This is a genomic window from Pseudogracilibacillus sp. SE30717A (assembly GCF_037071985.1).
GTDB lineage: Bacteria > Bacillota > Bacilli > Bacillales > Amphibacillaceae > Pseudogracilibacillus.
This window is the reverse complement of the sequence record NZ_JAXHDF010000004.1, coordinates 288357-346027: the sequence shown is the minus strand read 5'-3', so window position 1 is coordinate 346027 and position 57671 is coordinate 288357. Positions and strand designations below refer to the sequence as shown.

The 57671-nt window shown below is 34.3% G+C and carries 57 protein-coding genes, 1 pseudogene and 2 riboswitches (2 of these 60 cut by a window edge); of the genes and pseudogenes, 36 read left to right on the top strand and 22 right to left on the bottom strand.

Features of this window, described 5'->3' with window-relative positions; genetic code table 11:
• The 6 genes from SPD48_RS08685 to SPD48_RS08660 form a co-directional block, all read left to right on the top strand.
• Positions 1-854 carry the 3' portion of a DctP family TRAP transporter solute-binding subunit gene (locus tag SPD48_RS08685; protein ID WP_336257698.1) on the top strand. It extends 193 nt beyond the left edge of the window, so only the last 854 of its 1047 coding nucleotides appear in the window; its start codon lies beyond the left edge, outside the window; the stop codon is at positions 852-854.
• 109 nt (positions 855-963) lie between these two features.
• Positions 964-1464 carry a TRAP transporter small permease gene (locus SPD48_RS08680; RefSeq protein WP_336257697.1) on the top strand — a complete coding sequence of 167 codons (501 nt, stop codon included), beginning with the start codon at positions 964-966 and terminating at the stop codon, positions 1462-1464.
• Positions 1461-2744 (top strand): TRAP transporter large permease, encoded by a 1284-nt coding sequence (locus SPD48_RS08675; RefSeq protein ID WP_336257696.1) that lies wholly within the window; start codon positions 1461-1463, stop codon positions 2742-2744. The genes SPD48_RS08680 and SPD48_RS08675 overlap by 4 nt, the downstream gene beginning before the upstream one ends.
• Positions 2745-3034: 290 nt before the next feature.
• Positions 3035-3511: a DUF2243 domain-containing protein gene (locus tag SPD48_RS08670; protein WP_336257695.1), complete on the top strand. Its 477-nt coding sequence runs from the start codon at positions 3035-3037 to the stop codon at positions 3509-3511.
• Entirely contained in the window at positions 3512-4303 is a 792-nt protein-coding gene (locus tag SPD48_RS08665; protein ID WP_336257694.1) for a cytochrome c oxidase assembly protein, read from the top strand.
• A gap of 264 nt (positions 4304-4567) precedes the next feature.
• The gene (locus tag SPD48_RS08660) at positions 4568-5356 is read left to right on the top strand and encodes a cytochrome c oxidase assembly protein (RefSeq protein WP_336257693.1); all 789 of its coding nucleotides are present in this window, start codon (positions 4568-4570) and stop codon (positions 5354-5356) included.
• A 43-nt stretch (positions 5357-5399) separates the two neighbouring features.
• Here the strand turns inward: SPD48_RS08660 and SPD48_RS08655 are convergent.
• A pseudogene (locus SPD48_RS08655) lies at positions 5400-5725 on the bottom strand (four-helix bundle copper-binding protein).
• Positions 5726-5947: 222 nt separating this feature from the next.
• Between SPD48_RS08655 and SPD48_RS08650 the strand changes: the two are divergent.
• Complete coding sequence (locus SPD48_RS08650) at positions 5948-7126, top strand: D-alanyl-D-alanine carboxypeptidase family protein (protein ID WP_336257692.1); 1179 nt, start codon at positions 5948-5950, stop codon at positions 7124-7126.
• Between the two features lie 437 nt (positions 7127-7563).
• Here the strand turns inward: SPD48_RS08650 and SPD48_RS08645 are convergent, their stop codons facing one another.
• On the bottom strand, positions 7564-8082 hold the full coding sequence (locus tag SPD48_RS08645) for a tubby C-terminal domain-like protein (RefSeq protein ID WP_336257691.1): 519 nt from the start codon (positions 8080-8082) through the stop codon (positions 7564-7566).
• 22 nt (positions 8083-8104) lie between these two features.
• Entirely contained in the window at positions 8105-8326 is a 222-nt protein-coding gene (locus SPD48_RS08640) for a DUF6366 family protein (protein WP_336257690.1), read from the bottom strand.
• Positions 8327-8581: 255 nt separating this feature from the next.
• On the opposite strand from SPD48_RS08640, the gene SPD48_RS08635 reads away from it, so the two are divergent.
• Positions 8582-10789 (top strand): heavy metal translocating P-type ATPase, encoded by a 2208-nt coding sequence (locus tag SPD48_RS08635; RefSeq protein WP_336257689.1) that lies wholly within the window; start codon positions 8582-8584, stop codon positions 10787-10789.
• A 204-nt stretch (positions 10790-10993) separates the two neighbouring features.
• Here SPD48_RS08635 and SPD48_RS08630 read toward each other — a convergent pair whose 3' ends face one another.
• The 4 genes from SPD48_RS08630 to SPD48_RS19945 form a co-directional block, all read right to left on the bottom strand.
• On the bottom strand, positions 10994-12262 hold the full coding sequence (locus SPD48_RS08630; protein WP_336257688.1) for a cytosine deaminase: 1269 nt from the start codon (positions 12260-12262) through the stop codon (positions 10994-10996).
• Positions 12263-12497: 235 nt separating this feature from the next.
• Positions 12498-12713 carry a hypothetical protein gene (locus tag SPD48_RS08625; RefSeq protein WP_336257687.1) on the bottom strand — a complete coding sequence of 72 codons (216 nt, stop codon included), beginning with the start codon at positions 12711-12713 and terminating at the stop codon, positions 12498-12500.
• 46 nt (positions 12714-12759) lie between these two features.
• The gene (locus SPD48_RS08620; protein WP_336257686.1) at positions 12760-13140 is read right to left on the bottom strand and encodes a DUF4181 domain-containing protein; all 381 of its coding nucleotides are present in this window, start codon (positions 13138-13140) and stop codon (positions 12760-12762) included.
• Between the two features lie 10 nt (positions 13141-13150).
• A complete protein-coding gene (locus SPD48_RS19945) occupies positions 13151-13537 on the bottom strand; it encodes a DUF4181 domain-containing protein (protein WP_442962132.1) in 387 nt (128 codons plus the stop codon).
• 177 nt (positions 13538-13714) lie between these two features.
• Between SPD48_RS19945 and SPD48_RS08615 the strand changes: the two genes are divergently transcribed.
• Together SPD48_RS08615 and SPD48_RS08610 are read left to right on the top strand one after the other, a co-directional pair.
• The gene (locus SPD48_RS08615; RefSeq protein WP_336257685.1) at positions 13715-14320 is read left to right on the top strand and encodes a DUF6241 domain-containing protein; all 606 of its coding nucleotides are present in this window, start codon (positions 13715-13717) and stop codon (positions 14318-14320) included.
• 389 nt (positions 14321-14709) lie between these two features.
• Complete coding sequence (locus SPD48_RS08610; RefSeq protein WP_336257684.1) at positions 14710-15426, top strand: dihydropteridine reductase; 717 nt, start codon at positions 14710-14712, stop codon at positions 15424-15426.
• Positions 15427-15609: 183 nt separating this feature from the next.
• Here SPD48_RS08610 and SPD48_RS08605 read toward each other — a convergent pair whose 3' ends face one another.
• From SPD48_RS08605 to SPD48_RS08590, 4 genes are all read right to left on the bottom strand, one after another.
• Positions 15610-16191 carry a uracil-DNA glycosylase gene (locus SPD48_RS08605; RefSeq protein ID WP_336257683.1) on the bottom strand — a complete coding sequence of 194 codons (582 nt, stop codon included), beginning with the start codon at positions 16189-16191 and terminating at the stop codon, positions 15610-15612.
• Positions 16192-16238: 47 nt separating this feature from the next.
• Positions 16239-17147: an EamA family transporter gene (locus SPD48_RS08600; protein ID WP_336257682.1), complete on the bottom strand. Its 909-nt coding sequence runs from the start codon at positions 17145-17147 to the stop codon at positions 16239-16241.
• A gap of 120 nt (positions 17148-17267) precedes the next feature.
• Positions 17268-18311 carry a beta-carotene 15,15'-monooxygenase gene (locus SPD48_RS08595; RefSeq protein WP_336257681.1) on the bottom strand — a complete coding sequence of 348 codons (1044 nt, stop codon included), beginning with the start codon at positions 18309-18311 and terminating at the stop codon, positions 17268-17270.
• Positions 18312-18489: 178 nt separating this feature from the next.
• Positions 18490-19584 (bottom strand): mechanosensitive ion channel family protein, encoded by a 1095-nt coding sequence (locus tag SPD48_RS08590; RefSeq protein WP_336257680.1) that lies wholly within the window; start codon positions 19582-19584, stop codon positions 18490-18492.
• Between the two features lie 178 nt (positions 19585-19762).
• On the opposite strand from SPD48_RS08590, the gene SPD48_RS08585 reads away from it, so the two are divergent.
• Positions 19763-20530, top strand: a complete 768-nt coding sequence (locus SPD48_RS08585) for a class I SAM-dependent methyltransferase (RefSeq protein ID WP_336257679.1) — start codon at positions 19763-19765, stop codon at positions 20528-20530.
• Between the two features lie 91 nt (positions 20531-20621).
• On the top strand, positions 20622-21611 hold the full coding sequence (locus SPD48_RS08580; RefSeq protein WP_336257678.1) for a zinc-dependent alcohol dehydrogenase family protein: 990 nt from the start codon (positions 20622-20624) through the stop codon (positions 21609-21611).
• A gap of 260 nt (positions 21612-21871) precedes the next feature.
• On the opposite strand, the gene SPD48_RS08575 is transcribed toward SPD48_RS08580, so the two are convergent.
• Positions 21872-22786 (bottom strand): DMT family transporter, encoded by a 915-nt coding sequence (locus SPD48_RS08575; protein WP_336257677.1) that lies wholly within the window; start codon positions 22784-22786, stop codon positions 21872-21874.
• A gap of 157 nt (positions 22787-22943) precedes the next feature.
• Between SPD48_RS08575 and SPD48_RS08570 the strand changes: the two genes are divergently transcribed.
• Positions 22944-23510 carry a hypothetical protein gene (locus tag SPD48_RS08570; protein WP_336257676.1) on the top strand — a complete coding sequence of 189 codons (567 nt, stop codon included), beginning with the start codon at positions 22944-22946 and terminating at the stop codon, positions 23508-23510.
• An 86-nt stretch (positions 23511-23596) separates the two neighbouring features.
• Here the strand turns inward: SPD48_RS08570 and SPD48_RS08565 are convergent, their stop codons facing one another.
• Complete coding sequence (locus SPD48_RS08565; protein ID WP_442962131.1) at positions 23597-23938, bottom strand: LysM peptidoglycan-binding domain-containing protein; 342 nt, start codon at positions 23936-23938, stop codon at positions 23597-23599.
• 164 nt (positions 23939-24102) lie between these two features.
• Between SPD48_RS08565 and SPD48_RS08560 the strand changes: the two genes are divergently transcribed.
• Positions 24103-25335 carry an MFS transporter gene (locus tag SPD48_RS08560; RefSeq protein ID WP_336257675.1) on the top strand — a complete coding sequence of 411 codons (1233 nt, stop codon included), beginning with the start codon at positions 24103-24105 and terminating at the stop codon, positions 25333-25335.
• A 108-nt stretch (positions 25336-25443) separates the two neighbouring features.
• On the top strand, positions 25444-25794 hold the full coding sequence (locus SPD48_RS08555) for a DUF4176 domain-containing protein (protein ID WP_442962130.1): 351 nt from the start codon (positions 25444-25446) through the stop codon (positions 25792-25794).
• 423 nt (positions 25795-26217) lie between these two features.
• Here the strand turns inward: SPD48_RS08555 and SPD48_RS08550 are convergent, their stop codons facing one another.
• A complete protein-coding gene (locus SPD48_RS08550; protein ID WP_336257673.1) occupies positions 26218-26733 on the bottom strand; it encodes a hypothetical protein in 516 nt (171 codons plus the stop codon).
• A 377-nt stretch (positions 26734-27110) separates the two neighbouring features.
• Positions 27111-27216, top strand: a riboswitch (cyclic di-GMP riboswitch).
• A gap of 106 nt (positions 27217-27322) precedes the next feature.
• On the opposite strand from SPD48_RS08550, the gene SPD48_RS08545 reads away from it, so the two are divergent.
• Positions 27323-27778, top strand: coding sequence for a chemotaxis protein CheX (locus SPD48_RS08545; RefSeq protein ID WP_336257672.1), 456 nt, complete (start codon positions 27323-27325; stop codon positions 27776-27778).
• A 40-nt stretch (positions 27779-27818) separates the two neighbouring features.
• Positions 27819-28175, top strand: a complete 357-nt coding sequence (locus tag SPD48_RS08540) for a response regulator (RefSeq protein ID WP_336257671.1) — start codon at positions 27819-27821, stop codon at positions 28173-28175.
• Between the two features lie 94 nt (positions 28176-28269).
• On the opposite strand, the gene SPD48_RS08535 is transcribed toward SPD48_RS08540, so the two are convergent.
• From SPD48_RS08535 to SPD48_RS08520, 4 genes are all read right to left on the bottom strand, one after another.
• Positions 28270-29397 carry a hypothetical protein gene (locus tag SPD48_RS08535; RefSeq protein WP_336257670.1) on the bottom strand — a complete coding sequence of 376 codons (1128 nt, stop codon included), beginning with the start codon at positions 29395-29397 and terminating at the stop codon, positions 28270-28272.
• 13 nt (positions 29398-29410) lie between these two features.
• The gene (locus SPD48_RS08530; protein WP_336257669.1) at positions 29411-30637 is read right to left on the bottom strand and encodes a hypothetical protein; all 1227 of its coding nucleotides are present in this window, start codon (positions 30635-30637) and stop codon (positions 29411-29413) included.
• 232 nt (positions 30638-30869) lie between these two features.
• The gene (locus SPD48_RS08525) at positions 30870-31739 is read right to left on the bottom strand and encodes an alpha/beta fold hydrolase (RefSeq protein WP_336257668.1); all 870 of its coding nucleotides are present in this window, start codon (positions 31737-31739) and stop codon (positions 30870-30872) included.
• Between the two features lie 102 nt (positions 31740-31841).
• On the bottom strand, positions 31842-32579 hold the full coding sequence (locus tag SPD48_RS08520) for a DUF429 domain-containing protein (RefSeq protein WP_336257667.1): 738 nt from the start codon (positions 32577-32579) through the stop codon (positions 31842-31844).
• Positions 32580-32730: 151 nt separating this feature from the next.
• Between SPD48_RS08520 and SPD48_RS08515 the strand changes: the two genes are divergently transcribed.
• The 9 genes from SPD48_RS08515 to SPD48_RS08475 all read left to right on the top strand — a co-directional run bounded on the left by SPD48_RS08515 (position 32731) and on the right by SPD48_RS08475 (position 43645).
• Positions 32731-34794, top strand: a complete 2064-nt coding sequence (locus SPD48_RS08515; RefSeq protein ID WP_336257666.1) for a catalase — start codon at positions 32731-32733, stop codon at positions 34792-34794.
• A 391-nt stretch (positions 34795-35185) separates the two neighbouring features.
• Positions 35186-35824: a GTP cyclohydrolase I FolE gene (gene folE / locus SPD48_RS08510; RefSeq protein WP_336257665.1), complete on the top strand. Its 639-nt coding sequence runs from the start codon at positions 35186-35188 to the stop codon at positions 35822-35824.
• 52 nt (positions 35825-35876) lie between these two features.
• On the top strand, positions 35877-36665 hold the full coding sequence (locus SPD48_RS08505) for an SDR family oxidoreductase (protein WP_336257664.1): 789 nt from the start codon (positions 35877-35879) through the stop codon (positions 36663-36665).
• A gap of 84 nt (positions 36666-36749) precedes the next feature.
• The gene (locus SPD48_RS08500; protein WP_336257663.1) at positions 36750-37631 is read left to right on the top strand and encodes a fructose bisphosphate aldolase; all 882 of its coding nucleotides are present in this window, start codon (positions 36750-36752) and stop codon (positions 37629-37631) included.
• 208 nt (positions 37632-37839) lie between these two features.
• Positions 37840-38967 (top strand): conserved virulence factor C family protein, encoded by a 1128-nt coding sequence (locus SPD48_RS08495; RefSeq protein WP_336257662.1) that lies wholly within the window; start codon positions 37840-37842, stop codon positions 38965-38967.
• A 34-nt stretch (positions 38968-39001) separates the two neighbouring features.
• Positions 39002-39484: a glutathione peroxidase gene (locus tag SPD48_RS08490; RefSeq protein WP_336257661.1), complete on the top strand. Its 483-nt coding sequence runs from the start codon at positions 39002-39004 to the stop codon at positions 39482-39484.
• A 200-nt stretch (positions 39485-39684) separates the two neighbouring features.
• Positions 39685-40365: a FadR/GntR family transcriptional regulator gene (locus SPD48_RS08485; protein WP_336257660.1), complete on the top strand. Its 681-nt coding sequence runs from the start codon at positions 39685-39687 to the stop codon at positions 40363-40365.
• Between the two features lie 103 nt (positions 40366-40468).
• Entirely contained in the window at positions 40469-42139 is a 1671-nt protein-coding gene (gene ilvD / locus SPD48_RS08480; protein ID WP_336257659.1) for a dihydroxy-acid dehydratase, read from the top strand.
• Positions 42140-42385: 246 nt separating this feature from the next.
• The gene (locus SPD48_RS08475; protein WP_336257658.1) at positions 42386-43645 is read left to right on the top strand and encodes a cytochrome P450; all 1260 of its coding nucleotides are present in this window, start codon (positions 42386-42388) and stop codon (positions 43643-43645) included.
• A 203-nt stretch (positions 43646-43848) separates the two neighbouring features.
• On the opposite strand, the gene SPD48_RS08470 is transcribed toward SPD48_RS08475, so the two are convergent.
• The 3 genes from SPD48_RS08470 to SPD48_RS08460 all read right to left on the bottom strand — a co-directional run bounded on the left by SPD48_RS08470 (position 43849) and on the right by SPD48_RS08460 (position 47450).
• The gene (locus tag SPD48_RS08470; RefSeq protein ID WP_336257657.1) at positions 43849-45471 is read right to left on the bottom strand and encodes a sodium:solute symporter family protein; all 1623 of its coding nucleotides are present in this window, start codon (positions 45469-45471) and stop codon (positions 43849-43851) included.
• Positions 45471-45959, bottom strand: coding sequence for an OsmC family protein (locus SPD48_RS08465; protein WP_336257656.1), 489 nt, complete (start codon positions 45957-45959; stop codon positions 45471-45473). The genes SPD48_RS08470 and SPD48_RS08465 overlap by 1 nt, the downstream gene beginning before the upstream one ends.
• Before the next feature lie 140 nt (positions 45960-46099).
• Positions 46100-46206: riboswitch (SAM riboswitch) on the bottom strand.
• 305 nt (positions 46207-46511) lie between these two features.
• Complete coding sequence (locus tag SPD48_RS08460; RefSeq protein ID WP_336257655.1) at positions 46512-47450, bottom strand: phosphotransferase enzyme family protein; 939 nt, start codon at positions 47448-47450, stop codon at positions 46512-46514.
• A 523-nt stretch (positions 47451-47973) separates the two neighbouring features.
• On the opposite strand from SPD48_RS08460, the gene SPD48_RS08455 reads away from it, so the two are divergent.
• A complete protein-coding gene (locus SPD48_RS08455) occupies positions 47974-49452 on the top strand; it encodes an MDR family MFS transporter (protein ID WP_336257654.1) in 1479 nt (492 codons plus the stop codon).
• Positions 49453-49548: 96 nt separating this feature from the next.
• Here the strand turns inward: SPD48_RS08455 and SPD48_RS08450 are convergent, their stop codons facing one another.
• Positions 49549-50109, bottom strand: a complete 561-nt coding sequence (locus SPD48_RS08450) for a hypothetical protein (protein ID WP_336257653.1) — start codon at positions 50107-50109, stop codon at positions 49549-49551.
• 232 nt (positions 50110-50341) lie between these two features.
• On the opposite strand from SPD48_RS08450, the gene SPD48_RS08445 reads away from it, so the two are divergent.
• From SPD48_RS08445 to SPD48_RS08405, 9 genes are all read left to right on the top strand, one after another.
• Positions 50342-50674: an ArsR/SmtB family transcription factor gene (locus tag SPD48_RS08445; RefSeq protein WP_336257652.1), complete on the top strand. Its 333-nt coding sequence runs from the start codon at positions 50342-50344 to the stop codon at positions 50672-50674.
• A 65-nt stretch (positions 50675-50739) separates the two neighbouring features.
• Positions 50740-51693 carry a cation diffusion facilitator family transporter gene (locus tag SPD48_RS08440; protein WP_336257651.1) on the top strand — a complete coding sequence of 318 codons (954 nt, stop codon included), beginning with the start codon at positions 50740-50742 and terminating at the stop codon, positions 51691-51693.
• A 98-nt stretch (positions 51694-51791) separates the two neighbouring features.
• On the top strand, positions 51792-52001 hold the full coding sequence (copZ, locus tag SPD48_RS08435; protein ID WP_336257650.1) for a copper chaperone CopZ: 210 nt from the start codon (positions 51792-51794) through the stop codon (positions 51999-52001).
• Positions 52002-52093: 92 nt separating this feature from the next.
• Positions 52094-52375, top strand: coding sequence for a glutaredoxin family protein (locus tag SPD48_RS08430; RefSeq protein WP_336257649.1), 282 nt, complete (start codon positions 52094-52096; stop codon positions 52373-52375).
• 102 nt (positions 52376-52477) lie between these two features.
• Positions 52478-52681 carry a heavy-metal-associated domain-containing protein gene (locus tag SPD48_RS08425; protein WP_336257648.1) on the top strand — a complete coding sequence of 68 codons (204 nt, stop codon included), beginning with the start codon at positions 52478-52480 and terminating at the stop codon, positions 52679-52681.
• A gap of 109 nt (positions 52682-52790) precedes the next feature.
• Positions 52791-55214 carry a heavy metal translocating P-type ATPase gene (locus tag SPD48_RS08420; protein WP_336257647.1) on the top strand — a complete coding sequence of 808 codons (2424 nt, stop codon included), beginning with the start codon at positions 52791-52793 and terminating at the stop codon, positions 55212-55214.
• Between the two features lie 79 nt (positions 55215-55293).
• Complete coding sequence (locus SPD48_RS08415; RefSeq protein ID WP_336257646.1) at positions 55294-55596, top strand: metal-sensitive transcriptional regulator; 303 nt, start codon at positions 55294-55296, stop codon at positions 55594-55596.
• Positions 55597-55949: 353 nt separating this feature from the next.
• Positions 55950-56474, top strand: a complete 525-nt coding sequence (locus SPD48_RS08410; protein WP_336257645.1) for a YceI family protein — start codon at positions 55950-55952, stop codon at positions 56472-56474.
• A gap of 508 nt (positions 56475-56982) precedes the next feature.
• Positions 56983-57671, top strand: partial view of a ring-cleaving dioxygenase gene (locus SPD48_RS08405; RefSeq protein ID WP_336257644.1) — the 5' portion only. It continues 250 nt past the right edge of the window; 689 of the gene's 939 nt are visible here — the first part of the coding sequence; the start codon lies at positions 56983-56985; its stop codon lies beyond the right edge, outside the window.

The window sequence follows — 57671 nt, the reverse complement described above, 5'->3', positions numbered from 1 at the left end:
AAAAATTTAAAGAGTTGGCAGAGGAAAAAACGAATGGAGAGGTCGTTGTTGAATTATATCCGAGTGGACAATTATATGCATCAGAACGTGAAGCGATTGAGGCAGTACAAGCAGGAAATATTGAAATGACTGTAGCTGCATCCGCACCAGTTGCAGGTTTTGATAAACGATTTTTAGCACTGGATTTACCGTTTATTTTCCCTGATCATGATACAGCATATGAAGCATTAGATGGTGAATTAGGTCAAACATTATTAGATGGTTTACCGGAGATTGGATTAGTCGGACTAGCTTATGGTGAAACTGGTATGCGCCAGTTATCTAATAGTAAGCGTCCAATTGAATCTCCAGAAGATTTAGCTGGACTTAAAATAAGAACGATGGAAAATGAGGTTCATATCGATACATTTAACGAGTATGGATCTAACGCATCTCCTTTTGCATTCGGTGAGCTATATAGTGCTTTACAGCAAAATATATATGATGGTATGGAAAACCCTATTAATTTAGTAGATCAAATGAAATTTTACGAGGTACAAGATTATTTAACCATTTCGAATCATGCCTATACAGCTACGGTTGGTTTCATGAATGCAGATTTTTTCAATAGTTTACCAGAGGATCTTCAAGAGAAGTTAAAAGAAGCGGCTCTCGAAGCAATGGATTATCAACGAGAGATTGCTAGGCAGCAAGATGAAGACGGTCTGGAAGTAATTAAAGAACATATGGAAATAAATGAGCTTACAGATGAACAAAAACAACAATTCATCGATTCTGCAGCACCAATCTTTGAAAAATATGAAGATGATATTGGAACAGAGTTAATGGAATTAGCACGTTCCTATTCAAAATAATAATTTAAGGAAGAAAAGAGTGGTTTGATTGATGAAGTGTAGAAGAAGTATCTACAAGTTCAATCAAACCTATCTTTTTAGAACGGTAAAAGTGAGGGGAGCTATACGTATGAATGTCAAAGTTCTTTTAGATAGGCGAATTGAGGAATTTATTCTCGTCCTAACAATGGCAATAATGGTGCTAATTATGTTTGTTCAATCAACATCCCGTTATTTTATAGGAACGTCATTCAGCTGGGGATCGGAGTTTGCTCAGTATCTCCATGTTTGGCAAATTTGGATTGGGGCAAGTTTAGCAATTCGCTTACAATCCCATATACGAGTTGATGTGTTTGTAAAATTATTTCCTCCTACTGTACAAAAAATCTTAAACTTCCTTGCAATTAGTTGTTGGTTTATTTTTGCTGGATTTCTAGCAATTGAAGGAAGTAAATATGTTATGGATGTGTTAACAAGTGGGCAAACAAGTCCATCACTTCATGTGCCAATGTGGATTCCTTATTTAGCAATCCCAATTGGAGGAACGTTAATGGTCATTCGATTGTTTCAGCAAATGTATTTTTTATTTACGAGTAAAGAGGAGCTGTATGGAGGGGAGGAGATAAAATGACGGTCGCGATTTTATTTGGTTCATTTTTTATTCTCATGTTTATTGGCGTACCGATTGCCCTTTCACTTGGATTGGCATCTTTACTTACAATGTTCTTTGCAACTAATTCATCTCCAAGTGCTATTATTCAAAAAGCATTTACATCATTAGACAGTTTTCCACTTATGGCAATCCCTTTCTTTATTTTAGCAGGAGTATTAATGAGTCATGGGGGAATCTCAAAAAGACTATTGAACTTAGCGAGTGTTTTAATTGGCTTTATTACCGGTGGATTAGCCATGGTCACTGTACTGGCAAGCATGTTTTTTGCAGCAATTTCTGGCTCGGGCCCAGCCACTGTGGCAGCAATTGGATCTTTCATGATCCCATCTATGAAAGAACACAAATATAATAGTGGATTTGCAGCAGCAATTACAGCATCAGCTGGTTCAATTGGAGTCTTAATTCCACCAAGTATTCCTTTTGTTATGTATGGAGTAGTTGGTACTGTTTCGATTGGATCGATGTTTTTGGCGGGAATTATCCCCGGTATAATTCTTGGAATTGCATTAATGATATCATCCTATATAACAGCAAAAAGAAATGGGTACGAAGGGACAGGAGAGATTCCAACGTTCAAAGATGTATTAAAGGCATTAAACGAAGCAAAATTAGCATTGCTTATTCCAGTTATCATTTTGGGAGGGATTTATGCAGGTTTATTCTCGCCTACAGAATCTGCAGCCGTGGCGTCTGTTTACGCACTTATTATCGGGGTGTTTGTTTATAAGGAGCTAAGCTGGAAATCCGTGTATGAAAGTTTCTCATCTGCCGCATTAACAAACGCAGCTACAGTCATTATTATTGGATTTTCCATTTCTTTTGCCTATCTAATGACTAGGGAACGAATACCTGTCATTGTCGCTGACTTTATTGTTGGAATTTCGGATAGCCCGATCGTCATTATTTTAATTATTAACATATTCTTATTAATAGTAGGTATGTTCATCGATACGATTTCCGCTATTGTTATTTTAACACCAATATTACTTCCAGTTGTCACAAATATTGGCATTGATCCTATTCATTTTGGAGTTATTCTAGTTATGAACTTAGCCATTGGTTTTGTAACTCCGCCGCTCGGTGTTAATTTGTTTGTTGCTTCTACTGTTGGAAAAGTTTCGTTTGAATCGATTGTAAAAGCAATGGTTCCTATATTGATCACGATGATTATTGCACTATTAGTGGTCATTTATTTTCCACCTTTATCAACAGGTCTACCAAATTTGTTATCTCCTTAAGTTTTTTGTTTGCACGGGTAAACCAATCAAATTACTGTTATTCGCACTTCTAATTCAAACTTGGGAGTGCTTTTTTCTATCATCAATATTGAATTGCATATATTTTTTGAAAAAGTATACCATACATATGAATATCTTTTTATTACTAGCTAGAGACGTAGAGAATGTTACCAAGATGCTAACGGTAGAAATTTGTTTCAAGTACGCAATGTAAAATTCTTTTTTCGCAAGGGGAAATATAACTTGGAATAAAGAATAAATCATTTAAGAAAGTTGAGGAAGATAGTTAAATGGAAAGTAGACAAGCCACTCATAATAGAGTACGATACTCATCAAGAAATGTGGGCTCGGGTTTCTTATTTGGCGTCGGCATGGTTGCATTTATTGATGAAACAGTATTTCACCAACTTCTTCGTTGGCATCATTTTTATGATAAATCGACAACGGCTATTGGTATTATTTCGGATGGATTTTTTCATGCGTTTAGCTGGTTTGCGACTATTGGAGGTTTATTTCTTTTTGCTGACTTACGTCGACGAAATGCTTTATACCTAAAAAGATGGTTAGGTGGTTTATTTTTAGGTTCAGGTATATTCCAATTATATGATGGAATCATTCAGCATAAAGTAATGCGCATTCATCAGATTCGTTATCATGTTGATATTTTACTGTATGATTTAATATGGAACATACTTGCAATTGGACTTATTTTTGTTGGAGTTTTCCTACTTTATCAAACACGACCGAACCGTATGGGGGGAAAATAAGTGATAGTAAACGGTATAAAAATGGTGACATTGCTGGAGCTTATTATATTTTTATTTTTTATTATTTTAATATTCCTTTATATGGTTGCTATTAGAAAATCAAATCTAACGTATAAGAGATGGCCGCATCATAGAGTTATATGTTGGATTCTAGGGGTTCTATGTGTTGCAATTTCAGTGATTGGTCCAATCGCACATATGGCTCATCATCATTTTGTTTGGCATATGATCGGACATCTTTTACTTGGAATGTTAGCACCTGTATTATTAGTGCTTTCTGCTCCAACAACTCTATTACTCCGCCTCTTACCCGTTTGGCAAGCTCGGCGTTTGACACGGGTTCTACGAAGTAAAATTACAAGAATTTATACGAATCCTCTGGTCGCAACAACGCTTAATATTGGCGGTCTGTGGGTCTTATATACGACTGATTTATATGCAACCATGCTTGAAAATTCCATACTTCAAATACTTATTCATGTGCATATTTTTTTAGCTGGCTATTTATTTACTGTATCACTCCTATATATTGATCCCGTCCCGTATAGAGTAAGCTACTTATATCGAACCACTGTCTTTGTGATTGCTTTGGCTGCTCATGAAATTCTTTCAAAATATATTTATGCTAATCCTCCTGCAGGGGTAGAAGAGTCCCAAGCTAAGATAGGAGGAATGCTAATGTATTATGGAGGAGACGCGATTGATTTAATTATTATTGTTGTCCTTTTTTATCAGTGGTATAAATCTACGAAGCCTATAAATGGTTCAACCTTCAGTAGGTTAACTTCTTAAATCGATGTTATCTCAGTAGGCATATTTAAGAGGGAAGATTCATATTATAAATGGTAAAAGAATTTTTTGTTCTGTTATTGATAGATGAGTAAGCTTAAAATTAACGTTTAGACGATAACGGTGCTTATCGCTTTTTTATATGAAGCTTAATGATTACCTTCTTTTATTTCAGGTCAATAATGTTTGAGTTTGATAAAACAGAACAGACCATAAACAAAAGTTTTAAGTAAAAACTAAATATTGAACTGATGGAGGAATGATCACTTGATTACAGTATTTTTAGCTGATCAACTAACATGGAATCTTCCTCTCTTATTTATAATACTAGTGGTTTCAGGATTTTACATTATAAGTCAGAGGCGCAATTTATCATTTACTAAAAAAATGCAACCAATTTTATTTTTAACAGGTGTTTGGCTGTTATACGGCATGATAGGAAGCCCGCTGGTAGCGTTTAGTTATCTTTCATTTAGTTTTCATATGATCCAGATGAGTATGGTGTTCTTTATTGTTCCGCCCCTTATCCTACTCGGTATTCCAAAACCGGTGTATAATAAAATAGTCCATTTACCTTATATTAACAGATTACCTCACATTATCACTCCTAAAATAGCACTCATCATTTTTGCAGGACTTTTTCTTCTATATCATCTTCCTGTCTTTCTATCCTTTGTTTCGCAATTTTCAGGACTTCAGAAAATATATTTGACCGTGTTATTTATCTTGTCTTTTCGGATGTTCTGGCCAATTGCATCCCCAGATCCTAACGAAAGGCTTTTATCAAACAGAAGAAAGAAATATATTTGGCAAAGCAGTATGTACATTATGCCGGCATGTATGCTATTTATTATTAGTGCATTACTTGATGGAATGCATAACCCATTTCTCAATCAAATAGCCGCTCATTTATGTCTCCCTAGCGGCAGTTCTATACAGATTCTACCTCCACCCTTTAATACAAAATACGATCAAATGATGGCAGGAGCAATAATGATGGGTTTGCATAAGTTTGGTTTAATGGTGACATGCAAACTTGAAAAAAAGTGCTGTTAGAAAGGAAGAGCCGAATAGTGACATTCGGCTCTTTTAGAGTAAGTTATGCGATTTGTTTACAAGCTTTTGCGCATTCAAAACATGCCTCGGCACATTTCTGGCAATGGTCATGTGAATGTTTTTGACATTCATTACCGTATGCATCACAAATCGTTATACATACATTAGCCAATTCGGATGTAAAAGGTGTGCCCCTTGAAATTGCTTGAGCAAGATAAGCACAAAAATCTGCACATTCACGATCTAATCGAATACAATCCTTCATCATTTTACCTCTTCTCGTAAACAAGCATCATAACCATGGTTACATGCTGTCATGCATTCATGTAATGTTCTTAATAATGTTCGTTTCTCCTCTTGTGTCAACATCAAAACCTCCAACCATAAGAAGTGAAGTAGTACATATTCTTTACCCTTTATTATTTTATATAATCCAAAGTTACTATTTATTTTCAAGGGAGCTAAATAACATAGGTATTATTACGCAGATATTACAACCTTATTATTTTTTGGTTTCAAGCCGGCATCTTACCTGTTTATCTATTAAAGTTAGAAGGGAGTATGTAGAAATTTTATAAATAAGGTGACATTATGAAAAAAATCTGTCTAATATTTATACTTTTTATCGGAGTAATTTGTTTTTTTACACAATCAATTTATGCACAATCAAATGATAATTTACCAGAATTACATAGCGAATCGGCAATTGTCTTGGAAGCATCAAGTGGGAAGGTACTCTTTGAAAAAAATGCTACGAAAGAGATGTATCCTGCTAGCTTAACAAAAATTGCAACTGCGATCTATGCTATTGAAAAAGGTAATATGGAAGATGTTGTCACGGTAAGTGAAAAAGCGAGACATATCGAGGGGACAACAGTTTATTTGGAGGAAGGAGAACAAGTTAGATTAAAAAAGCTTGTTCAAGGTTTATTAATAAACTCCGGCAATGATGCGGCCGTTGCTATAGCTGAACATTTATCGGGAAGTGAGAAACAATTTTCTTCTGATCTAAATGAATATTTGCAAAACGAAGTGGGTGTGTCCCATACAAATTTTGAAAATTCGAGTGGCCTCTTTAATGAGAAACATGTGACAACTGCAGCTGATTTAGCCAACATCACACAGTATGCTATGAACAATTCATTATTCAGAGAGATTTTTGGGACGAAAGAACTTAAGTGGGTAGGTGAATCTTGGGACACCACTTTATTGACTCATCATTTATTGTTGGACGAAATGCCTTATGAAGGAATTACTGGTGGGAAAACAGGATTTGTTAATAAATCGGGATTTACATTGGCGACAACCGCAAGTAGAAATAACTTGAATGTTATCGTAATTACAATGAAAACAAATTTTAAGTCAGAGATGTATAAAGATACGACCAACTTATTAGATTATGTATTTGATCATTTTATTACATCAAAAATTGCAGCAGGTACTATTTTTCAGATAGAAGATGAAGAATATAAAACGACAAAAGACTTGGAATATACGTATTCAAAAGAAGACCAAATCCAAACCGAAATAAAAAAAGGTGGAATTTTGCATATAAAGAATCAGGATGGAGATCCAATTACCACTTTTGCATTGGAAAGACTGAAACAAGAGGAAAATGAAGAAGCAATAAGTACTTCAGAACATACACAGTCGGATAAAAATGGATTAGAATCTTACACTAAAATATTTTTCTGTTTTGTTCTAGTAATTGGTGTCGGATTTTTTGCCATACGTAAAATAAGAAAGCGTAAAAGTAAGTTTAAATATTAAGGCGTTCCGTTCTTTTAGAGAAATTTATTAATTAACTATTCACATCAAATCACCATTGGCAAATAATATTATTTTAAAAGAGAGGTGCGCTGAGTTGCATCTCTTTATACCGTAATGGATCGCAATCATGAATTAGGAACGTTCCTAATCAAAAGCTAAAATAACGTAAACTTAAAAGAATAAGAAAGGGTGCTCTTACAATAGGAAGAGTTATAAAAATGAATACATTTATTCATTCACAGTGATGTTGGTTGAACCTTTAATCGTTCTTTAAAAACGGTAAATACAGACCTAAATTTAAAAATACAATTAATCCAAACACTAGGATATAAAATAGCAGTTCCACAGTATCTCCTCCTAAATAATCTACCCAAAAAGACTTTTTGCAAAACGATAGAACTATCCCATTTTTGTCTCTGATTGTTGAAGGTTTAACACTAATAAGCCAAGTTTATTATGTAATAAATTCCAAGTAACTCAATGATTGTAAGGTCATCCGTTTTAGTTATGGTTTTTAATGTTGGTGGAATCTTTTTATCGATTTTAATAGTCGCATAGATATTCTCGTTAAAGCTAATCTCACAAGTACGATTAAATATATCTTTTTTAAAAACATACTTTTTATTATTTTTATAATATACCATACGTGGGTTTGTGTTAATTTTAGTTTTATCTTCTAATAAAAATTTGCTCTCATTTAAAAATATATCCCATTTTAATTTTATCAAATTTGATTTAAAAGACTGCTCTCTTATTTTTAAATGGTTACCATTATGTTCTCCATCAATATTTATGGTTTCTAAAAACGATAATGTAACAGGCGAATAATGAATAAGTTTGTTCAAGAAATTTTTATACTTTCTTTGAATAAATCCGACCTTTACACTATCCGAATTAATAATTTCTATTTGTTTACCTGAATATTTCCATGTTGGTAAAACTGCGAAAAATTCCATAATTTTGCTCCTTTGTACCCCGTTAACTGAAAAACACTTTAAATGTAACGAAACCTACTATAACTGTAATTAGTAACAATCCTGTTCCTTTCCATCCCATTATACCTACCGGGTCATCGGAAAAGTTCGCAATTCGTGAACTGTCAAATGCATCACTTATATTATTATCTGTATTTTCTTTCTTAGTTGTTATTATTTTAGTTTCTAGGGATCTATCATTGGTACGATCGTTATCATAATTCAAATCAAATCCTCCAATCAATAATAATTCAACCTGCATAATTTGCCTATACGTTCAAGGAATGCGTTACTTCTTATTCAAATTCTACACCTGATTGTACAATTTGCAAATCCCTGATCAAAAATAAGACTCCCATCATAAAGTTATGACTTGAAAACAATGAATCAATGCATCACCCAGTCTAGTATCATATATACTGTTCTATTTTTTAAAAAAATTAATAAAATATAGGAATACGAGAAAAAAGTGGTGAACAGAATGATTAACGAAACAGCGAAACTTGATGTTGAAGGAATGTATTGTTCCGCTTGTGTTGCAAGGATTGAGAAAGTTGTTTCTAAATTAGATGGAGTGAAAGAAGTATCAATCAATTTAGCTACAGAAACAGGAAGAGTTACGTTTAATAAAAAAAAGACAAGCATCGAGACGATTCTAGATCGCATTAAACAAATTGGTTTTGAAGCAAGTGTAGTGGCAACAGATAAAACATTGGACAGAGATAAAGAAATAAATAGATTAACATGGCATTTTATCCTGTCAGCTTTTTTAACTCTACCGTTAGCTTGGGCAATGTTCTCTCACTTTATGTGGTCAGAGTGGCTCTATATCCCATCGATTTTTATGAATCCTTTTTTTCAATTTATTATTACACTCCCAATTCAATTTGTTATCGGGTATCAATTTTATGAACGAGCTTGGAAGGCAGTTAAAAATGGAAGTATGAATATGGATGTTCTCGTTGTTTTAAGTACGAGTGCTGCTTTCTTTTATAGTCATTATGTGACCTTTACAACTCATGGATTTCTATACACGACCGAGTCAGCTGTATTATTTTATGAGACAAGCGCTTTTATCATTACATTTATCTTATTAGGAAGATTATTGGAAACAAAAACAAAATATAAAACGACAGAGGCATTGAAAAAGTTATATGAGATAAAGACAGAAAAGGCTAATTTATATAATGGTACTGACGAAGTGTTGATAAATGTTAAAGAATTAAGACCAGGGAATATTATTATTGTCAAACCGGGGGAGAAAGTACCCATTGATGGACAAGTATTAGAAGGAAACTCCATGGTGGATGAAGCGTTGCTTACAGGTGAAAGTATTCCGATCGAGAAAAATAAAGGTTCAGAAGTTTATGCGGGGACGATTAATCATAATGGATTATTAAAAGTAAAAGTAACTAAAAAGGATTCGGATACAGCGTTATCTAATATAATTAAAATTGTCGAGGAAGCACAAAGCTTAAAAGCGCCAATTCAACATATAGCCGATAAAATAACAAGTATGTTTATACCCATTGTGATCGTTATTGCTATCATTACCTTTATATCATGGTTTTTTATTTTTCAGCCAGGAAATATGAGTGGTGCCCTAGGAAAGGTAATAGCAGTACTAATTGTTGCATGCCCTTGTGCACTTGGATTAGCAACACCAACCTCTATTATGGTCGGAAGTGGACGAGCCGCTCAATATGGAATATTGTTTAAAGAAGGGAAATATCTCGAATTACTCGGGAAATGTACATATATCGTATTAGATAAAACTGGAACAGTAACAAAAGGAATGCCACAAGTAACAGATGTTTTTGTTGATACGATGGAGCCTAAACAATTTATGCGCTTAATTGGTGCGGTAGAACAGACTTCTGATCATCCGGTTGCTAAAGCAATTATTACTAAAGCTCGCTCCCAAATTAGTGTTTTACCAGAGGCCAAACAAATACAAAATGTCCCCGGATACGGAATTATAGCAGTTGTTGAGGGAATGAAAGTCGTGATTGCGAGTTCAACCTATTATAAAATGAAAAAAATTACTATACCCAGTAAAGCATCGTTAATAGAACAATCGTTAAAGAGTGAAGGAAAGACAGTGATGATTGTTTATGTGGACGGTAGATATGCAGGAATCATAGCTGTTTTTGATGGAATTAAACCAACTTCTATACGTGCAGTTGCTCGATTAAAACAGAAGGGGTTGCCTATCGTATTATTAACAGGGGACCATGAAAAATCGGGCCTTTCTGTTGCTAGAAAGGTAGGAATTAAAAAGGTATATACAGAGTGTACTCCAGATGATAAAGTTAAAATCATAAGAGAAGTACAACAAAAGGGACATCATGTTGTTATGGTAGGTGATGGAATAAATGATGCACCTGCACTTACAGTAAGTGATATAGGAGTTGCCCTTGGCACTGGTTCCGATGTGGCAATTGAGTCAGGAGATATTACAATTGTTAAAGATGATTTAAATCGTTTGGTTGACGCAATCATTATTAGTAAAAAAACAATGGTGAATATTAAACAAAACTTTGTTTGGGCATTTTTGTACAATATCATCATGATTCCTTTTGCGATGTTAGGAATTTTAGTTCCCTGGTTAGCAGGGGCAGCAATGGCATTTAGTTCCATCGCGGTTGTTTTAAATTCCTTAAGATTGAAACGGCTCCAACTAGATTAAAATGTATAATGAGTAGCAGCCATTTACCGGGTTGTTTATTATGATTAGACCTAATGCCCGATAGATTAATTGGACATTAGGTTTAGGTTTATGAATTGATAAAATTTCTGTTTTTTTGCAAAATGTTGGTGTTTAATAATTGCAGTGCAACGAATAACATTTATCAATAAGCAAACTTAAGAGCTAGAGATATTAGAGATATTACTATAACTTAAAATCAATATTAAAAATAGAGTCATTTATATACAAATTTCTTTTTGCCGGTTCAGTTTCAACAATAATATTGCCTTTACGTATTACATATAAACACTCACTTGTAAGTCGAATTGCTTCATATTCATCAGATGCATCAAGAATAATACAATCTGCCTGATTGCCGATCTCGATACCATATGTTTTTAGGTTAAGTGATCTGGCACCATTTACGGTAATCATATTAAACAGATCATTTATTTGTTCCATGCCGCTTAAATGTGCTGTGTGGGCTAGAAGGTGAGCTGCCTGAAGCATATGACCTTTACCAAAAGGGCCAAAAGGATCCATCAAATTATCGTTACCAATACTAACGTTTACCCCACGCATTCTTAATTCATCTACTCTTGTTGTCCCTCTTTTTCTAGGATAACCGTCTAATCTATTTTGAAGCAATGCATTTGAAAAAGGATTAGTCACGATGTTTAAATTGGCTCGTCGTAAATTTCCAATAAGTTTTGCAGCATAATCATTATGATAATTATGCATTGCCGTTGTATGACTGGCCGTAACCTTTCCTTGCATCGAGCGATTGATCGCCAATTTTGCAATTACTTCAATAAAGCGAGATTGATCATCACCAGTCTCATCTGTATGAATATCAATTAACGTATTATATTTTTCCGCAAGATTAAAAGCATGTTCAACGGACCTAATCCCCTCTTCTCTCGTCAATTCAACCTGAGGTAGGCCTCCGACCACATCAGCCCCCATTTTTAACGAGTCTTCCAGTAATTTATGCATGCCTTTAAAAGCAAAAATCCCGTCCTGAGGGAACGCAACAACTTGAATATCGATTAATTCCTTCATCTCATCTCTAAGTTCTAAGATTGCTTCCATTGTCTTAAGCGTTGGTTCAGTTGAATCCGTATGAGCACGAAGATGTAATACCCCATTTGCTACTAACCACTTTACTGCACGTCTTGCATTATTTTTTATTGATTCCTTTGAGGCATTATGCTTAAAATCTCCCCAAATGTCAATTGCTTCTAGTAATGTACCGGATTGATTATATCTCGGATTTCCAACACTAAGTGCAGCATCTAAATGAATATGGGATTCTACAAATGGAGGACTGACAAATTTCCCTTGTGCATCAACTTCTTTATCTCCTTTCTCATTAATTTTTTCAGTGATTCTTTCAAATTTTCCATCTTTGATTCCAATATCTACTAGACTTTTTTGCCCTCTTAACCTAGCATTGCGAATAATTAAATCCATCAAGATCCTCCTTTTATAGTCAAGCCGTCTCAACATTTTTCAAATACATATCTGTTACTTATATTAAGCTCATTTAAAAATAGTGCAAGTTTTGTTTATAAGACATGATGGAAGGGTGGATAGAGTTTTTTTGATAAATTGGAAACGAAGAGGTATTAGGTTTAACAGAGAGGAAGACAGTGGACTGATTCTTCTTTTCCATTCAACAATGGAGTAGTGCGAATATAGCTAGTTTTCAAGAGTTATAGCCAAAAGAAACAGTAAAAACTAAAGCAAATAGAGATGAAATAATTAAAATCGTACAGATGGATGTTATAAATATAAGTAAACTTTTAGGTATATTCGAACGTCTTTTCCAAGTAGTGAAAATTAATAATAAGCTCATAAATATAATTATAATAATAATAGCTAGAAACATATATCGCTCTTTCATGATCATAAATAAATCCATCTATACAGCTCCTTAGAAAGTAGTGGGACATACGAGAACAGAGAATTTATAAAATAAATTGTTCAACTATACAGAGTATAATAAAGCTCAGAAGGGCGAAACTTTGAAGGATTCGATGATAATAAACTTTGTCTTTTCGGTAATAGATCCATTCTTCAATAGCCTGACTAATTGATATTAAAAGCAATAATCCACTTACCATAAATGGTGCTAGAATTTTTGATATTCCCATAGCAACACTTATAAATACGCTGATCAGAAATAATACGATGAGTACAATTTCTACAGCAAAAAAATACTTTTTTCTCTCTTCGGTAAATGTCCACATTCGCTTATTATTAATTTTTCGCTTTCCTTGAAGATAATAGAAACGAATAGTCAAGTAGATTATAAAAACAACCGTAAAACTAATAATTAGGAATAACAAGGTAATCCTCCTAAATCAAATACCTTTCACCCAGAAAGGTTATTATGATTAAAAGTAAACTTAAGCCCAAGATCAATACATGATAATAATAAGCTTTTTCTTTACGTTTGAATTTCCACAATTCAATCGCTCGAATCGCGTTCGCGAGTACCAAGAATCCGAGAATAAGAGTAGCACTTATAGTTTGAGAAACAATATTCAAGTTAATCAATACAAGACCAATAATAAAGTAACAAAGTAACGAGAAAAATTCCATACGAGCAAATTTTTTATTTCTGTCTTTAGATAATAAATGGAGGTTTGATCGCGGTATATTTAAATGTCTTTTGAAATAGAACTCGGAAATTAGGAAAAAGATTATTAGAATTAGTAATGCACTGATAATATATAAATACATATTCTTTCAACCTTTCATTTACCATTATTATACATTAACCTACCGACTGATTAAAGGGGATATTAATTTTTACACATTCCGTAAATAGCTACTTCTGAGAGAAAGCAATTTTGACTTCCTATTTTTTTCTATTTACATATTTGTTATGATAAAAAAAACAGTGTAAGGAGTGAAGAAGTGAACAACAGGGGAAAAATTACCGTTATCATTGTCATAGCAATTGTTGCTGCATCTGCATTGATTCTTTATTTTCTTAAATTAGGCGTGGAAGAAAAGCTAGAAAACGAAAAACAGTCGTTAAAGGAGGACCAGTCAGAGCATATTGAACAAGCTGAACAGGTGGAACCGACAGTACAAAATGAGGAAAAAAAAGAAATTTCGTATACGAATCCTTTTGGAAATAAAATTGAACCACAAGAAATAGAGGAAATTAATGTACTTAACTATATACATTGGATGTCGCATCAAAAAGTTAATGCAGAGAACAAATGGGGATTTTATGAAATTACGGATGAAAGAATTGACTGGTTATTAGATGCATTAGATCAAGCAGGACATTCTATTTTTAATACAGAGAATTATAAAGAAATTTTAACAAGATGGAAAAACGATGATTTTACTAATATTGTTGACGATCATAACTATGTATGGGGAATCCAAGGTGGCACAGACGAAAAGAGTGGAAAGGCTACAGGAGTTTTAAACGAGGAACAAGAACAGAAGTATATAGAAAATACAGAAGAAGTAAATGAAATGTACAAAGACGAAGAAAGTAGTGAGTAAGAGGAATGATTTCATATTTTTTAATTCCAACAGGGATTAGGATGTGTACATTCATATCAACTGTAGTATGATTTATAAAAAGTTCATAATGTAATAAAGATCGTCCATGATGACATATGGTGCGGCACGCATAGGCTGACCCTCGACAAGAGGTAGCTTAGAAATTAATCCATTACGTATCCACTAAAAATGCATCAGGGAGCTATGATTTTTATCAGAAACGAGGAACGCTACTAACATCCCACTAACAATGTCCATAGGCAAAACCTCCTTACTAAGTTATATCCCATAAATTATTCGAAATAATAAATCTCTTTAATTGAGAATTGTTATCATTTGTTATATGTTAGATAGTAACGACACATATAACTGAGTAAGGAGAATGTATAATGCAAATATACTGGACTAAAATAAATAAGATTATTGAGGAAACATCTGAGGTTAAAACGTACTTGCTCGACTGTCCGGAAGACTTCACATGGGAAGAGGGTGCCCATACCCACTTTGCACTGGAAGGTTTTAATGCCGGAGATAAACCAAACCGCAGCCTGATTCGTCATATGTCAATCTCCACTTTACCACACGAAAATTCAATCGGTATCACAACACGCATCAGAGAACAATGCTCTGAGTTTAAGGCAGTTTTAAGAAAACTTGAAGTCGGCAATGAAGTTGCAATATTTAAGACTCATTCGAACGTACCGCTTAAAAGAGAAAATAAAAATGTTTACCTACTATCATCAGGTGTTGGCCTGGCTACATTCAGACCGCTTGTACTAGATTATTTCGAACGTGCTGATAACGTCAATCAAATTCATTCCTTGAACATTGATTCATCAAAAGATTTTTTATTCACTAATATTTTTAAATCCGTATCTGACAAGAAGTTTACATCGCAGTTCGTCGATAATCGTAAAGAATACTATGAAGAAGTGAAAAATCTTGCCGCAGATAAGGATGGACTCTTCTATGTTGTCGGCAGCGACGAATTTCTCATGCAGAACATCGAAGTACTGCGTGAGAAGGGGATCGAGCCAGAACAGATTATGCTCGATAAGCGTGAACAACAGTTGCCTGAGTTTTTATCAGTTGATTTGTCTATATAAGTCAAGACAAATTATTTTTTCGGTAAAATACTAAATTAATGTTTCATTAAAAGGTGCTAATCTGGAATAAAGATTAGCGCCAATAGAATGGAGATACTTCTACAGTCAAGTCCAATTTGTGTATATGGTTCTTAACAGGAATTGCAATGATAATGAGACCTAAAAAGTAAAAACAAGCAGCTTTTAGAAAAAGTTCTGCTTGTTCATTTCTTCAACTACTAATTCCCAATCTTCTATAAAACCAGCACGTAAATTTGGGCGTCGTCTTATTGCTAACGGATGATAAGCAACTGCAGTCGAAAATCCGTTTACTAGATGAATTTTTCCACGAAGTGTTTTGACCTCAGCCTCATCATTTCTAAAAAAACTTTGTACAGCAACGTTTCCCATACAGAAAATGAGCGAAGGTTGCTTTTCTTTCAATTGCTCTTCAAGATGCTTTATACAAATTTTTCGAGTATATGCTTTGTCATACTTTTTTCTAGGTTGCCTTTTTAGTACATATGTTACATAAATCTCTTGCACACTCAATCCAACTTCATATGCTGCTTGTTGTAAAGCCTGTCTGGTTCCACAAACAAATTCTCTTCCTTCTTTATCTTCTCGCGCTCCTGGATTGTCCAAGATGATCATTAGTGAAGCATTGGGATTCCCTTCACCCCAAATCATGCGGGTGCCATGTTTAAATAGACCACACTCTTTACAATCTATAAGGTATTCCGGGGTTGGGTCTTCGGGCCAAGGAACAGGACAAAAATCTGACATATCAAATTCCTCCTAAAGGAAATATTCAGCCATATTTTAGTATTCCCTTATAACCCTTCCGAAACCCCAAGGAAAATAATTCCGAGCATCACAATCCCAATCATAATATATTGTCTGGGTGACATAACTTCTTTCAAGAATATCCGTGATAATATAACTGAAAAAATTCCGTGAGCGGCAATAAGCGGTGCTGCAATAATTGCGTTTCCTGCCATTGCGAACACATAGAAGAACTGTCCCGTAGTTTCTAATATCGCAGCAAAACCTTTATCTCTTTCTTTAAATAACATAAAGGTTTCTTTTTTAATAAACCTTAAGTAAATATAGGAGAGGACTGCAACGATAAAGAATGTAAATTCATAGGCAAGTAGTGCAGAATCTTCGCTGATGAGTTTTAATTCATCTAGGTAGATTCCATCTGCAAACGTTCCAAGTCCATCAATTAATGCATACAGAATTGGGAAGGTTATGGCAAGAAAACCGAGCTGGAATTTTGGATCAATCGTTTGATTTGCATCTTTTAATGCTCTATCTTCAGCTTGTTTTTCAAAAATAGCAAGTCCGATAACCCCGATCGTTACAATGATGATTCCTGCAATATCTATGAAACTCATTTCTCTAGGAAAAAAGATAAATAATAGAATAGCACTAACTGCTCCTGCTGAGTTTTGTACTGGTGCAGCAATTGATAATTCAATATACCTAAGCCCTATATAGCCAATTGTCATCGATAAAATATACATAAATGAAACAGGAAGATACCGGATCATATCAAAAGGATCAAAGGTAATGTCTTTGATGACCATATAACATACGGCGTGAATTCCCATAACAAAGCCTACCATCGTAACAATTTTTAAATGGCTGAATTTATCGTCTGGATTGGATCCTTTTTTATAGAAAAGATTCGCAGCTCCCCAGGCGATCGCTGTAAAAATAGAAAAAATGAACCACATTGAATTAAATCTCCTTGTCTGTTAAAAATGTCCTTTAATATCTTACCACATTTAACAGCTAGGAGATAATTGAGCTCACATTATCGGAATAAAAATTAGGCAGGTATGCTATTATTATAGCTATACAGCCTTTTCCATGAGTACTTCTTTAAATCTGCTTGGTTCATCTAATCGTATGGCTATATATTCAAATTCTTTTTTTAAGCCAAATAATAGCTGAGCTTTCGTTGGTTTTTTTAACTTTAAAATGACATGAGGGTAAACGTCTTCAAAGTCCCGTGCTATGAAATCAATTGTATTTTTTGGAAGTTTGTTCTTAAGAATTTCTGGATCATCCATTATTTCCTCTATATTGTCCCAGTTAATTTTGATTCGCTTCATAATACCGAATGATATATACATACTTTTCTCATTGATTTGTATAGCGTTATGACGTATCGCTTGTAAATTTCCTATAAAAAAGATGATCGAATAGACATTTAAAATGAGTAAAATAACTGATAATATAAAAAATCTTTCATGAATCCACCAATGAATAACGATTGTTTCAAGAACGATACTGTGTATAAGCATGATTTGCATGGCAATTAGACTGGAGTTTTTGTGTATAGTGAACGAATTCATATTAGTATTAGGAGCCTTGTTCCAACTTGCAAACGCGTAATAAAACATAAGCATTTCTGAAGAAATAATTTTTATTAAGGTTGATGACTTTATATGTTTATCAATAGCATCCGGAAATGAAAATACAGTTGGTAAAGAACTATTTTTTACGGAACGAATAATAGTTGGCAAGTATTTCACCAATATGAAAATAAGGGATACTTCTAATAAAACAATTCCGCCTTCTACGGCAAAACCCATCCATGTTACTGCTACAAATGGCTTCAAATATTCAATCGGAATTAGAAAGCGTACAAGTACAAGTCCAGTTGCAATTGCTACAATAATATTTTTAACATTCCAGTTTTGTTTCCAAGCAACAAATAACAATGGTGTAATTAGAGCAAGATCAATGATGGATCCTACTACGACGCCGTTCGGGTTTTCTGGAAGTGAGCTTACCCCAAAAGCAGTGTGATATAGTGTAAGGTTGGCCATTAGCACGAGTATAAGTAAAGCAAGCAAACTATTACGATGGAAGAAAATATGTTTTAATACCATTGCAACGACTCCTTTTTTTTATCTTATGTATTTTAATTATATTATATTATATTATTGATTGAAACGTACGTTTAGTAATCCCTTATTAATCTCATTTCGAGTTATATTTTTTCTTCCCTTTTCAAACTTTAAATACATACAAAAAAAATCGCAGAAACAATAATTTTTCTGCGATACGTTATTCTGACCTATCTCTTGTTCTTTGAAGTGGGTTATCGTTTGGAAGATCTGTATAGAGCATTTGTGCAGGCATTGCAATTTGTGCACCTGCATCTTCAACAATATCTAAAATTTTTAAATTAATTTCTTCTCTAACCTCAAGATATTTACCCCATTCTGTCGTTTTCGTAAAGAAATATAAGAGAATATCTAGTCCATATTCTTCGTATTCATCGACAGTAACAAAAATGGTTTCCTGGTGGACTTCGGGATGGTTTCTTAATAAATTACGAATTGATTGTACGACTTTTTCAATTTTTTCTTTTGGTGTGTCATATGTTAATCCCAAATTAAAGGTGATTTGCCGTTTACCCATCTTACTCCAATTCGTGATCGGTTCATTTGCTAATGTTGCATTAGGTACCGTTACTAGTGCTTGGGCAAATGTACGAACTTTTGTACTTCGAAAAGAAATATCCTCTACTGTACCTTCTACGCTTGGAGTTTTAATCCATTCGCCTATTGTAAATGGCTTTTCGGTAATAATGACGATCCCGCCAAATAAATTTTTTAACGCATCTTGTGCAGCTAGTGAAATTGCAAGTCCACCTATCCCCAATCCGGTGATTAAAGCCCCAATTTCATAATCAAATACTTGTAAAATAACTGTCACACTAACTGCGATAATGATAAATTGAATTGTTCGAGATAAAAATGGAATTAAAATTTCGTCAATTTTTATATTTGTTTTTTCATTAATCGATCTGAAAATCATAGATGATGTCGATGCTAAATTAAAAAATCCCCAACTAATAATATAAATAATCGCTGCCTTTATAACATTAATGAACAATGGATTTATATGATTAAAGTACGGGTAATACTTCACAGATAAATAGATACCGATAATAATGAAAAACCATTGGAACGGTTTATCAAAAGCTAAAAATATGTTTGGAAGAAAATTGCTTCGAGTTTTTCGACTTAATCTCAGTAGAAAAGAAAATACATACTTTGTAAATATTTTTCGAAATAGAAGAAATAACAAAAAAATACCGATTGCAATTCCAACGTCTATTAAATATTCATACGAACTAATTAATTCCCAATTCATTTTTAATCTCCTGACGTTTAATTTAAAAGCTTATTTTCACACTTTTTAAAGAATTTAAATATAGGGCATTAGATTGTAATACCCTCGTGTCGCATATTCAACCTTATGCTACAATAATATGAACGATTAAACAATAAGTATGAATTTTAAATTTCATTTATAGAGGAGTGATGGTTTTATGTCAATCAATGTATGGAATTCAGATGTATATGATGATAAATTACATTTTGTATCTAGATTAGGAAAAGGAATATTAGAACTCCTCCAACCAAAGGAAGGAGAAGAAATATTAGATCTTGGGTGTGGAACAGGAGACTTATCTAAAGAAATTGCCAAAACAGGTGCTGTTGTTACAGGAATTGATGCTTCTAGTGAAATGATTAAGAAAGCTCGAGTGAAATTTTCTGGATTGAATTTTCACGTCGCTGACGCTGTAGACTATCGTCGTGAGGAAAAATTTGATGCTGTTTTCTCAAATGCTGCCCTACATTGGATGAAGCAATCGGAAAAGGTTGTTAAGACGATTGAACAAGTATTGAAGCCTAATGGCAGATTTGTAGCAGAATTTGGTGGAGCGGGGAATGTCCAAACAATTGTAAATGCCATTCAAAAAGTGCTGCAAGAAAAATATAGTATTGATTCTGTCACGGACAGAAATCCGTGGTATTTTCCTAGTATCGGTGAATACAGCAGTTTACTAGAGAAGCATGGGTTTCATGTTACATATGCGTGTTTATTTGATCGTCCAACAACACTTCCAGACGGGGAGGAAGGACTAACCTATTGGTTAGACAGTTTCGCGGATGATTTTTTTCCAGATTTTTCACCAAAAGAAAGAAAGCAAATATATGTAGAGATTTCAAAAGAGATAGAGGACGATCTATTTATTGATGGAAACTGGGTAGCAGATTACAAACGATTACAGATAATTGCTATAAAAAAATAAGGTGGATTAGTTTAGGTTGAGAAAGCCCTGATGTAGACCTTAACTATAATAAATTTTAGTAATTATATAAAATTAAGGGAGACTTATTGTTTTGGATGCAAAATGTATTAAATATTATGATTTTGGAAGTCCACAAGATGTATTAACAGTTAACAATAAAAGCATTGAACCACCAAATGATAATGAAGTTCTTGTTCGCATGCTAGCACGTCCTATCAATCCATCTGATTTAATACCGATTAAAGGATCTTATTCTCATCGTATATCGTTGCCAAGTATACCTGGTTATGAAGGTGTTGGTATTGTAGAAGATGTAGGTGCTTCCGTTTCTCAAACTTTGATTGGTAAACGAGTTTTACCTTTGCGTGGGGAAGGCACATGGCAAGAATACGTTAAGACATCAGCAGAGTTGGCAGTTTCTATCCCGGATCCTATTGATGATTTTACGGCTTCACAGATGTATATCAATCCAGTTACAGCATGGGTTGTATGTACAGAATTTTTAAAATTAAGACCGAATGATGTTTTATTGGTTAATGCATGTGGTTCATCTATTGGGTATATTTTCGCTCAATTATCAAAGATCTTAGGTTTTCACTTGATTGGAGTGACTAGAAATAGTAAGTATACAGAAGATTTACTTCATCTTGGTGCCTCATATGTGGTAGATACATCTAAAACCTTGCTTTATGAAACAGTTATGGAATTAACAAAAGGAAGGGGCGCGGATGCTGCTGTTGACTCTGTTGGGGGGCCATCTGGAAATGACTTGGCTTATTGTGTACACCCTAATGGAAATTTCTTAACTATTGGTCTTTTATCAGGACTACAAGTGGACTGGGCGAGTATTGTAAATAAAGCAAAAGTAAAGGCTAATACATTTCATTTACGGAATTGGAATAAGAGTGTTTCATCAGATAAATGGCAAGTAACATTCAATAATTTAATAACATTAATCAAAGATAACCAATTAAGATTGATGAAGATGAATTCTCATTATGATTTGTTAAACGTAAAAGAAGCTGTTAGTGTTGTTGAATCCTCTAAAAAAGGTAAAGGAAAAATTTTTTTAACAAGTTGATGAATAACTTATTATTCAAGAATGAACAAGTTTGGGTTGAACCTGCTAGCTGAACTTGCTCGAAATAGCAAAATCGAACTAGTTGAGATTGAATTAGTTATCTGAACTAGTTCGAAGTAGGGGATTGAACGATTCTGAATCGAATCAGTTAGCTAAATTTGTTCGTAACATTTTAAAGTGATTTTATGCTGAATCTGTCCGCTTTTCTTCAAAGTATAATGAATAAAGTAAAAACTAGAGACTATTTTTTAGCTTTTTTTCTATGAATCTCGCACTCTTTTCTTTTTGGGTCTACCCCCAACCGAAAGCCAAGTAACGAATAGAAGCATGAGTACAACGCCAATGAATTGAACGTTTTTCAATGTAGTGCCGAACCAGATGACGGAAATAAGCATGGCGGTCAACGGTTCTACGCTTGATAAAATACTAGCTTCGATTGCAGTAATATATTTCATGCTACTTAAAAACAAAACAAAAGCGAGTGATCCAAAGAGAACTAATAACAACATGACGAGTGGGATAACATCTTCAATTAAAATTCCCCATTCATCTGAATTCCAGACGCGATTAACTAGTCCAAGTACTGTTCCGCCCATAAGCATGGCCCATCCAACAACTACCAAGATGTTCCATTCCTTCATAAGTCGTGCAGGATATAATGTGTAAAAAGCAAAAGCCATGCCGACAATTATGCCCCAGATTAGTGCTTCCTTACTAACAAGTAATTGATTCATCGAACCATTCGTCATTAATAAAAATAACCCGATCAGTGTTCCGGAGATCCCAATAATTTGATATCGAGGAGGCATACTCTTATGCTTTAGTGAAATATATGCGATAACAAAAATCGGAGCAGAGAACTGTAATAGTGTTGCAACAATTGCATTACTTGCTTCAATCGTTGCGACAAATCCATATTGTATACCAAGCATCCCGAATATACTAAAAATAATGAGTTGATTTCTCCACGAAGGCATTTTCCAAATCGAAAAGATATTTTGTTTTCTATAATATAAAAATCCCAATAGTAAAATTCCACCACTTATAAGGCGAATGGTGAGTAAAAAAGGGACAGATATATTTTTAGCATCTAAAATCCATTCCAATAGCGGGCCAGTCGTTCCCCAAAGAAGACCACCCATAATAATCATGATAATTCCTTTTAGTCGTTCCATCGTATATTTTCCTTATCTATAAAATCCAGCTCCTCCATCATAGCTCACATACACTCAATAAGAAAAATAATTTGCCTTTTTCGAAAAGTTTTTAATTGCTTATTTTTAGTTTGCATATACTTTATTGAAGGATTAATAAAAGGTAGGGGAAAGATAAATGAAACAAAAATATTTAATAATTATTTTCATTTTCTTCTTGTTTATTCTTACCGCATGTTCATCGGAAACATCTGTAGAGCTAATTGAAACGAAAGTGGAAATAATAAAAGATAAAGAAAAAACTGGTGCAATTGAAATTTTAGACGGAGATTTTAAAGGTCAGGAATTTGTTCCAACAGTACTTCATTATGAATTCACCATTAAAAATATTGGTAATAAGAAAATAGATAATATTGAAAGTGAAAATTTAATCATCACCATTCAACCTCATGATAGTTTAATTGCTGTTTCTGAAAAAATCCTCGGAATTAATATATATAATTCGTCTCATTACAAGAATACAGGGTTAGGATTTGGAACATCTTATGCAACTTCCCTTGAACCAGATCAAGAAGAAACATTCGCTGTTTATTTCGATTTGGGTATAAGTGAAAAAACGTCAGAAGTATCTTTACTTGTCCCTTCACGTGACGAGTTAAAAGAATTAATAGAACATGCATTAGAGGCAACTTTAGTAATTGAATTAGATGAGGAAGAAATTGCTCGTTTCGATATCAACCCTTAATTCTTAAATTAGGATGAATTGTTTGCATAAAATCAGCTTTTAATCTAATGGCTCGTCTTGTATTTGTCCTGTCAATCCTTGCATACTTAAGAATAAGCAATCGATGTGGGGATACAAATACGTTGTGCAATTCGTAGACTTAGTGGATCAACACTTGGATTCGCTTCAAGAATGCTATCAATTGTAACATGAAAAGTACGTGCGATTTTATAGAGTGTATCACCAGGTTGGATAATATATGCCATATGGTTTGGTGGACAAGCTGGAATACAAATAACTTGACCTATCAGGAGATTATATGGATCAATTCCCGGATTTGCGGCTAAGATTCGTGAAAGAGTCACCTCCAATCTATTTGCAATAAAGTAAATTGTATCACCAGGTTCGATAACGTATGGATAATGGTTTTGGGGACAGAGCATACACAAAGAAAAAACCCTTCTTTCTTTTTTTTGGCAGTATATGAATTGATTGAGCTGAATGATACAAAGGCTTCCTCTTTATAGCGGCACCTTACCTAATTGACAATAAAATACAAAAGAGTTAGATTGTATTTAAAATATTAGTTAATAATCGACTGGAGGTCTTTTGTTTGGAACCGAAGAAAGAGGTTAATTCATCTTCATATCAAACTGTATGGAGAAATCCTGGATTTATGTTTTTATGGTCTGGAAATGCGATTGCTACATTTACCTTTTACATATTCACCATTTCTCTGCCGTTGATTATTTATGATTTAACACAGTCTCCACTTGCTATGAGTAGCATGAGGGCGATAGAATTTATTCCAAATATAATACTTGCTGTCTTTATAGGTGTACTTGTCGATCGGTATCATCGGAAAAAGCTTTTAATGCTATCCGTCTTAGTTCAAATTTTGGTTTTGTTTGCACTTATTGTTCTTCTATACACTTCTTCCATTCAGTTATGGCTCATTTATTCACTTGGTTTTATTTTATATTCATCTTCTTATATGTTTGGTAATGCTTTTCACAGTACAATCCCTAATTTAGTACCGGAAAAACAACTAACAGAAGCAAATTCCTCCATTACGTTAGCAACTTCAACAATAGAAATTATTGGCCCAGCTTTTGCTGGCATGTTACTCCTTTCATTTAATTATACAAACGGACTAATTTTCACCATGGCAGGTTTTTTCATTCTATTAATTTTCACTGGCTTTGTTAACATTACTCCACATCAAGGAATGGAACGAAAGGAAGAAAGTAAATTTGTAGATGAAATAAAAGAAGGATGGATCAGTTTACGTGAAAATAAAGAATTATGGGCATTGACGATCGTTATCTTACTTACTAATATTGCAGCCGCCTTTACATTAGCTGTTCTCATTTTTTATTCGGTTGATATCCTGAAATTAACAGAAGCACAAATTGGAATTATCCTTGGTAGCTCAGCAGTTGGAGGAATCATTGCAGCATCGATTGCCAAAAAATCATTGCGATTTTTTAAACGTGGCATCATTATGATCTTAGCACTAGTTATCGATTTAATTGGTTATACTATGCTCGTTTTTTCATTTACTTGGATTCTCTTAATCATCGGAATGTTTTTAATAGGTTTTGGTGGGGCAACCATGGGGATTCATTACTCTACATTGCGCCAGTCCACCACACCGAATCATTTATTAGGAAGAGTAGCGGGGACCTCCTCGATGTTGATGAAATTGGCAGTTCCCTTTTCATTTTTAATTGCAGGAATTCTTGCCGAAATCATCGACATTAATTATATTTTCCTAATCTCTTTAGTCATTACGATTGTATTAATTTTTTATCTATCCAGATCTACTGTTGTGAAAATTGACTAAAAATTAAACATATACTATAGACCTACAAAATTATAAATAGTTAAGTCTTTTCTATTATTGACTGTAGGAAAAGCTTATATGAAAATTGAATTATACAATTATTAAAAAATGAGTTTCTTTTACATAGCCTTAAAATTATCCTGGGAGGTTAATGCTTTGTTACCAATTGGCTCAATCGTCAATATAAGAGACGGCACGAATAAACTGATGATCTTAAATCGCGGACCAGTCGTTGAAATAGAAGGAAAAAAAATGATGTTTGATTATTCAGGTTGTCATTATCCACTAGGACTTGCAGATGAAGAAGTATTATATTTTAACGAAGAAAATATTGATGAAGTGATTCATGAAGGCTTTAGCGACTCCGATGAAGAACGATTTCAAAAACTGTATAATGAATGGAAACAGGATAACTTGCATTTTTATCCCAAAGGAAAAGTAAATGGCCGAATAAAGTAAAACAAGCTGGTTGAAAAGTATTAAAGAAAAGACGAACTATGTTAGATGTATGCTAGCTTTGGAAATCGCTATTCACACAAACATAAGAGCGACATCCGGGATTACACACGGTTCTCCCCATCGGAACATTTTCTGTTCCCAAAGGCGGACAGGACGTCCTAGTTTCGGCCTTCGTTACAAATCTTTGTGGTGGAACGAAAGCGAAGCTACATTTCCTCCAGGACATGGCCGCTTTTAGCCGATGAGGATTTTGCGTATATTCCTACGCTTAACTAACATATTGTTCGTCCTTACCAGTTTTTAGTTTTATTTACGATTCCAATCTCTTTTAGACGAAAGATACGATGAGGAAATCCTTCAAAAATTAATAATTACAGAATGAGAATAAGTTATAACATCTATCCAAACCATATTTTACAACCGTTATCGTATTTGTTTAATAAGTGAGGCATCCAGGTACATCTCATAACTTTCTTCAAAAATGAAATCAAGTCCTGGAACGGTTTGTTGATAAAGTGGTAAAAAACCATATTTTCTTGCGAAGGATGTACTTTCGTTACTATGACAATTCTCCAACATAAGTCGTTGGAACCCAGTTTGAGTAGAGAATTTTTTTAACCAATTAAAGAAATTTTCTTCCGTTCTTTGATTATCATCTCCTTTGATGGTAAAGCTTGCAATAACTAATGTAGGATAAGGAACTTGGTCACTACGTAAACGAATATGGAGAGTACCTGAGAGTGTATAGATGTCCACATAATTTCCGCGTTTTTCCATGCGGATTTCTTCTCTGAGCTGTTTTTTAAAAACTTTAACTAACTCTTCAAAATATACTTCTTTCAAGTCAATTGTCTTGGGACGAATGCCATTTCTTTGCTTTCTAAAAAACAGTTCCATTAGTTTTTTTTGTTCCTCTTTATTTTTGATCAGTATGCTCACCTACCTATTTTTCCTTTAATTACTTATTTCAATGTAGAAGTAGATAAATCCTTGTTAATATTATATATTTTTGAAAGGTTTGAGTCGCATTAGTCATAGGTTAGTAATATTTAGTATCAAAAATCCTATTTTTATAAAATCTTGTGGCTATATATTGGACAGGTATTTAAACTTATAGTTCTTTTTTAGGAAAAAGCTGAGGCAACCGAAAATTAGCCAAGTCTGAAAAAAAATACCGCATTGGAAGAATGATAACTAGTTCTTTAAATTTAGCAATAGTTAAATAAGTTAATTCATAAATCACTATTTCGAAAAGTTAGTTGCTTTTTTTCTCTAAATCGGATAGGATTATGTTTTAGTGCAAAAGAACTAAATGAAATTGAAAAAGGCAAACTATTCGAAAGGATAGGACGCAAAGCTATAGGGTCTACTTTGTTAATGGGTAAAAAATACTATTTACATTATGATTGCCTGGCTGCCAAATGTACTATTTCAATTTTTGGATTGAATCATTTTGGCTATTCGTATTTTTATTGAATAGCCTTTTTTGTGTTAAAAAATAGATTAACAGTAAAGGATGATGCTGAGTATGACAACAGAGCAAAGAAGCAGCGTAGTAACAAAACTATTGAATGGAACATTGTCGTCTATTAAATCCGTCATACCAATTGATTATCAAATAGAGAAGCCTAAAATGGTAAAGGAAGATTTACAATTATTTTATGGGGTTCTAATCGGAATAACAGGTGATATTCGTGGCAACTTAGTTTTTACAGGACAGCAAAGTACATTCGGGTCGATCGGTGAAAAAATGTTTGGCATGCCATTGGAAGGTGAAATGCTACTTTCCTTTAGCGGCGAGTTAGGGAATATGATTGCTGGTGGAATTTCCACAAGCATTTCTCAGGATGGAACAGATATTAATATTACTTCCCCGACTATTATGCAAGGAAACACGGTTCTTCACGGACACAAACAGGCGTTAAAATTAACTGTTAACTTTGAAAGCGTGGGGACAATGAATACCTATTTGCTGATTGATTAAATGAATCAAAGATAGTTGAAAACATAAGGAGGATATAAGAATGGCATCCGTGTTAGTGACTGATGATGCAGCGTTTATGCGTATGCAGTTGAGAGATATTTTGACAAAGCTTGGCCATGAGGTTGTGGGTGAGGCAGAAAATGGACAAGATGCAGTGGAAAAATATAAGAAACTAAAACCAGAGTTAATTACAATGGATATTACTATGCCAGAAATGAATGGAATTGAAGCAGTTCAAGAAATAAAAAAAATAGATAAAGAAGTCAAAATTATTATGTGTTCTGCTATGGGGCAACAAGGGATGGTAGTGGATGCAATACGAGCTGGAGCGAATGATTTTATTGTAAAACCATTTACTCCTGAAAGAATTCAAGAAGCATTAGACAAAATATTATAATTAAGTACACTGGGAAAATTTCCAGTATCCAGTATATTGAGTGATTAACTACTTTTTAAAAAATGCGAGGCTGGACATTACTAAATGAATCGAATTATCGATTGCTTTTTTCATATCTATGAATTTGTCGGTATCCATAAGTAATGTCCTGAACAAGCTCCTCGTTTTCAAGTCCTGCTCCAATCGCACTTACAATTGTTGATAAGGAGGAGACCACCCAAGCAACGCGTAAGTAATCACCAATGGTGACCTTACCTTCATCACTAACGGTATCCACGAAATGTTCTGTTGGTACAAGTAAAGCAGAAGTAATAAAGAATAGCGAGAATAAAATGACATAATACGTAATGACATCAATTAGCAATGTAGAAGTAGTTGTTAAGTTATATAAATGACGAATTCTTGTTTTGTCTTGTACAGATGAAAACACCCATAAACGGTGCGCAGCTATTATCCATAAGACCAGACCAATAATCGCAGCAACCATTATCATGGTTAAACGAAAGTTTGAAAAAACTTGTGAAAGTTGCCAAACCGTAGGAAAAATCAATGCAAAGGTTCCAGTAGTAAAAGCAATTGCAATTATTTTTTTAAAAGAAGAGATGATTTTTAGTGGGTTGTTTGCAAAGATCATCCCAATAAAAAGACGAATTAACCCATTTATTTTTGGGTGTACACTATATCTTATATCAATTCCATTTTTCTTATTTTCATTTATTGGGTAACGTCGGATAAAAGTAACAGGAAACCCATTTTTTTTATGGCGTCCAGATTTATCTTTTGTCCTTGTTATCGTTTGAGATGAAGATATATTTTTGAATTTCTTATCCCCAATAAGTTCCTTCACTAGTTGAATAATCGCTTTTTTAATTCTTTGTTTAATTGGTATCCAACCAAAAGCGGGAATCGATATTTGGGCAACGCCGTCCTTTTGATTTACATTTCCAGCAACAACATGTCCTCTATGAAAAATGGGTAAATCTGTAACACTGATCGCGAAATTCCATTCCTTTTCTTCTTTTATATCTTTGGTACGGTCTAAAATTTCACTTGCAGTCGTTGTCGATCCGATGAGTGAATCGACTATTCTATCAACTTTCCACTTTGTATCATTATTTATTTCAGATGAAAAATCATTAGCTAATTCTTCTATCATTCTGCTAGTCAGATCGGAAGCCCGTTCAGGAGCAGAAATAATGCCAACCTTTATTGCCTCTGTCACAATTTTACCTCCTTTAATCTTGATGATTAGATGTATCTTTTTTACCTTTTTCATTTTCATTTGTATCTTGAATATCATAATACCGCTGGATTTGGCGATAGGAATACGTAATTTGACGAACTTTTTCTTCATTTGCACTTGTTGTACCTATTGAACCTGCGAGTGTTCCCAAGGAAGTGATGATCCATGTTAGCTGAAAATAATATTTAATAGACGGTTCTTCCGTAAGACCGGTTACTTCTTGAAAGAGTCCAGGGGGTACAAACATCCCCAGTGCTAATAAAAAGAGTAGATAGAGAATAGCATAATTAATGAAAACAATAATAGATAACGTAATAATGGTTGTAGCATTATATAGATTACGAAGACGTTTATCACCTTTTTGAGTTGGTTTTTCCCATAGGTTATGGGCGAAGATCATCCAAGTAACCATCCCTGCAAGTGCGATGCATGTTAATAGTAAAAAACGAGGAATCGTATAGACAATACTTAAATCCCATGAAGATGGAAAAATGGTAATATAGATTCCTGTACCAAATGCTAACATGATCACTTTTATAAAAGAAGCTAACGCTGTCCAAGGACGATTAGAAACTGTCATCCCGTTCATTAGCCTAATTTTACCGACAAATTTAGATGCAATTAAATAATGAACGTTGAATTTATCTCCCGAATCTTCCTGTGTATATTCGTCGCTTTCATCCGTACCTTTATTTTCCCCGGAATCATGAGAAGGATTTTTATAGTCCTCTTCCACACGCTCAATATGCGTGAACCACATATCATATAATGTTTTATTTAGAGGTAAATGATTATTTCGTCGGGATCGCCTACTAATTTTGGGTTGTTTATGATGAAATTCTTTAATTATTTCATAAATAATTGTACAAACACGGCGTTTCATTGGAAAAAATCCTAAAGCGGGAAGAGAAATAAATGCAATTTTCTGATCCCTATTTATGTCCGCGAGTATTACATAATCCTTCATAAACTGAGGTAAGTCGGTTAAGCATATAACATAGTCCCAATCATTACGTTGTTTTAGCTTGGTTGCTTTGTCTGCCATTTCATGAATAAACTCGGCAGAACCTACAAGAGGATCAATTACCATTTTTAGGTCCCAATTAACCTCGTGATCAATTTTTGATCGTAATCCATCTTGTAATCGATCAATAATTTTATCTGTTATTTTAGCTGGCAAATCAGGAGAAGGAATTAGACCGATTTTAACGGTGTGCAAATAAGTCACCTCCCGTGAAGGGGGATTTTTAAATTAGGTAGGGCGTAACAATCTATAATTGTTTACCCATGAATGAAAGGGAATTAACATGAATTTTGATAGGGAGATTTTAAGTGGAAAGTAATGGTGAAAGGAGAGGGGGACTACATATTGAAGAAGGCTAGGACTTATAAGTTTAGTTTTATAGAGACCTGAACAATTTAACTTATTTTTAGTCGATTAATGTTTAGCTTTAATCTTTCACAGAATGAGTTGATAGAAAATTAAGTAGATGTTGATTGAATTCATTTGCTGACTTTCCTAGCCAAATTAAATGTCCCCAAGTATTAAGAAAACATAGTTCTGATTTTTTAATATGTTGATGAGCAAAATGTGCATGTTGAATTGGTACTGATCCATCATTGTTGCTATGCATAATGATCGTCGGACAACTAACTTTGTTTAAATCAGCAATTGTTAATTCATTTATTAGTTTTAAATCGATTAAAAATCCACTGCCTGACTGTTGTCGATTAATCATCCTTCTAAATGCTTCGACATCTTGCGTATCTATTTTTTCTTTTGCTTCTTTATAAGATATGGTACTGAAGGAAGAAAACATCTGTTTAAAAATAAATGTTGGGAGTACATTACCGAACATAGATACCATACGCCATGTATATTTTTCAGTTAAAGGATGAAATAGTATTTTCGCCGCTTTATATTCCTTATCTTTTGGCGTTAGCCATTCTTTCGTAACAGCTGATTGTAAAGTTAATGAACGGACGTATTCCGGATAATGTGCTGCAAAGTAAATTCCTGTTGGACCACCGGCAGAGATTGCTAATACATGAACTTTTTCGAGCTTTAAATGTTTTATTAATTGTATGTAATAATGACAGGCTTCCGACAAACTTAAACCAATTTCTTTAGAAGTATTTCCATAACCAGGTCTAGTAGGGGTTATAATAGAAAATCCATTCTCTATTAATGTTTTATAACCTAATTCTTCTCGACAATTAGAGTGCCCACCATGGAAAACCAAAATTGGATCCCCTTTTCCAATTATAGAATACTCTATTACAACCTCGTCTACAGAAAATAAAACGATTTCTCTTTCCAAATAATCATCTCCTTTCCCTTTATTTTTTAATTTTAAAGAGTAGATACGATAGACATGCGACCGTATCTCAGATTGTCGTCAATTTTTACATCATAAAATTAATTATTTTGTATAATCACAATATACCATTTGCATGAATAGCCCTCTTGAATCCTTTATTGGGGATGCCGGAATAGAGGATAAGCCCCTTGAGTTTCCAAGACAGCCAGTAACAGCCAAGACAAATGCATCAATGATATCTACTTTTGTTTGTCGTAGCTCGGGATGATCGTTTATGTAATGAGTTAATTTTACAGTTTTAGGATAGTGATCAATAAGTATATCAACTCTTTTTTTCATTCCTATATCCGTGTTTTTATTTTCTATTATCGGTTTTTTCTCTTTGTTCAACATTGTAAAACATATTTCTGGATGACTTTCTATTAATTTATTTTTAAATGAAGGATCGGATGCCAAGAAGTTGTCAACCTCTTTTATTTTATTAGTCAGATAGTAAGATTGTTTACTAAGTCCTTTTTGTAAAATTCCTTTATTAAGCTTATTTGCTTCTGTATAGTTGTTCGCATATACGGCTTGTCTACATGGCGTATTGAAAATACAACTTGCTCTTTTCCCAAGTATTTTTCTTCCAGTGGCTTCAGGTCTTCTACTATTTTCGCTACTAGTTTCTGGTAGACCGATTGGTATATCGATGAGTGTAGTTTTACTGTTTTCGAGGATTGTTTTAGCATCGTGTATTTTAGATAAAACTCTAATTTCAAATTTATGTTCTGTTAACGCTACTAAAACCCATCCATCTCTACAGCCATCTATTCCAATTGAACAATATTTATATTTCATTGAAACAACTCCTTATTATCATATAGTATCAGAAAAGCTACGTTTAGGAATTGCCTTTTATTAATTTACTTTGATAAAAATAGTTGATTAGAATCTTTCTTTCCGGGTAAAGAGTTAGAAAATGTGTTAAGAAGGAAAGGGGATATTATAGGTGGATCAATCTTCATCACAAAACCAAAAGAAGACAAATGAAAAACAGGAACAACTGGATAGATACCGTGAAAAAAATACTGGTTCAGATAAACAAATGACGAGTGATGCAGGCGTAAAAATCTCTAATGACGAACGATCATTAAGGGCCGGAAAACGAGGTCCCACTTTACTTCAGGATGCTCATTTTTATAAAAAACAATCTCATTTTAATCGGGAAAGGATACCCGAAAAGGTAGTCCATGCAAGAGGGTTTGGTTTATACGGAGATTTTGAATTATATAAATCAATGAAACATGTGACAACAGCAGGGTTTTTACAAGAACCTGGTTCAAAAACACCGGCTTTTGTTCGTTTTTCAAATTTTATTGGGAGTAAAGGTTCTAAAGATACAGCGATCGATGTCCGTGGTTTTGCGACTAAGTTTTATACGCAAGAAGGTAATTATGATATGTTGGCCCTTCAATTTCCAGTATTTCTAGTAACAGATGCAATGAAATTTGCAGATATGGTACATTCCATTAAACCGAATCCAAAAACGGATGTTCCTCAAGCAGCAGCAGCACACGATAATTTTTGGGATTATGTTGCAAATAATCAGGAAACAGCACATATGGTTATGTGGCTTATGTCGATGCGGGGACGACCGAGAAGCTGGCGAATGATGGAAGGATATCCGATCAATACATTCCGCTTTATTAATAATAAAGGAAAGTCTACATTTGTCCGTTTTGCTTGGAAACCTTTATTAGGCGTACATGGCTTGTTGTTAGATGAAGCGAATATTATCGGTGGTGTAGATCCGGATTTTCATCGTCATGATATTATTGAAGCTGTTGAAAGAGAGGCGTATCCAGAATACGAACTCGGAGTGCAACTAATCGATGAAGAAGATGAATTTAAGTATGACTTTGATATTTTAGATGATACAAAGATGTGGCCTGAAGAGGAAATTCCATTTGAAATGATTGGTAAATTGACATTAAATCGCTTGGTAGATAATTTCTTTACGGAAGAAGAACAGTCTTCCTTTGATCCTTCCAATTTAATTCCAGGGATTGACTTTTCGAATGATCCGGTTTTACAAGGCAGATCGTTTGCTTATCGTGATACCGATTATCATCGTTTAGGGTCTGCAAATATTGAAGAAATTCCAGTTAATAAACCAATAGCAGAGACAAATATTAATCATCGAAACGGCTATATGAGACACCGAATTGATGTGGACACCGTTCATTATCATAATAATTCTACGAGCGATAATACACCGGCAACGGTCCCGCCAGAAGAGGGAGGTTTTTACGATTATCCTGAAGAAGTAGAAGGATATAAAACGAGAGAGTTTCCGAGTGAATCATTCGATGATCATTTTTCACAAGCAAGAATGTTTTGGAACAGTATGTCCGGTATTGAAAAGCAAGATATTATCCAGTCGTTCAGTTACCATCTCGGAAAAGTGAAAAATAAATCAATTAGACAACAAAATATTGATATGTGGGAAAATGTGGATAAAGAAATGGCAACTAAGATTGCTGAAAATGTTGGAGTAAATCCTCCGGAAGGACATCATGTGCCGGTAGATAAAAAGTCACCTTCTTTAAGTATCGCGAATACAACTTATGCAGCATATACACAAAAGGTTGGCGTTTTAATCGGAAATGATTTTAACGATAAAGAAGTAACGGAATTGATTGATACCTTACAAGAATCCGATGTAATTATAGAATTGATCAGTGAGAAATTAGGCACTGTATCTGGAAAGGATGGTACGGAATTAGAGGTAGATCAAACGTTTATTACAGCTCATCCTGTCCTCTTTGACTCGTTATTTGTCGCTGGAGGAAAAGCAAAAAATCAGGAAATGTTCGTGGAAGAAATCAAGAAGTTTGTCAATGATACCTATATCCATTATAAACCGCTTGGAATTGCAACAGGGGAAAAAACATATTTTGAAGATGCTGAAAATCATAATTTATCTGGAGTTATTTTCGCTGAGGATAATTCCAACTTTGCAGACGACTTTGTTTCAGCTGTCACAAAACAGCGCTTCTGGGACAGAAAATAATTACACTATAAAAATTTGATAGTCTATCGGAACTGCTGTTTATTTTAATTAGCGCGTTCAAACTTGGGAGTTTTATGGATATACTTCGCAAGTTTGTACGCGCTATTTTTGTTATAAAACTACATAAAAAACGTATTTGTATTATTTTTAAATTCTTCTAGGGTTTCTAAGACTTTCTATAAAGAAAGGAATTATCTTTTTGAAAAAGAATAAACATAGAAAGAGTTGGTTGGAATTATTCATTTTAAAAAATAAGAGTGATTTTCTTTTTATTCTAATACTCAAGCAATTTTATTGGTGTTCATAAAATAGATACATTATGCTAATAGTAAGAGAGATAATCTCATTAATATAAGGGAAGATGTTTTTAATCGGAGATGAGGGATTAGGAATGAAAATAGCAGATAAACAATTAATAAATCATAAACTTGATGATTTATATAAAAAATATGATCTTAATACAGCAGAGAAACAACAGAAGTCGGAGAGGTTCATGGAAGCATTAAAAGACCTGATCGAAGTATGTGGGGATAATCCGGATCGCCAAGGTCTTGAAGAAACGCCATTTAGAGTATTGAAGGCTCATTTAGAATATACAGAAGGGTATCGAGAAGATCCTAAAGAACATTTACGGAAGTTTTTTGATGTTGAACATAATGAAATTGTCATTGTGAAAGATATTGAGTTTTATTCCCTTTGTGAACATCATTTCGCACCGTTTTTTGGAAGTGTTCATGTAGGGTATATTCCGAATGGAAAAATCACCGGCTTATCAAAAATCGGCAGGATGGTTGATGGATATGCGAAAAGATTTCAAGTTCAGGAAAGATTATCAAATCAGATTGCAAATGCAATGGAAGAGGTACTTAACCCTCAAGGTGTGATGGTTGTAGTAGAAGGTAAGCATATGTGTATGTGTGGAAGAGGAGTTAAGAAAAAGGACTCTACTACCACTACAACTGCTTCAAAAGGCGTTTTTGCAAACGAACCTGAACTGCGAAAAGAATTTTTATCACTTCTAGACAGATAATTTTAGATGGGTATTTATTTGAATTCAGGTCAATGTAGGGTAGGTGAATAGCGTGAAACATGCCATTATTACTGCAGGTTCTAAAGGACTTGGCAAAAAAGTGACAGAACATTTTTTAGAAAAAGGGTGTACCGTAACAGTTAATTATTTTCGGGATGTTGAGCGGATAAAAGTTTTGAAAGATGAATGGAAAATGTACGAAGATCAAGTCCAGTTCGTACAGGGAGATGTGACGAAAAAAGAAGATATTGTAAAGATTGTCCAACAAGCAAAAGATAGATTTGGCAGGATTGATTATTTAATTAATAATGCCGGACCATATGTGTTTGAACGAAAAAAACTCATCGACTATACGGATGAAGAATGGTATGAAATGATCGAAGGAAATCTAAGTTCAATCTTTCATTTTGCAAAGCTTGTGATTCCGGTAATGCGAGCTCAGCGATTTGGCCGGATTATTACTTATGGGTTCCAAGATGCAGAGCATTCACCCGGATGGATATATCGATCGGCATTTAGCGCAGCAAAAGTAGGATTGGTTTCATTAACAAGAACTATTGCAAGAGAAGAAGCGGAATATGGAATTACTGCAAATATGGTTTCTCCTGGTGATATAAAAGGAGAAATGAAAGAAGCAGACATTGAAACAGCAAAAGCAATAAAAGATGATGATACACCGATAGGAAGATCAGGTACAGGGGAAGATATTGCCCGAACGATCGGCTTTTTATGTGAAGAAAAGTCAGAGATGATTACAGGCAGTGTTGTATCTGTTGCTGGAGGCGTTCATCTTACTAATAGGGTTTATGAAGAGGAGTCAACGACAGTACACCTTTCATAATCCCTTTTTTTCTACTTTTTTATGTTTAATATTAAAACATCGGTTTATACATAGAATGAAAACCGTAAAAAAGGAGTGATCAGTATGAAGAAAAGTCAGTATGAAAAAATAAAAAACGAAAAAGGTTTTATTGCTGCCCTTGATCAAAGTGGTGGGAGTACACCTAAAGCACTGGCAGCTTATGGTGTTTCGGAAGATGAATATTCCAATGAAGATGAAATGTTTTATTTAGTACATGAGATGCGAACGAGAATTATAACGTCACCCGCTTTTAATTCCAATTATATTTTAGGCGCGATTTTATTTGAACAAACAATGGACCGCGAAATTGAAGGAAAATATACAGGTGATTATTTGACGGAAAAAGGGATTGTTCCTTTTCTGAAAGTAGATAAAGGACTTGCTGAAGAAGCAAATGGAGTTCAACTTATGAAACCAATTCCGGGTTTAGACGATCTCCTTAAGAGGGCGAAGGAAAGAAAAATTTTCGGCACCAAAATGCGTTCTGTTATAAAAGAAGCGAATGTAGAAAGTATTAAGGAAATTGTTGACCAGCAATTTCAGATCGGCAAGCAAATTCTCACTGCAGGGCTTGTTCCAATTATTGAACCTGAGGTTGATATTAATAGTCCGAATAAGGAAGCGTGCGAACAAATACTTAAAACAGAAATTCTTCATCACCTTGATCAGTTAAAGGAAAATGAAGAAGTAATGTTAAAGTTAACAATACCTACAAAAAATAATTTTTACAAATCACTTATCGAACATCCGAAAGTAATTCGTGTTGTAGCTCTTTCAGGAGGTTATAAGCGAGAAGAAGCGAATGAAAAACTGAAGGAGAACGATGGATTAATTGCTAGTTTTTCAAGGGCGCTTGCGGAAGGCTTATATGCCGATCAGTCAGAAGAAGAATTTAATACAACGCTTAAGAATTCCGTCATATCGATTTATGATGCGAGCTTATAAAAGAAAGGAACTGCCAAACAGGTCTGTGATCAAGACCTTTGTTTGGTAGTTTTTTTCTAATAGCCCTTGTCCAAATCACTTTCCCTAGTTTATATTCTATAACCTGAAGTCATATAGAACATATGAATTGGCGTAATGAGCGGTTGTCTGATACGATTTGTATAGGTTAATATAAACGTATTAACATACAATGTAAGGAGGAGTCTGTATGAAAATAGTTTCGATGGAACCGACACCAAGTCCTTATTCAATGAAGATTAATCTAGACGAACAGTTGCCCAACGGCAAATCTGAAAACTATAAACAAGATGACGATCTTGGTAAGGCACCTAAATATGTGCAACAATTATTTTCAATCCATGGAGTGAAAGGACTTTATCGGGTAATTGATTTTATAACGTTAGAGCGCAATCCAAGGGTTGCCTGGGAAGAAATTTTGCCTCAAGTGAGAGAAGTACTTGGCTCAGAACAAGATACAACGGAGCTTTTTTCTAAAGCAGTAGAAAACACAGAAGATAGTTTCGGTGAGATCCATGTTTTTATCCAAATGTTTCGTACCATTCCTCTCCAAGTTAAATTACAGGAGGGAGAAAAGGAACAACGATTTGCTCTTCCGGAAAGGTTTATGAAAGCAGGGATGGAAGCAGCAGTTGCCTCAGAACATTTTTTAGTAGAGCGGAAATGGGTCGAGCAAAGTCCACGCTACGGGGAAATCGAAGAAGCAGGTAACGCCATTGTAGAAGAAATTTCTGCAACATATAGTGAGGAGCGGTTGGATGAACTGGTTAAACGTGCATTAAATAATGAAACTTTAACTGAACTTCCAAAGAAAAAAGTGACATTGGATATGTTAGACCAGCCAAATTGGCGAGATCGTTATGCAGCACTTGCTCAAATGGACCCGACTGAAGCTGACTTTCCTGTTCTTAATAAAGCATTAGATGATAATAATTCTTCTATTCGTAGGCTTGCAACAGCTTATTTAGGAATGATTGAAGAACCTGAAACCCTCCCATATTTATATAAAGCATTAAAAGATAAATCAGTAAATGTGCGCAGAACAGCAGGAGATTGCTTGTCTGATCTAGGCTTTAAAGAAGCCATCCCGGAAATGATTCAAGCTCTATCGGATCGGAGCCGAATCGTTCGCTGGCGAGCTGCAATGTTTTTATATGAAATAGGGGATGAAACAGCTATTACAGTTCTTGAAAAGGTTCTTGATGACCCAGAATTTGAGGTGCGGATGCAGGCGAAAATGGCGTTAGCACGAATACAGAGTGGTCAAAAAGCAGAAGGTTCGATTTGGAAGCAGATGGAACAAGCGACTAAAGAGTGAACTTTATACTGTTAAGGATGGAGGGAGCAAGCAAATGCAGAGGGTATATGACTTTACGGTGCAGTTGCCTGATGGGAAAGCTAAATCATTACTCGAATATGCAGGGAAAACATTGCTTATTGTCAATACAGCGAGTAAATGCGGTTTTACTCCACAATTTCAAGGATTGCAAAATCTATATGATACTTATAAAGTGCGTGACTTTGTCATCTTAGGATTTCCGTGTAATCAGTTTAAACAGGAATATGAAAATATGGAGGACACGATACATTTTTGTCAGAATAATTATGGTGTAAGCTTTCCGATGTTTGCTAAGATTGATGTGAACGGAGAAAATGAGCATCCTCTCTATGCATTTTTAAAGCAACAAAAAGGTGGAGTGTTTTCAAGAACGATTAAATGGAATTTTACAAAGTTTCTTGTTAATTCGGAAGGACAAGTGGTCAAGCGATATTCTCCTATTATAAAGCCAGAACAGATAAAAGAGGATATTGAAAAATATATTGGAAAGAAATAAGCTTCATTTTGTATTTTAGCCCTAGCGCAAAGAAGATGGGCAAGCAACGCTCTTTGTGTCAGGGCTTTTTTTATTTGCATGAATAAAACGAATCTGATTATGTTGCTCGCCTATATTTTAAAACCAGTGAGCATACAACACTTTTATTGGCAGACAACTGTTATAATAGACTAAAAAGAAAATGAGGATGAATAAATGAAATGGAGCAAATAAAGCGACTGTCCGATCGAGTTGCGGATGATATTTTATCAATGATTACGATCGAAAAAAGATTTAAGTCGGGAGATAAGCTACCGAATGAAATTGAGCTTTCAGACGAATTAAATATTAGCAGGACGACTCTAAGAGAAGCGATTAGAATATTAGTGACAAATGGAGTTCTTGAAATAAAAAGAGGAAGAGGAACGTTTGTTAAAAAAAATCTTGACCTGAGTAATACGATGGAAATTTTTCATGACCTTTCGATAGCACGGATCAATGCAAAAGATTTATACGAAATGCGCTTAATTTTCGAACCTGAAGCGGCGTATTATGCAACTCAAAGAGCAAGTGACGCTGAATTGAAGCGTATTTTAGAATATGGCAAACAAATTGAAGAAAAAATTAAGGTAAATGAGGACAGAACAGATGTTGAGCAGAAATTCCATAAAGCAATTGCCAAAGCAACTCATAATGAATTTATGGATAAGCTTATGCCGGTTATCTTTCAAGCGATTGATAAAGGAGTAATTTTATCACAAACAAATGAACTGGTTATAAGGGATACAATTAATGACCATAAAATGATCATGGAATTTATGAAAGCACGAAATCCCGAGGGAGCAAGAAGTGCAATGAAAATTCATATTTTACATGCAATGAAAGATTTAGGGATTGAATAATCGATAGAAAAGACTTTTTATAATGTCCTACAACCATATTGACAGCAGACAACTTACAATTTAAAATAGAAGTACTAATTTTAACAAAAAGGCGTGAGTTTAAATGAGAAGTAATATGATTAAAATCGGAGTTGACCGTGCCCCTCACCGTAGTCTTTTGTATGCAACAGGAAAAGTAAAACCGAGAGATTTAGAAAAACCTTTTATTGGTGTCTGTAACTCTTACATCGATATTATCCCAGGACATGTGCATTTACGTGAGTTTGCAGATGTTGTAAAAGAAGCGATTATTGAAGCTGGTGGTATCCCGTTTGAATTTAATACGATCGGTGTAGACGATGGTATTGCTATGGGACATATTGGTATGCGTTATTCGTTACCGAGTCGTGAACTGATTGCTGACTCTGCGGAAACGGTTATTAACGCACATTGGTTTGACGGAGTATTTTACATTCCAAACTGTGACAAAATTACACCAGGTATGCTGATGGCAGCTGCTCGTACGAATGTGCCTTCTGTTTTTGTATCGGGTGGACCGATGGAAGCAGGAGTTAGTTCAACAGGAAAACAAATTTCCTTAACATCTGTATTTGAAGGTGTTGGAGCGCATAAGTCAGGACAAATGTCTGCAGAAGAATTATTGGATATTGAAATGAATGCTTGTCCGACATGTGGTTCTTGTTCAGGAATGTTTACTGCAAATTCTATGAATTGTCTCATGGAAATGTTAGGTGTTACTCTTCCTGGAAATGGAACGATTGTTGCAACAAGCGACAAGCGTAAAGAGTTAGTCAAAGAAGCAGCAAAACATTTAGTTCGTATGGTTAAGGAAGATGTAAAACCACGCGACATTATTACAAAAGAAGCAATTGATGATGCATTTGCGCTTGATATGGCAATGGGTGGCTCAACAAATACAGTATTACACACATTAGCCATTGCAAATGAAGCGGGAATTGATTATGACTTAGCGGATATTAATAAGGTTGCCGCAAAAGTTCCATATTTGGCAAAAATTATGCCAGCATCTGATATTTCAATGGATGATATTAATAAAGCCGGGGGAGTAGAAGCGATTATTAATGAATTAACAAAAATTCCTGGTGCAATTCATCCAGAACGTATAACAGTGTCTGGTAAAACGATGGGTGATCTTGTAAAAGACCATCATATTACGAATCCAGAAGTAATTCGTACAAAAGATAATCCATACAGCCCAGTTGGAGGACTTTCTGTTCTTTACGGAAACATCGCACCAGAAGGTTCTGTTATTAAAGTTGGAGCAGTTGATCCATCGATCAAAACTTTTACTGGAGAAGCAATCGTTTTTGATTCCCAAGATGAAGCACAAGAAGCAATTGACGATGGAACAGTAGAAGCTGGTCATGTTGTCGTTATTCGTTATGAAGGACCAAAAGGCGGTCCTGGCATGCCGGAAATGTTAGCACCTACTTCTGCAATCATGGGGCGTGGACTTGGTAAAGAAGTTGCACTTATTACAGATGGCCGTTTTAGTGGAGCATCTCGTGGAATTTCAATCGGCCATATTTCACCAGAAGCAGCAGAAGGCGGCCCGATTGCATTAGTCGAAAATGGTGATGTGATCGAAATAGACTTACCAAGCCGAACTATGAACTTAAAAGTTTCTGACGAAGAATTGGAAGAACGCCGTAAAAACTTAAAAGAATTTGAACCGAAGATTAAAACAGGCTGGTTAGCAAGATATTCTAAACTCGTTACGAACGCTTCTAAAGGCGGTATTATGAGTATCTAATATTTATAGAGAAGAAGATTCATAGTTGACTAGAAATGCTCAAATGAGCTATAGGATTCTTAGGATTAAACCCGACCATTATTGGCGGGTTTTTCTTTTTTTAATAAATTGTTGGGATGAAAAGGCATCGTAGAGATTTATATAGCGGTCCGTTATTTGGCTGAATCTGTTTAGGATATACAGAATTGGGAATAGATAAATTTAAGCAAAAATTTCACGTCGTTCTCAGTTGGATGGAGGGATAAAATGCCATATCGTGAAGAATTGCCTTACGATGAAGGACCAGACAATACCATAGCTTTTTTAAATGAAGGTTACTTATACATCACTAATCGCAGAATTCGTTTTAACCGAGATATGTTTAAAACCCGTCTATTGGGTGGAAAGCAGGTTGTCTGCATGGCAGGAAAAGAAGCTGCTGAAGTGTTTTATGATAACGAAAAGTTCAAACGTCATGGTGCCGCGCCCAGTCGTGTACTTAATACTTTATTCGGTCAAAAGGGTGTTCAGACACTTGATGGTAAAGCACATGAACAACGTAAAACAATGTTCATGAATTTTATGTCTAAAGCCCGTTTACAGGAGATTTCTGAACTGGTAAAAGAAGAATGGATGAAACAGCTCCCTAAATGGGAACAACAAGATAGCGTTGTACTTTATGAAGAAGTGAAAAGAGTACTTAGCATCGCAATTTGTCGTTGGACAGGTGTTCCAATTAATAGTCAAGATATAGGGATACTAAGTGAGCAATTCGGAGATTTGTTTGAATCAGCTGGAAAAATCGGTATAAAACATATAAAGGGTAAGAGTTCACGTAAGAGCTTAGAGAGCTGGATGGAAGAACTGATCAAAACCATTCGAACAGGAGAAAGTGTTGTATCTGAAACGACACCTTTATACCAGATTGCGATGCATCGTGACTTGGATGGAAGTCTTTTAAGTAAACATACCGCAGCTGTTGAGGTACTAAATCTATTACGTCCAACCGTTGCTATTTCAGTTTATATTGTGTTAAGCGCATTGGCTCTTCATGATTTCCCAGATGAAAAAGATAAACTAAAAGCATCTGATGAGAAAAATTACAAAATGTTCGTTCAAGAGGTTCGGAGGTATTATCCATTTTTTCCGCTTGTTCCCGCCATTGTAAAAAAAGATTTTCTATGGGGAGGACATGATTTCAAGGAAGGAACGCTTGTGTTATTAGATGTGTATGGTAATAATCATCATCCAGACTTATGGGAAAATCCAAGTAACTTTAATTCCGACCGTTTTAAAGACTGGGATAAAAGTCCATTTGATTTCATCCCCCAAGGTGGAGGCGATTATATTACAGGGCATCGGTGCGCAGGTGAATGGTTAACAATCGAAGTGATGAAAACATGCTTGGATATCATGGTCAATAAAATGGATTATACGGTGCCTAAACAGAATCTCAATATGAGCGTCAGGCGAATGCCTAGTGTACCAAAAAGCGGATTTATAATACAGGATGTTCAACGTATTTAAAAAAAGTGTGTACAAGTTTAAATGTAAGCTGCAAAAAAAAGTGCTAGGATAACTTCTATCCTAGCTCCTATGCTTTATCTGCTCTTTTATCATATAAAGTATAAAAAAATTTGTTTTCTTCGTAACAAATTTCAACCTTTATTAACTTCTATTTTCACAAAAAAGAAGCTATTCTATTACAAATAGCTTCCCAACTGAGTTAACTATTTTGCTTTCACAACCTTATGTTCGTAAGGTAAAACAGTTTTTGTTGATGGTACGTAGATAATTGTTGCTATAAATAAACACAGAAGAATCGAGAAGAGGAATATCCCAAGCAATCCATATTCGTATATAACATGAAATTTTAATACTAAAGCAATTAAAACTAATAAACCGGAGAATAATGCATAGTGCCCTTTTCTCGACTTTGATGAAAGGAAATTGAATTCCAAGTTAGCTGCCTGTTGGATCAATGTAATAAGAGCTAAAACACTTATATTCGCTGACATTCCAATCCAAACCGGATGAATATTTAAATAGAATTCATTTGGAGCCCAGCCACCAAGATGGTACCATGTGATGCCAGATAGAAATCCAAAAATCATTGAACCAATCACGGCTTCTTTCGTTGCTACTCTCCAAAACAATACCGCAACAACAGGAGCAAAGGTAGCAGAGTTTCTCATTGTCCATGCTAAAATATTCCACCATGCAGCTTGTTCTGTTCTTAACATACCAAATATAATCATCAATCCTGTCAGCACCAATAGGGAACGTTGAGTATACGTAATAAGCTGTTCTGATGTTGCTTTAGGATAAAGTGCTCCACCAACATCTTTACCTAAACTGGTCGCTCCAGAAAATTGGCAAGGTGCTCCCCAACTTAATGCACAAGCCCAGATACCAAGGAAAAATAATCCAACAAGTGGAGCAGGAAGAACTTCCATTAAATATTGTGGTAAAGCTACTAATCCAAGCGTTGTTTCTGGAACGACGATCGCTGCTGAGATTCCGAATAAAATACCAAAAAAGATAAAAGGAATACCAAAGACGGCAGCTAACTTTAATCCTTTTTGTCCTTCTTCAGGTGTACGGCAGGATAAAGCCATTTGAAAAGCAGCTTGCGCTAAAATGACATTGACCAAAAATGTACCAAACCAAGCCACAATTACTTGAATTCCGGCACTATCTAATTGAAACATTGCTGGGTTTGAGACTGCAAATGAGCGTAGACCATCAATTCCAGGATTGATAAAAAATGCTAGTATGCCGATGATGAACATAATAATAAAAACAAAAAAGTTCATTGTTTGAGTGAGGGCGATTGACCACATGCCTCCAGCTTTCAAATAAAGATATAATAGAAACGCAGTAAAGGCGACTGATAATGTTAATGAAATTCCAGTAAACACATGGACGGCTGAAGCGAAAGCGATTGCGGTAGCAACTGACCACATTGGAAAAGCAAAGGCGGTAATAGCGCCACCAATCCCAAGTGCTGCTCTTCCATAACGGTCTCCAATTAAACCTGAAACAGTGACAACTAATTTTTCGCGAAATGGCCCAATAATGATAAAAGCGATGATCAATACTTGGACAGTCTCCGCAACCCCATACCAGATAGCTGATACTCCTGTTAGGTAAGATAACTCTAGAATGGAAATAAAAGTAGAGCCCGAGAATAAGCCTGTAATGCAAAAAGCAACGATCCATTTATTAAATGAACGACCTCCGACAAAGTATCCAGTCTTATTAGCTTTTTTTCTTGAAATTTGTCCTGCTAAAATTAATCCAAATGTGTAAACAATCGCAAATATTATTAACCACCATCCATATGAAGTCATTATTGCTCACCGCCTTTTTCGAGATAAATCCAATCCAATGTTATGTTAATCCCTGCGTCCAAGAATAAATTATAGGCCGGGCATCTTTTTTGAACGAGTTTTTTTAGTTCTGGAATTCGATGTACACTTTCAGTTGTTTCAAACCATATAGTATTTGTTACATTTTGAAAATGAGGGCTAATATTATCAACCCCTTGCATGCCTCGTCGATCGATTGTTCCAACTGATTCTGATCGCAAGCTTTTAAATGTAAATCCAATTTCTTTAGCGATTGTTTCCACAACAATTAAGATACATCCATTAAATGAACCTAAAATATATTCCATAGGAGTTGGTGCTTCATCACTTCCGCCTAATTTAATTGGTTCGTCAATAGGAAAGGAAAAATTTCGAACGGTATTTATACTCTTCATTTCACCAGTTCTTTTACAACTTGCTATAATTTTCCTATGATTTTTGTTTGATGAGTTAGTTTTTTCTGTGTTCAAGTCTAATTCCTCCTATAAGTATTCGTATAAATTTAGTGGTATTTAAAGGTGTAAATTTCCTGTTTTCATTTAATCAATAAGAAAAGCCCTCCTCTCGAAATGATGAGAGAAGGGCATGTATATAAAACCACGAACATTTCATCTCATCTTCAGAATACAAAGTATTCTTCTGAAATTAGCACCATACAAAAAATTGCTGGTTGCTGAGGCTTCGCAGGGTCAGTCCCTCCGCCTCTCTTAATAAGATTTCTTAATTATTTAATTAATAGGATTATAAACTTACCATTTTAAAAAGTCAATAATTTTGTTAACACGTTTCTTATGAGTAAAAACAAATGCTGATTATTAAATAAGCACACCAATATGTGATATGGAGCAATAACAGCATGTGAGCCTTTACCTTTAGACTCGAATGTAACTTGAATGTTTAGAGAACTACTAGAAGAAAACATAACACTCACAACAGCAGAGTGTCAAAGCAATATCTACTAAATCTAAACCTGCCTAAGAAAGCATGACGCATTACTCTAAAATTGCTTGTGATTATAATACTTAAGTAATGAATGGTACATTGTTTTCAATTCTATACCTCATGCGATCCAAACTATTTTTCATATCAGAACTCATTTTATTAGATGGAAATGAATTTATAAAAAATAAATATGAATATAGCAACCTATACTCGAGAAAGAACGGAATAAGCTTAAATTGATCAATTGAGAAGTTAGACGTTTCACAATATCCTTCAAAGAAATATTTCGTAAATCGTTCATAAAATTTAATATTATCCGTCTTATTCTTCCTGTTTTTTTCTAACGCATGAAAAACTGGTATGGAAGCATCATAGGCATACCAACTTTTTCGAACATCTCCAAAATCCAATACGTACATTTTATTATCACTTATTATTATATTTTGATTATGTAAATCGTGATGGACAATACCATACATATCTTGGTTACACGACATTGAAGATAACTTCTTCATATATGTTCTCCATTTTTTTTCTATTAATTGCCCCTTTCCTTTGGAAAATTTCTCGAAATTTATATCATAATTCCAATCCACAAAAAAATTATCGAGTTTAAAAGCAAAATTTTTTGATATATTATGCATTTTACCTAACGTCTTACCCCATTGTTTAATAAGTTGATTGTCTTCCTCGTAATCTAGTAGAATCTTTCCCTTAACATAGGAAAATGCAACAAGATAAAAATCTTTTTTCATACCCTTTATCAATTCAATTACCATCCCATTTTTCGAAGGTATTGGGGCTGGAGTATGAATACCGTGTGTCATCATTAAGTTTATAACCTCTAGCTCATTTAACAAATACTCTTTTTTGTGAGTCACCTTGTCTAGAAATTTAATCACAATGTTTTTATCACGGCAAAGATAAACATTATTATCAAAACCACCTAAAAGTTCAAGAGTGCTTGAATTATCTATATCATATATTTTTTTTACTTGTTCTATAGCCCTCTCTTGCATATTAATCTCCTTTTTAAGTTATATGTATTTATAATAAATTGTGATACTAAAGGTCGAAAGTAACATATCATAATCATTATACTGGGTGTTTTCTTAAAATTCACACAATAATTTAATATAGTTAATTGATCACAAATAATAACTAAAACTTGACATTTTTCCATTTACTATATAAGATATAGGTTCATTAAAAATTGAAAGGTGATTGAATTACATGATTTTATAATCCTATTTTGTGAAAAATTTACGTTATTGGTTTTAAGATTTTTTAAGATAATGTGTATTAATATATACGGCAAAGTTAAGAAAATCTAGCCAATATAACGACCCTTTTCTAAATAGGATTAGTATGTAATTTATCATAGATAATTGTATTTAAACCTTTTACTTTTTTGACGTTTTTTTGGTTATCTATCGATTATAATTATTGCCTCCTATTCAGAATTGGATAGGAGGTTTATTTATGGAATATGCTTTATTTGTATATACTTCGAAAATATAATAAATACAATGGGGGATTATTATGACAACAAAGGACTTTCCAAAATATGAATATTTGGCTGAAGACCCTAATGTTAAAACATTACCGATTATGATCTCATTAATCATAGGGGCTTTTTTCGCTGTATTAAACGAAACGTTACTTAATATTGCTTTAATAACGTTAATGAATGAGTTTGATATTACGTTGCCAACAGTGCAATGGATGGCAACGGGATTTATGCTTGTGATGGGAATGGTCATCCCGATATCTGCTTTATTAGTGCAATGGTTTACTACGAGACAATTATTTATAGGAGTTATGACTGTCTTTACAATTGGTACCACAATTAGTGCAATGGCACCTACCTTTACGATATTATTAGTTGGCCGATTAATACAGGCAATCGGAACTGGATTGCTTATGCCAATTATATTTAATGTATTTCTACTCCTTTATCCTCCTGAGCGACGAGGGAAAATAATGGGTCTTGTTGGGTTAGTTTTTATGTTTGCTCCTGCTATTGGACCAACATTATCCGGGATTATTGTTGAATATTTAGGTTGGCGCTATCTGTTTATTACTGTTATTCCTTTTGCTTTATTTTCAATATTGTTCGCATCTAAATATTTAGTTAATGTAGGTGAAGTTACAAAGCCGAAAATTGATGTTCTTTCTATTTTATTCTCTTCAGTTGGTTTTGGAGCGATTATTTATGGGTTCAGTTCTGCAGGGGAGAGTAAAGAAGGATTTCTAAGTCCAAGTGTATATTTGACTATAATTATAGGTACAATTAGTGTTATTTTATTTGCAATGAGGCAATTTAAATTAAAAGAGCCTGTAATGGATTTAAGGGTATTCAAATATCCAATGTACACCCATGCTGTTTTTATGTTTTTAATTATAATTATGGCAATGTTTTCTTCTGAATTGATATTACCAATCTTTATGCAAGGTCCATTAGCGTTGACTGCAGCAGCAGCTGGATTGGTATTATTACCAGGGAGTATTTTAAACGGAATTATGTCACCATTTATGGGACATATGTTTGATAAATTTGGACCACGAGTACTCATGATTCCAGCAACCTTTGTGTTATGCGGGACAATGTTCATGATGAGCAGACTGACAACTGAAACGCCTGTTTGGGTTATTATAGTTGGGTACATCTTACTAATGCTAAGTGTCTCTGCAATCATGATGCCTGCGCAAACAAATGGATTAAATCAACTTCCAAAGTCTATGTACCCACACGGAACTGCGGTTATGACAACTTTGCAGCCTGTTGCGGGAGCCATCGGTGTTTCTGTTTTTATTAGTATTATGAATGCGAGACAACTACATTTCTTACAAGGTTCCAGTAATCCACAAGATGCAGAGACAATTAAACAGGCAATGGTTGCAGGTGTCGAACTCGTATATTTCATAGCTTTCACCATGTCTGTGATTGCAGTCATTTTGGCATTTACTGTTTATCGTGCACGTCCCAATGAGGAAGATGAAGCAACTGAAAGTAAATAAAATGCAAAGCGGCAGAACGTTACATGTTCTGTCGTTTTTTTATTAAGGTGGATTATAATCTAGTGGAAAAAGTCTACTTAAGTCTTGATATTTTCACTATGGTCGTTTATCCCACGGCTCCAATGTTCCTATAATTTTTGAATGTTTATTTTCTATAATTGCTTGAATAGTACCAGAAGAAATCTCTTGATGTGTTAGCCATCTTGACGAATTTCCATCGTATATAAACCCTAATTTTACTTCTTTTATTATACAGTTTTCTCGTGTACTTAATATAGGAGTTGTAATACTTGATAGATTATCACTACTACCTTTAATCAAAATAAGATTCCACTGCAAATTTTCTTGAAGTTGATCTATTTGTTCTATAATTGTCGGAATTGCTGAGGGGGCTGTACCGTGAATCCAAGCGACAACCATATGGATCGGTCCGTTTGTAATAAAAGCACGTTTTAGTTCATTTTCTAATGATATGATATCAGTATAATCTAGTTCTCGAACTTCTAATTGTTCATTGCCAAAATTCTCTTTTATGCTGGCTAAGTGATCCCTATTTCTTCCAAAAATAATTGTATGTTCAGCATGAGTTGAAATCCATCTAGAAGCTTCCTTAAGCATTCCAGTTCCGCCAAAAATCAATACATGACCAAGATTCAAGATTACTCTCTCCTCGTAAAGTTTATATTTTTACTTTAGCATGGAGAATCAATAAATGGTAACATTATTTAGACATCTTTATATAATAAAGAAAGAAAAACGTTTATTGTACAGAAGGAGTGAAGCGGGCCAATCTCATATAATTATCCATCTTATAATTGTGTTTAATGTAAACTCTTGCTCTTAATATGCTTATATGATAATGTATTCATATAAGGAGGCATTTATAGTTATGAAAGAAAAAAACACTGAAAATACGCCATATGATATTGAAGGGGACTTGGATGAAGAAACTTTATTTGTGGTTTCTCAAACATTTAAAGCACTTGGAGACCCAACAAGAATTCGCATACTACATCTTCTTCATCAAAAAGAGTGTGCAGTAAATGAAATAGCAGATACATTGAACTTAAGTCAATCAACTGTTTCACATCAGCTGCGTTTTTTAAAAAATTTACGGTTAGTAAAAAACCGTCGTGCCGGAACAACGATATTTTATTCCCATGATGATGAGCACGTAATACAAATATTAGAACAAGTGATTGCACACGCACGGCATAGTTAAGTCATATTTTAATCATTATATGATTATATGATCATATATAAAAATTTAAAATGGAGGTTTTTAAAATGGGACATAGTCACGATCATAATCATGCACATGGTGCAAATAAAAAAGTTTTATTAATTAGCTTTTTCATTATTTCAGCTTATATGATTGTTGAATTATTTGGTGGTATTATTACAAATAGTCTTGCGTTATTGTCAGATGCAGGACATATGCTAAGTGATGCTATCTCTTTGGGAGTAGGTGTTCTCGCTTTTTCTTTAGGTGAGAGGGCTGCGAATTATAGTAAAACATATGGGTATAAACGATTTGAAATTTTAGCGGCAACCTTTAATGGTATTACACTTATCGTCATTGCTTTATATATCTTTTATGAAGCGTATAATCGTTTCACAAATCCCCCAGTCGTTGCTTCAAATGGAATGTTAATCATTGCAACTATCGGTCTGCTCGTAAATATCTTTGTTGCTTGGTTACTAATGCGTAGAGGTGATACAAAAGACAATCTTAATATGCGTGCAGCTTTTTTACATGTCATAGGGGATATGCTAGGATCAGTGGGGGCAATTATTGCAGCTCTACTCATTATGTTTTTTAATTGGGGTTGGGCTGACCCGCTTGCAAGTGTAATCGTTGCTGTATTAGTATTAATAAGTGGCTGGCGCGTAACAAAAGATTCCATCCATGTATTAATGGAGGGGACACCAAGAAATATTGAATTAAAAGAAATAATATCTAAAATGAAGCAAATAGACGGCATTATTAATATTCACGACTTACATGTATGGAGTATTACAAGCGGACACCATGCATTATCTTGCCATGCAGTAGTCGATGAACGTTTGACTGTGAAGGAAAGCCAAATATTAATTAAAAGAATTGAAGATGAATTGCACCATATGGGGATCGGGCATGTTACCACTCAAATTGAAAGTATAGATCAACTGCATGAAAATTCAATTTTGTGTAAAACTAATGCTGGCATAATTGAACATTATCATGCACATAGCCATTAAGTAATTTCTGCAAGATAATGAGTGAAAATATATTTCTTGAAATACACTACTGGGGTATGGTATTATATGTTTAAATTTGAAAATTAGGAGGTTTAAATATGGAAAAAATCACATTACAAGTTCAAGGTATGTCTTGTGGACATTGTGTTAATTCAATTGAAGGAAGTGTTGGTAACTTAAACGGTGTAAAGTCTGTTAAAGTTAATTTAAATGCGGGTACTGTAGATGTCGAGTTTGACGCAGACACCGTTAGTTTGGACGATATAAAAAATGAAATCGAAGAACAAGGTTATGATGTAGCTGCTTAATAAACACTTATAAACCATTTATAATAATCATAGTAGGAGCCATGCACATACGATTGCATGGCTTTTGTATTCAATAGAAAGGAATGAGGTTGATGAAGAACGTACAATTAGAGCTATATACACGACCAACTTGCTCAGATTGCCAGGAAGGAAAGGCTTTTTTATCCAAACATCATATTCCCTATATCGATCACGATTTATCAAAATATCCGGAAAAAGAAAAGCAATTGCTTAAGTTAACGAATACCAGAATGGTCCCTACCTTTGTATTTAAGGAAAGATCTTTACAAGGTTTTTTAAAGAAACCAAAAATACTAATCGGTTTTGAAAACAATATTGAAGATATTAAAAAAATATTAATGATTCACTGCTAAATAGGTATGAAGGTCTGAGAAGAGAATAAATTTTATTGTTGACATACTATAGGGGGGTATAGTATTATGTAATTAAGAAAGATTATTAGGAGGTCTTTAAAAATGAAAGAGACATTTAAAGTAGAAGGAATGACATGTAGTTGTTGTGTAGGTAAAGTCGAGAAAAGCATTAATCAATTTGATGGTATTTCTTCTGTTGAAATAAATAGTGATAACGAAGAAGTTAAAGTAATATTTAATGAGGACTCAGTTACTTTAGACCAAATTAAAGAAAAAATTGAAGCAGAAGGATATAAAGTCGTCTGAGCGATCCATAATTTATTTAAGTAAATGAATTACAGGAGATTATACCCCTAGTGTGTATAATCTCTCTTTTAGGGGAATATACGACTACCATATATTGGAGGGAAGAAAAATGGCAACAAAAGAAAGTACTTTACAAATTAGTGGCATGACCTGTACTGCGTGTGCTTCCCGAATAGAAAAAGGGATCAGTAAAATGCCTGGGGTTGATAAAGCTAATGTCAACTTTGCTTTAGAGCAACTCACTGTTCACTATGATTCTGAGGAAACAAATGAGAATGAATTTAAAAATAAAATTGAAAAAATAGGCTATAGTGTAGTTGAAGAAAAAGCAGAATTTGATATTTCTGGAATGACGTGTGCTGCATGTGCTACAAAAATTGAAAAAGCCATTAATAAAATGCCTGGAGTTTCGAGCGCAAATGTTAATTTTGCATTAGAAACCATTTCAGTCACATATAATGATAGAGAAGTACAACCTAGTGATATGATTGCAAAGGTGAACAAGCTTGGTTACGAATTAAGACCAAAAGAAGACGGACAAGAAAAAATCGATCATAAACAAACTGAGATTCGCAAACAAACACAAAAATTCATATTTTCAGCAATTTTAACTTTGCCTTTATTATGGACAATGGTGGCACACTTTAAGTTCTTGTCCTTTATTTATTTACCAGCTATGTTTATGAATCCTTGGTTTCAATTGGCACTTGCTACTCCAGTTCAATTTATAATTGGAGCGCAATTTTATAAAGGGGCATATACGTCGCTAAAAAATAAAAGTGCTAATATGGATGTTCTCGTGGCACTCGGAACTAGTGCAGCATATTTTTATAGTCTATATTTGTCCTTTGAATGGATGAATGCTGGACGTGTTGGGGAACCTGAATTATACTTTGAAGCTTCTGCCGTGATTATCACATTAATTTTATTAGGTAAGTTATTTGAAGTGCGTGCTAAAGGGAAAACGAGCCAAGCAATTCAAAAATTGCTTAATTTACAAGCTAAAACCGCTCGTGTTGTAAGAAATGGGAAAGAACAAGAAATACCGGTTGAAGAAGTAATAGAAGGTGATATTATTATCGTCCGTCCAGGAGAGAAAATTCCTGTTGATGGAGAGATAATGGAAGGACAATCAGCAATTGATGAATCCATGTTAACGGGAGAAAGTATTCCTATTGATAAGGTATCTGGTGATTCTGTAATTGGTGCAACTATTAATAAAAATGGATCTTTGCAAATTAAAGCAACAAAAGTCGGAAAAGATACGGCACTTGCACAAATTGTAAAAGTTGTAGAAGATGCCCAAGGATCAAAAGCTGATATTCAACGGTTAGCTGATAAAATTTCTGGGGTATTTGTTCCAATTGTTGTTCTAATTGCACTTACTACATTCTTTATTTGGTTCTTTATTGTTACACCTGGAGATTTCCGCTCAAGTTTAATTCCGACGATTTCTATATTAGTCATTGCATGTCCTTGTGCGCTCGGGTTAGCAACACCAACATCGATCATGGCTGGTTCAGGCCGATCAGCAGAAATGGGAATGTTATTTAAAGGTGGAGAACATTTAGAGCATACACAGTCAATTGACACAGTTGTATTAGACAAAACAGGTACAGTGACAAAAGGAGAACCAACTTTAACAGATATTGTTACAACGGATGGTTTTAAAAAAGAAGATGTATTACAATTAGTAGGAACTGCTGAAAACCAATCAGAACATCCATTAGCTCAAGCAATTGTCAAAGGTGTAATGGACATGGATATCTCTTTACTTGAAGCAGATAGCTTTGAAGCTTTACCCGGTTACGGGATACGTGCAGAAATTAATGGCAAAGAAGTTTTTGTTGGTACAAGAAAGCTAATGCGTGAACAAAATATTTCTCTATCAAATGAAACTGAAACAATGATGGTGAAATTAGAGCAAGATGGTAAAACTGCTATGTTAATAGCAATTTCTAGAAAACTTGCAGGTATAATTGCAGTAGCAGATACTGTTAAAGAAACATCAAAAGAAGCAATTGCTAGAATGCATAAACTTGGACTTGAAGTTATAATGCTTACTGGTGATAATGAGAGGACAGCAGATGCAATTGCTAAGCAAGTTGAGATAGACCGTGTTATCGCTGAAGTATTACCAGATCAAAAAAGTGATGAAATTAAAAGGCTTCAGGCACAGGGGAAAAAAGTAGCTATGGTTGGCGATGGAATCAATGATGCACCGGCACTGGCAATGGCAGATGTAGGTATGGCAGTTGGAACAGGAACAGATATTGCAATTGAGGCAGCGGACATAACGCTTATGCGTGGTGATTTAAATAGTGTTGTTGATGCTATCATAATGAGCAAGAAGACAATGCGTAATATTAAAGAAAATTTATTTTTTGCGTTTATTTATAACACCATAGGTATTCCTATAGCGGCTATTGGTTTACTCGCTCCATGGGTGGCAGGAGCAGCAATGGCATTTAGTTCTGTATCTGTTGTATTAAATGCCCTACGTCTGCAACGTGTTTCTATAAAAAATGAGTAGTAAATAATATTATCAATAGCATATATATGAGTAATATAAAGTAAACCTTATTATTTTATTTAGGGAAGGAGTGGTTCTATTGGATAACTTTCTCCATGAGGAGCCGATTGTACCGAGAACGAATGAAGAAAAACAATCTGTAATTAATCGTTTGAAACGGATTGAAGGACAAGTCCGTGGGATACAACGAATGGTAGAAGAAGATCGATATTGTGTTGATATTTTAGTACAAATTAGTGCTATTAATGCAGCTCTTAAAAAGGTGGGATTTACAGTTACAGAAAGACATATGAAACATTGTATTAGCCATGCAGTTAATGATGGTGAAGGTGATCAAGCAATTGAAGAATTATTAGAGGTTATGAAGCATATTTCTAAATAGAATTCATTTTCCCTTTAGAATAATAAGATAAAAGATCCTTACTCGTGAAAGAACTATTATAAAAAAATAGTTCAAAAGCATAATGCTAAATGAGAAGGATCTTTTTTTATCCCTTGTCATACGTTTTACGATGCCTTTAATCATTCAGGGTTATGCTTAACCACTTTTATAATTAGCCTCTTAAATAATTTTCATTACTTAAATATATTTGGTTTTGTTGAGTATACTACCGTTTAGACGGATTTTTTTACAATTAAAAATTAAATTAAATATATTTAAATCAAATATCTTGAATTCGAGATAAATATCATTTATTGTTAATATAACATATATGAAAAAGGAGAGTTTATAAAATGACTAAATGGAATATTGATGTAACGCATACAAATGTAGGTTTTGCAGTCAGACATATGATGGTTTCAAACGTAAGAGGTAATTTCACTGGAATAGAAGGTACAGTTGATGGGGATCCAAATAATCTAACAGATGCAAAAATTCATTTTAATATTGATACAAGTACAATCAACACAAGTAATGAAGACCGTGATAATCACCTTCGTTCAGATGATTTCTTCGATGTAGAAAAATATCCAAATATCACGTTCGATTCTACAGACATTGTTGAAACTGGAGAAGATGAATATGATGTTACAGGCGACCTTACTATTAAAGGTGTAAATAAAAAGATTACATTTAAAGTAACCCGTACGGGATCAGGGAAAAATCCATGGGGAGTAGAAGTAGTTGGCTTTGAAGCGGAAGGAAAAGTTTCAAGAAAAGAATTTGGTTTAACATGGAATCAAACGTTAGAAACAGGTGGCGTATTAGTAGGCGATGATATTAAAATTACGATTGAACTTCAAGTTAATCCAGCGTAAAAAAATGAATGATGGCGATTTTTCTACATCTTAGAAACAATCGCCTCATTTCAGATGAGCTATCGAATTAATAAAACTCTGATTAGATAATATTTTTTTATATTAATATCTCGAATTCGAGATATTAATGAGTGGTAAACATAGTTAATGAAACAATAGATACAAGAACTAGATCTCGGATAATATGAAAATTTTTCAAGAATTTCACATGATTTAAATGGATATACAAGCCAAAAAAGGGTACAACAGATAGTAGGTAGAACTTCTAATATAATAGTACTTACATTTTAAGTTATCAGAGATGATGAAATTGGTTAAGTTTGGACACCGTCAATGAGGCATTTTAATCGATTGTGAGAATTGGTCGAGAGATACAATAAATATATCCTGAATCATTTGTTAAGAATAAATTTCACGGTTTGATGATGATAGTAAGAATGGAAATAGAAAAGATCACGATATGTCCGGTAGAAAAGCATAGTATAAATATAAATAGGAGTGAATTTCAATGATTAAAAAAACAAGTGGAATCCACCATATTACAGCGATCGTAGGTCATCCCCAAGAAAATGTCGATTTCTATGCAGGAGTTTTAGGCTTACGCTTGGTGAAAAAAACGATAAACTTTGATGATCCTGGTACGTACCATTTGTATTTCGGTGATGAAGCCGGAAAACCAGGAACGATTATTACTTTTTTTCCATGGGCTAATGCATACCAGGGAAAAATAGGGGATGGTCAAGTAGGTGTAACTTCTTATGTAGTTCCTGTAGGGGCACTAACATTTTGGGAACAAAGGTTGGAAAAGTTTAAAGTAGCCTTCACTAAAACGAAGCGATTTGGTGAAGAGTATATACAATTTAATGATCCACATGGTCTTCAATTGGAAATTGTGGAGCGAGAAGAAGGCGAAAGCAATACATGGACGTTTGGAGGAGTAACTCCGGAAGTAGCTATTAAAGGTTTTGGGGGAGCAACATTATACTCTTCACAACCGGACAAAACAGCTGAACTGCTAGAAAAGGTAATGGGCTTAGAACTGATAGAAAAAGAAGGGGAATTTATTCGTTTCCGTTCCTCAGCCGAAATTGGAAATGTAATTGATTTAAAAGCTACATCGACTGGAAAAGGCCAAATGGGGGTTGGAACTGTTCACCATATTGCTTGGAGAGCAATTGATGATAAAGATCAATTAGA

Excerpts from the sequence above, each read along its gene's own strand:
- SPD48_RS08600 (WP_336257682.1), bottom strand. The coding sequence starts at position 17,147 with ATGTGGTTCATTTTTTCTATTTTTACAGCGATCGCCTGGGGAGCTGCG.
- SPD48_RS08595 (WP_336257681.1), bottom strand. The coding sequence starts at position 18,311 with ATGGTATTAAAACATATTTTCTTCCATCGTAATAGTTTGCTTGCTTTA.
- SPD48_RS08430 (WP_336257649.1), top strand. The coding sequence starts at position 52,094 with ATGAAGAACGTACAATTAGAGCTATATACACGACCAACTTGCTCAGAT.
- SPD48_RS08585 (WP_336257679.1), top strand. The coding sequence starts at position 19,763 with ATGTCAATCAATGTATGGAATTCAGATGTATATGATGATAAATTACAT.
- SPD48_RS08455 (WP_336257654.1), top strand. The coding sequence starts at position 47,974 with ATGACAACAAAGGACTTTCCAAAATATGAATATTTGGCTGAAGACCCT.
- SPD48_RS08445 (WP_336257652.1), top strand. The coding sequence starts at position 50,342 with ATGAAAGAAAAAAACACTGAAAATACGCCATATGATATTGAAGGGGAC.
- SPD48_RS08575 (WP_336257677.1), bottom strand. The coding sequence starts at position 22,786 with ATGGAACGACTAAAAGGAATTATCATGATTATTATGGGTGGTCTTCTT.
- SPD48_RS08490 (WP_336257661.1), top strand. The coding sequence starts at position 39,002 with ATGCAGAGGGTATATGACTTTACGGTGCAGTTGCCTGATGGGAAAGCT.
- SPD48_RS08680 (WP_336257697.1), top strand. The coding sequence starts at position 964 with ATGAATGTCAAAGTTCTTTTAGATAGGCGAATTGAGGAATTTATTCTC.
- SPD48_RS08670 (WP_336257695.1), top strand. The coding sequence starts at position 3,035 with ATGGAAAGTAGACAAGCCACTCATAATAGAGTACGATACTCATCAAGA.
- SPD48_RS08475 (WP_336257658.1), top strand. The coding sequence starts at position 42,386 with ATGCCATATCGTGAAGAATTGCCTTACGATGAAGGACCAGACAATACC.
- SPD48_RS08590 (WP_336257680.1), bottom strand. The coding sequence starts at position 19,584 with ATGAATTGGGAATTAATTAGTTCGTATGAATATTTAATAGACGTTGGA.
- SPD48_RS08425 (WP_336257648.1), top strand. The coding sequence starts at position 52,478 with ATGAAAGAGACATTTAAAGTAGAAGGAATGACATGTAGTTGTTGTGTA.
- SPD48_RS08520 (WP_336257667.1), bottom strand. The coding sequence starts at position 32,579 with ATGAAATATAAATATTGTTCAATTGGAATAGATGGCTGTAGAGATGGA.
- SPD48_RS08420 (WP_336257647.1), top strand. The coding sequence starts at position 52,791 with ATGGCAACAAAAGAAAGTACTTTACAAATTAGTGGCATGACCTGTACT.
- SPD48_RS08545 (WP_336257672.1), top strand. The coding sequence starts at position 27,323 with ATGACAACAGAGCAAAGAAGCAGCGTAGTAACAAAACTATTGAATGGA.
- SPD48_RS08635 (WP_336257689.1), top strand. The coding sequence starts at position 8,582 with ATGATTAACGAAACAGCGAAACTTGATGTTGAAGGAATGTATTGTTCC.
- SPD48_RS08625 (WP_336257687.1), bottom strand. The coding sequence starts at position 12,713 with ATGGATTTATTTATGATCATGAAAGAGCGATATATGTTTCTAGCTATT.
- SPD48_RS08495 (WP_336257662.1), top strand. The coding sequence starts at position 37,840 with ATGAAAATAGTTTCGATGGAACCGACACCAAGTCCTTATTCAATGAAG.
- SPD48_RS08500 (WP_336257663.1), top strand. The coding sequence starts at position 36,750 with ATGAAGAAAAGTCAGTATGAAAAAATAAAAAACGAAAAAGGTTTTATT.
- SPD48_RS08610 (WP_336257684.1), top strand. The coding sequence starts at position 14,710 with ATGCAAATATACTGGACTAAAATAAATAAGATTATTGAGGAAACATCT.
- SPD48_RS08570 (WP_336257676.1), top strand. The coding sequence starts at position 22,944 with ATGAAACAAAAATATTTAATAATTATTTTCATTTTCTTCTTGTTTATT.
- SPD48_RS08540 (WP_336257671.1), top strand. The coding sequence starts at position 27,819 with ATGGCATCCGTGTTAGTGACTGATGATGCAGCGTTTATGCGTATGCAG.
- SPD48_RS08650 (WP_336257692.1), top strand. The coding sequence starts at position 5,948 with ATGAAAAAAATCTGTCTAATATTTATACTTTTTATCGGAGTAATTTGT.
- SPD48_RS08645 (WP_336257691.1), bottom strand. The coding sequence starts at position 8,082 with ATGGAATTTTTCGCAGTTTTACCAACATGGAAATATTCAGGTAAACAA.
- SPD48_RS08410 (WP_336257645.1), top strand. The coding sequence starts at position 55,950 with ATGACTAAATGGAATATTGATGTAACGCATACAAATGTAGGTTTTGCA.
- SPD48_RS19945 (WP_442962132.1), bottom strand. The coding sequence starts at position 13,537 with ATGTATTTATATATTATCAGTGCATTACTAATTCTAATAATCTTTTTC.
- SPD48_RS08555 (WP_442962130.1), top strand. The coding sequence starts at position 25,444 with ATGAGTTTCTTTTACATAGCCTTAAAATTATCCTGGGAGGTTAATGCT.
- SPD48_RS08485 (WP_336257660.1), top strand. The coding sequence starts at position 39,685 with ATGGAGCAAATAAAGCGACTGTCCGATCGAGTTGCGGATGATATTTTA.
- SPD48_RS08675 (WP_336257696.1), top strand. The coding sequence starts at position 1,461 with ATGACGGTCGCGATTTTATTTGGTTCATTTTTTATTCTCATGTTTATT.
- SPD48_RS08605 (WP_336257683.1), bottom strand. The coding sequence starts at position 16,191 with ATGTCAGATTTTTGTCCTGTTCCTTGGCCCGAAGACCCAACCCCGGAA.
- SPD48_RS08440 (WP_336257651.1), top strand. The coding sequence starts at position 50,740 with ATGGGACATAGTCACGATCATAATCATGCACATGGTGCAAATAAAAAA.
- ilvD (WP_336257659.1), top strand. The coding sequence starts at position 40,469 with ATGAGAAGTAATATGATTAAAATCGGAGTTGACCGTGCCCCTCACCGT.
- SPD48_RS08460 (WP_336257655.1), bottom strand. The coding sequence starts at position 47,450 with ATGCAAGAGAGGGCTATAGAACAAGTAAAAAAAATATATGATATAGAT.
- folE (WP_336257665.1), top strand. The coding sequence starts at position 35,186 with ATGAAAATAGCAGATAAACAATTAATAAATCATAAACTTGATGATTTA.
- copZ (WP_336257650.1), top strand. The coding sequence starts at position 51,792 with ATGGAAAAAATCACATTACAAGTTCAAGGTATGTCTTGTGGACATTGT.
- SPD48_RS08470 (WP_336257657.1), bottom strand. The coding sequence starts at position 45,471 with ATGACTTCATATGGATGGTGGTTAATAATATTTGCGATTGTTTACACA.
- SPD48_RS08630 (WP_336257688.1), bottom strand. The coding sequence starts at position 12,262 with ATGGATTTAATTATTCGCAATGCTAGGTTAAGAGGGCAAAAAAGTCTA.